Genomic DNA, 57,212 nt, shown 5'->3' on the forward strand with positions numbered 1-57,212 from the left:
CCGGCAACGTCGACATCGTCGACTTCCTGCTCGTCACCTTCCTGCGCACCAGCGAGCCCCGCGCCTACCAGTTGCTGTGGCAGCACCGAGCCGAACTCACCGGCACCAGCATGGACCTGCCCTCGCACCGCGACGAGCGGCCCGAACAGGGCATCGACCGCTGGCGCATCAGGCTGCAGAGCGCCGGCGTCGCCGAACAGCACCTGGACGGCGTGATCGGCCTGATGGGCATGCTGTTCGCACCAGTCCGGCAGGCTCTCGGCCATGGCATCAACCTTCAGGCCATCGCGCTGCGGCGCGGCATCGGCAGCATCGACTACTTCGACCGGTACATGGTCTTCGGCGTCCCCGACGACGACCTTCCCGAGCACACCCTCGACACCGCCCTGCAGCAACTGGCCGACAACACCCCAGGCACCGAAGCGGACGAATTGCTCCTGCGCCTGCGCGACGACACCCAGCGCATCACCCGCCGCATCGGTTACAAACGCGCCGCCGGCACTCCCCTACCGGCGGCCGCGCTCCTCAAAGCCGCAGCCCCGCAATACGGCCACCTCACCGCCGCCCCGCAAGGGGCTCTCGGCCTGTTCACCGCAGACCGCGCCATGGACTTCCTCGCAAAAGACCTCCTGACCGACCTTGCCGAGCCCGACCGGCCCGCGATCCTCAAGATCATGGCCGAGACCCCTGACGGAGCCGTGCTGGCTGCTCGCACTCTGCAACGCGTCACCGCCCGGAACGACTCCGACAGCCCAGACCACACACAGGCAGCAGCCACCCTCGACTGGATAGATGAGGCCCGCTCACTGATTAGCCACGAGATCGCACGGCACCTCGCCCCCTCCGCAAGCCGGTCCGTCGACGAACTCACCGAGCGGGAGATCACCCTCATCTGGGCATGGCGCCACACCAAACCCGAGGCCGCCCGGACCTGGATCAACCAGCGGCTCGACCAGGCATGGACCACGCTCGACCTCGTCGCCGTACTTCTCCCTCCCGACCGGGCATTGTTCCCCGTCATCAACCACGACACCCTGCAAAGCCTCGACGCGCTCATCGGCCTCGAAGCGCTGCACAACCACCTCGGCCCACTCCTCGACGCCCCCGCAACCAACCCCGACAACTCCCAGGACGAACACCGGACGCGCATCCTCCAGGCACTCCGCGAACACCGCGGCAACGCCCCGAGCAACGGCTGACCACCACCCGACCCACCTCCTGCGGCAAGACGGAGCAGCAAGCCGTGACAGACAGCCCTTTCGCCCCCGCGCCCGAACAATGGCAGCGCCTCTCCTCCGCCCGCCAGGCCTACACCGACGCTGTCAGTCCGTACTACGACGAGACACTGCAAGACGTGACCCACCGTGCGTGTGTCAGCGGGGACATCGGCAAAGCCGACATCGGAGCACTGCTGATGTGGAAACGGCTCAGAGCCGATACGCCCTGGGCCGCCGAACTCATGGCGCTCGCGGACGCCGACGTACGCCGCGTAACGGCCGCAGCCACGATCGCCGCCCGGGACACCACTCTCAGCCGCAGCTCGGCAGCACAAGCCGGCAGAGCAGCCCTGGCCTCGCTACCGGGTTTCCGCACCGGCGACGCCCTCGCCTCCGCCGTCCTCACAGCAGCCGCGCCAGACCGCATGGCCGTCTACGACCGGCGAGCCCACAGCGGGCTGCGCACCCTAGGCATCACCCTCAGCCACGCACCCGGCCGCTACAGCCGCTACATAGAAGCGATCGACCAGCTCCTGGCCTACGCTCCAGCCCCGATCCGCAACTGGACCGCACGAGACATGGACACCGCCCTGTACTGGCTCAACACGACCACATAACAACGCTCAACGAACCTGATCAACACGCAATGAGACTGACCCCACCTGACCAACAACCCCCGAACCTGACAAACCCGCAGCCCAGCTCCCGGCCCAAGGACTCCCGCTCTTCAACCCCCCTATCGTTCCACCCCGCACCACACCCCGGACCAAACTGATCAGCCCAGGCCGACCCACCACCCACTGATCAAAAAAACCGCCCCTGGACAGGGTCGCACTGAAGGAGCTGGGCATCGACTGGATCTGACGGTCGTCAACAGGGTCCGTCCCGTTTGGCAGTGATCCGGGGCTGGGTCAGGGGCGCGGGGTTGGGATGGTGAGGTACGGAGCGAGTTGGGCTTCGAGGTCGGCGATGCGTTTGTCCATGAAGCGGTTGTTCTGGCGGGCGCTGGTCAGGCGCTCTTGAATCTGCTGGTTGTCCTGGGTGAGCTGTCGTACGTGCTGCTTCAGCGTGGTGTTCTCGGTGACGATGCGCTGGAGGGAGCCCTCGGGGAGGTCGTGTTCGAGGTCGTGGATCTTGCCGAGGAGGTCTGCGATGTGGGTGCGCTGGGTGCGGATTTCGCGCTGGGCCTGAGTGAGTGCGTCTTCGGCGTTGAGTGCACGTTCCTTCCAGGCGGGCTGGGCGCGGCTGCCGCTGCCGCTGGTGGAGACTGCGGGATGGGACCTGCTTGCGCGGGTGACCTGCTCGATCAGGGCTCTGGCCTGCTGGTTTTGATAGAGGAAGGTGCGTGAGACGCGGGCGGTACGGGCGAGGGCGGCGACGGTGACAGGCGTATGGTCGCGTGCTGCGGTGGTCAGGGCGGTCTGGAGGCGTTCGAGCATCACCTGAGTGGTTTGGCGGCGGGCTTGGACGGCTGCGTCGGTGCAGGGCGTGCTCATGGCTGTCCTGTGGCGTCGTCGGGGGCTTGAAGTGCTGCGAGGTCTCGGGCGCGGAAGGCGGTGCTCCAGGTGCGGTGGAAGTAGTCCTGGGGGCGCCGAAGGTCCAGGGTGAGGGCTTCGTCGAGGATGCCGAGGGCGGCCAGGGCCTGCTCGAGTCCTTTGATGGCCTTGGCGGTGGGTTCGAAGACGGTGTGGAGGTAGTCGGCGGTGGCGTCGTCGGGGGCGTTCTCGGCGATGGAGCGCCATTCTCCGAACTACGCGTGGTGCTTCATGACATTGGCGCCGTGACACGGGCACCCGTTCGGACACGTTCAGGGTGCATCAGGTGACCCACCGGACGGTGGAGGCTGGCTAGGGTCCGGTTCGGCAGGTGGCGTGAGTGCTGGCGGATCGCCGTTGGCGGAGGGGGCGTGCGGCGGGAGCCCTGCGCGGGCTCTGGTGACATCGGCTTCCGCGCGCATCATCTCGGCCCTTGCGCGGATGAGATCCGCTTCGGCTTGACCCCGGGCCTGCACGTATTTGGCGTAGGCAGTCAGAATGACACCGATCAGAGTGCCGGTGGCAGTGGCCAGGGCGACGATCGCCGTCACCACTGCGGGCGTATCGGAGGGCCCCAACCCTGCGTGCAGCCGAAAGCTTTCGAGCACCTCACGCACACTGATCGACGCGGCAGCCAGCAAGAAGGCGATCCACAGACCGACAACTGCCAGAACCTGCCAGTGCCGCCAGCCTTCCAAATCCCTGACCTGCCTCATCGGCATCGCCACCCTTTCCATCGCTGCGGATACCGCCTGCACTGCCCTGTCGGCGCGCCAGCGGGAGTGGCGGCGGCTGAGCAGAATGTAGTTGCGCTCGTCGGCTGAAATGCCCTCGGGACGCTCGGCAAGCCAGTGCAGGGCCTGTGCCAGGTTGGATCCGCTCAGTAAATAGACGGATTGCCGGTGTGTGTTCCAGCGGGACAGGTCCTCCAGCAGCTGATGCTGCCAGACGTGGAAGTCCTGGTCCTCGACGAGCCATTGCCTCAGGCGCGGCCACAGCTGGATAAGCGCCTCGTGCGCCAGTTCGACGACATTCTCGCCGATGGCACCCCCCGGAACGTGGGAGAAAACGATGAGCCCGCTAATGGCCAGCTGCTGTGCCAGGTTGAAGAGTGCGGGGGCGAGGTCGGTGGTGCGGATGGGCCTTTGGCCAAAGGTGTCACCTTCGCCGATCCAGGACAGCTGCCTGAAAAGCGCTGGTGCACATTCCCGTTGGGCCTGCGTAAGCTCGGCCAGGGTGATCTCCGCGTGCACGACGAGCGCGCCGACGACACCGCCCATGTCGGCGTAGGCGGCGCTGGTGAGCGTCGAGCGGGTGCGGCACTTCCACAGCTGGGTCAGGGCGAACTGAACCAACGGCATCCGCCAGGGGTCGTCGCCCGCATCCGCGATGATCCGATCCGGCAGCCCCGGCTCGAAGTGCAGTCCCAGCACTGCGGCGACGGGTGCGGTCACCGCCAGCTGCAGATCATCGCCGCCCAGCGGCGCGAGGTACTCCACGGCCTCGGCCGCAAGATGGGACGTGTTGGCTGCGACCAGCGAATCGAGGAAGAAACCGGGCCGCGCGGTGGCGACAACGCGAAGAGTGGCATTGCTGTCATGGCCCACCAGAGCAGCAAGCATCCTGATGAGGTCAAGCGCGGCCCGGGGTTCGTACTCCTCCAGCTGGTCGATGAAGATGACATGTCCGGTGCTCCCTTTGCAGGCAAAGATCTCCTCCCGCAGGTCGGATGTCAGGATGTGAGCGACCGAAAAGGGGAGCCCTGCCAGCCTTTCGAGTACGGCAAGACCCTCGATCTCGCCGGGCCCCGGTTTCAGGATCTCCGTCAGCGCGTGGGCGAGGACGGCAGCCGCCGGTACCCCGGGCAGAGGCCGCAGTTCGGACACGCTCATGCCTTCGGCCCGCAGGCGGGGCAACACCCCAGCCCGTACGAGGGAAGACTTTCCACACCCCGAGGATCCCGCCACCACGGTCACCGGTCTCCTGCGCACGCCGGCATGCACGCGCGCGGTGTCACTGTCGCGGCCATGGAAGAACTCCGCGTCTTCCTCTCTGAACGCCGAGAGCCCGTTGAACGGGCAGCGCGGCTTCAGGATCACTTCATCGGCCACCAGCACGTCTGACGGCAAAAGATGCGCGGGACTCTCACTCAGGTTCGCGGCCACCATCATCCCGACGACACCGTCCTGCGCGCTGTTCCAGACCGGCGCCCCGCTGAACCCCGCCAGATTGTGCGGCCCCGGCTCCTGTGTCTTTATCGGTGCCCAGTCCAAGCCCTGCCCGGGCAGTGTGCCCCAGGCCCAGACGCCATGGTCGGCCCCGGCCGGGTAGCCGAGCACCTTGAACGCGTTCCCCCGCAGGGCGGTCCTGTTGACGAGCGGCACTGGCCGCGTTCCCCCGACGTACCTGTCCAGCCGCAGCAGCGCCACATCCGTTCCGCCGAACCGCCAGGACGCCACGATCGTCCGCACCCGAGGGCTGCCATCCAGTAGCGGAAAGTCGAGGTCCACCGGCTGGCCCAGCGCACCCAGCGGCTGGTCCGCGATATCCGGCACCCCGAGTGCCCGGATGACGACATCGGCGCAGGTGCACACCACATTGCCGGCGACGAGAAACCCGGTGCCCACCACCTCTCCGGCGGCCGAGTAGACCCGGACCTGCGACGCCTCCAGGATGTCGCTCACCCGTCCCGAGGCCATGCCCCTCCTGAAATCACGTTGATCAGCACACGACACGTCAGCATCCCCTTGCGTAGCGGCATCGCACAACTAATAACCCAGTTAAGGCTGCGAACCGCCCGCCTTCATGGCCATGGGCCCCAGCTCATAGCACGAGCCGCAAGGCAGTGGTCAGGGCTTCGAGGCCGTGACTGTTTGATCATGCTCCGGAATCATTCGACACCGTCCCAAAACTGCTCAACTGGTTCGGCCTACGACCTGATCAATTGCGGGGATACCCAGGAATACGGGCGATTCTTTGCGTCGCTGTTGCGCCTCGATTTGCGTAATCTTTTCTTCTGTGGCAGCGACGCTGACGCCGAGTTGCTCGATATCGCCGAGCCATCCCTCGCGTTCGGCTTCCGCGATCCGATCGTTGAGGTTGTTTCTGATTTGTTCAAGTCGGGGCTTTTCAGTGGGGCCGACGATGAGGACGGGGCAGCGAACGTCCCGTTGACCGAACTAGATTTGGCTCCCTTCGAGGTCAACTCACAGTGACAATAAGGGGGTTGTGGCTCTCAACGGCGGGTCGTGGTGACTGCGCGTGTGGTGGTGGATCTGGTTTCATCGCGTGTCGTCAAGTAGGTCGGCCCGTGGAGGAATGGATGCCAGAGCACAGCACGACGGTCCGGGATGTGGCGACGCTGAAGGTGGCGAGGGTCGGCCGCGTCGAGAAGAGCGATGACCCGCTGCGGCCGTTCCGGCTCGTAGACGCCGATGGCACCGAGGTGGCGGCGGTCAGTGAGTTCCTGCACCACATGCTCGCCGACGACGCGAGTCCGACGTCGCTGCGGTCCTACGCCTATGAGCTGTTGGCGTGGGTCCGGTTCTTACGCGCCGTGGACGTTCCCTGGCAACTGGCGAGCCGCGTCGAGGCCCGTGACTTCGCACTGTGGCTGAAGACCACGAAGAAGCCGCCCCGGCAGCGCCGTCCCGACGCACCCGCCCCGGGCTCGGTGAACCCAGTCACGGGGAAGGCCGCGCCGGGCGAGAACTATGCCGCTCGGACCAGGCGGCACGCTCGCGCGGTGATCCGCTCGTTCTACGAGTACCACCGAGAGACCCACGGCCGACCGCTGATCAACCCGTTCCCGCAGGGAGGGGCTGCCGAGGAGGGGAGTCCGAATGCGCATCACAACCCGATGCAGCCGTTCCGGCAGCCCTCGCGCCGGGGTACCTATCAGCCCAAGGAGCCCAAGCCGACCGCGAGGATCATTCCTGACCAGGCAATCAACGACCTGTTCGCCGGGTTGAAGTACAACCGGGACAGGGCTCTGATCGCCTTCTACATCTCCACCGGCGCCCGCGCCTCCGAGCTGCTGGGTGTCCCGCAGGGCCTGGTCGCGCCCGGGGACCAGACGATCGGCGTGGTCCGCAAGGGCAGCCAGGTCCTGCAGCACCTTCCCGCCTCCGCCGACGCGTTCGTTTGGCTGCGGCTCTACCAGCAGGAACTGCGCGGCATGGTCCCCAAGCACCCGTCGGAGCCGCTGTGGTGGACGCTGCGGCGGCCCTTCCGCCCGCTGGAGTACGACGCGGCCCGGATGGTCTTCACCCGTGCCAACCAGCTGCTCGGCGCGAACTGGACCCTGCACGACCTGAGGCACAGCGCGGCCAAGAGGATGGTCCGCGATCCGAACCTGACCCTCGCCGACGTGCAGTGGGTCATGGGACATGCCCACATCACCACCACGGAAATTTACATCGCTCCCACGCCCGACGAGGTCGTCGCCCACGTTCTGGCCCACCATGAACGGCAGCGCGCCGAGCAGGCCAAGCCGCCAGCCCCGCCGGCACCGGGTTACCGCCCCGAGGTGCTGGCAGCACTGCTCGGCACCTCGACCGCGGGCGGCGAAAGCCGGTGAACCCGACCGCGAACGTCGACGTCCCCAGGGCCGTCGAGCCACATGAGGTGGGGAACCCACTGGAGTGGAAACCGCGAGTCGGCGAAGCGAGCTGGTGGCAGACGCGTCAGAGCCGGGAGAGCCTGGTCGAGCGGCTGCTTGGACTGTTCACCGACCCCGGTGCGGGCCTGACCCGCGACAAGACTCGGCGGCGGGGCCTGGGCAAGCTGCTGGACTGGCTCGAAGGCCAGCCCGGAGAGACCTGGCAGGATCGCTGGATGGCCAGCGGGGCGGACGACGCCGGCTTCGAGTGGACCGATCTGCCTCTGCAGGGACGCGGCACACCCAAGAGCCACTGGCGCGATGAACTGGCCACGGGACTGGTGCTCCTGGTCGCCGGGCAGGCGATCCGCCCCAGCTACCCGTGGCTGCTGCGGCAGCGCGTGACGGTGATGCTCACCGAGTCCCGGGCCGCCAGTGACCCCGCTGCCTTCCAGCGGCTCGAACAACTGGCCCAGCATGCGACCCCGACAGCGAGGTCCGACGCCCTGAACAAGCTCACCTGGATCGTGATCCGCAAGGGTGGCCTGGTCAGCGACATCACCGTCGGCGACTGCATCGAGCTGACCACCGCACTGGAGGAACACCACTTCCGGGGCAGCGCCGGCCGGCCGCTGTTCTATGCCCTGCTCAAGGAGACCGGCGTGCTCCCGGCCAGCGCACCGGTGCGGCTGCGGGCGCTTCGCATCGAAGGCCGCCGCAGCGTCGAGCAGATCGTCGACGCGTACGCCATCGAGTGCCGGGCCGTCCGTGACCTGCTGGTCGAGTACTTCACCGAGCGGGCTCCCGAGCTCGACCACGTCTCGCTGCGTTCGATCGCCCGCAACCTGTGCCGGTTGTTCTGGCGCGACCTGGAGATCCACCATCCCGGCATCGACTCGCTGCGACTGACGCCCGAGGTCGCGCAGGCGTGGAAGGAACGCCTGGCCTACATCCGTGACGCCCAGGGCCACCCGGTGCGGCCGCGGGTGAACTTCCGCAGCGAGCTGGTGTTCGTCCGGGCGTTCTACCAGGACATCGCCCGCTGGGCCGCCGACGATCCGGCGCGATGGGCGCCCTGGGTGGCGCCGTGTCCGATCAAGGCCAACGAGTGCGCGACGAAGAAGTCCAGGTCCGGGGTGAAGTCCCGGATGGACCAGCGGACCCGGACCCAGCTGCCGCTGCTGCCCGCGCTGCTTCGCGCCGTCGACCGGCAGCGCAAGGACGCCGAGGCCCGCATCACCGCGGCTCGGGCGATGCCGGCCGGTGGACGGTTCCTCGTCGCCGGGGAGGAGTTCGAGCGCTGCGGGTCCGGGCAGGCCGGCCGCGTCTATGCCACCGCGGTGGCCACCGACAGGCGGCGGAACCTGACCCACGAGGAGGAGGCGGCGTTCTGGTCCTGGGCGACGGTGGAGGTGCTGCGGCACACCGGCATCCGGATCGAGGAGATGCTGGAGCTCACCCACCACAGCTTCATCGCCTACACCCTGCCCACCACCGGCGAGGTGGTGCCGATGCTGCAGGTCGCCCCGTCCAAGACCGATTCGGAGCGCCTGCTACTGGTCTCCCCGGAGCTGGCGGAGGTACTGACCGCGGTGATCTTCCGGGTCCGGGCCGGGAACGCCGCCCTGCCGCTGGTGTCGGCCTACGACGTGTTCGAGCAGACCTGGAGCCCGCCCATGCCGTTCCTGTTCCAACGCCGGTACGGCACCGAGGACCGACCGCTGACCCGCAGCTACATCCGCGAGTGCCTGGTCGCGACCTCGCAGTCCGCCCAGATCACCATGGCCGGCGACCCGCTCGAATGGCGCCCCCACGACTTCAGAAGGATCTTCGTGACCGACGCCATCCGCTCCGGACTGCCCCCGCACATCGCCGCGAAGATCTGCGGCCACGCCGCTCTGGACACCACCATGGGCTATGCCGCGATCTACCCGGAAGATGTGATCTCCCATCACCGGGCCTTCATCGCCCGCCGCAGAACCGAGCGACCCAGCGAGGAGTACCGCGAACTCACCGCCACCGAGTGGGACGAGTTCCTGGCCCACTTCGAACTCCGCAAGGTCGCCCTGGGAACCTGCGGCCGCGACTACGCGACCCCCTGCCAGCATGAAAACGCCTGCGTCAGGTGTCCCCTACTTCTCGTGGACCCGACCCAGATGCCGCGCCTCCAGGAGATCCACGGCAACCTCATCGACCGGCTCCAAGAGGCCAAAGACCAGGGCTGGCTCGGCGAGGTCGCCGCCATCGAGACCACCATGGCCGCTGCCGCGCAGAAACTGGAGGCCATGCGCGACCGTGCAGCACAACCGTCCACCGTCCATCTCGGCATGCCCGACATCCGCCGCGATGCCGGACGAAGCAGCACCAACTCCGAGCACTGAGCGCCGACGCGCTCTCGATCGTCAGCCAGCGAAATGTCAGTCCCCTCATGGAGTGGGGCCTGGCAGGATGCCCGGATGCAGATCTTGGAGGAAATCGCGCCGTTGCTGCGTTCGCTGGCTGCATCGAGTCATGTCTACGCCAGTTGGGGCGCGATATCGAAGGCCACCGTCGCGGAGGAGGTGTTCGCCCTCGGCATGGTCGCGCAGGACGACTGGGCGCATCAGGCTGTCGCGGGCGCAGTCGGTCCCGCGTCTGCCCGCGAGATCGAGGCAGCATTTCGGCCCGTGGACGCGGAGGGAGCGATCGAGTTGATGACCAACCTGTCAGCCTTCGATCTCGTCTACTCTCGGAGCCTTCTCCGGGACCGCGATCACGCGGAGCGGGCGGCCACGCGAGTGGCGAAGCTGCTCGGTCGGGGCACGAGCTGGGTCACGAACACGGAGGGCATGGGCAACGGCCGCGCGTGGACGCCCGTCACCCGGCACGGCATCGATGTCGTCGTTGCCGGAACCACCGCAGAGCACTTCGTGATCCTCCTCGCCCTGGGCGACGACTAACGAGGGCCGGAGCATCTCGGAGTGTGACCTCTCGTCCTGGCCAGTACCTCAGCCTCCCGAAGAGCTCCCTCCTCCATCGTAGCGACCCCCGCCACGGCCTCACCGACCCGCGCTACGTCGCTTTCAACGAGTGATTGCACCAGATTCACCGGACGCCCCACCCGCATAGCGCTGCTTGAAAATGCCTGAGCATCCACGACGCTTCCGGCGGCCGAGCACTTTGGTCAGTCGTTGATCACCCGTTGAAAGATCCCGGCGAACTCGCCGTTCTCGATCAGTCCGGCGATCACGTCGGTCATGCTGCCGATGCCGGGATCTCTGACGATCAGGCCGTCCGAGACCCAGAAATACCGGCCTCCGAGGGCCTCGTCGGTCCCTGTCCAGAGCTTCATCAGGCGCTCGACTTCCGCGACGGTGAACACGGTCGCGGTCCAACAGGATCCGTCCTTCAGAGTCACGAAGACATCGACGTTGCAGACTTTGTCCAAGTCCTCGCCGCCGCTGGGCAGGAACGACGCCTGGAAGTTCTCCACACGGACCCAATACCGGGTCTCGTCCCACCCTCGCTCGATCGGCTCCGACGATGTGCTGGGGCTCATCGCGTGAGTGTCCCCGCTCGGGTCATCGATCTCAACCGAGATCCTCTGTCCCGTTGCCGCTGCCCGCGGCCATGGCCGGGGACGTTCGTCCGTACGCAACTGTGGAGAAAAGTCTGTACGCCGACACCAAGCCGCCCGCGACAAGAACATGGGCCGTCCCGCCAGCCATCAGTAGCGTCCGTCGAGAGCTTCGACGAGGCAGCGGAGTTCACGTGCCCGCCGTCGGGACATCGCCAGAATCACCGCTTCGAGGTACTCGCGGGCCCGCCACGGGTCTCCGCAACATGCCCACTCCGTGCAGCCGCCGCTCTCGTCGTCCCACAGGCGTCGGTTCGGCTGGTGGACGAAGCTTCTCCAGCGCACCATGGCCGACCCGATCGAGCCCGGCCACAGGTACTTCTTTTGACGTTCTATCCGTCGAACTTCAGCGAGAGCTGCCGAGGACAGACCATGGATGATCGTGATGTCGTCCTGCATCCGGGGCCGGCGCGGAAGCTCGGCACGGACACGGCCAGGCCGTCTACGCGGCATCGGCCTTTCTGATGATCGTCATGCCGGTCATCATCCCACCAACTGGCACCGTCCGACCAGACCATAGACCGGTCTCATGGTCCTGCGGACACGTCCTGACATCCCATCAGCGGCGCACAAGATGCCCCACGCGCCCCGCTGCAATCCTTCGCAACCACTACTCACAGTGAAGAAGGTGCCGACGACTCCACCCACAAGACTCCGCTGGACTGGTTCGGATAAGCGTGTGTCAGATGTTCCATGCTCCGGGTCGACCCGAATGAACGGCCCCGTCTCGAAGAGATCCGAGAGAACCTGGTCGCTCGGATCGCCGAGGCCGAACGCGAGGGCTGGCTCGGCGAGGTCGACGGCCTGAACGTCAGCCTCGCCGCCGCAGAGGACAAACTCATACAGCTCGATGCCGAGCAGGCTCGCACATCGACTGTGGTCCACCTCGGCCTGCCGGCCTTCCACCAGATCGGCCGCCCGATCCACCGAGGCGGACGCGTCGTCTCCCGGCTGAAGAGTGAAGGCAGTACAGAAATCGGTATGCGCAGGTTGTGACGCTGGTCCTACTCTCGGTGCGGGTGTTCCGGGTTGGGGGCACCCGTTTGAATGCACAGTGAGGATTCGCGCGTGATCTCGATCTACCTGTCTCTGAGCAACCCCCGCTGGACCCCGAAGACCGAGGCCGACCTCCAGGCCGCGATCACCGGCGGTCTCATCGAGGAGAAGCACTACTTCGACGCCAAGGAGATGCTCGCCACGAAGGGTGACAACAGGGAGTTGGCGCGCGACCTGTCGTCCTTCGCCATCGACGGCGGCACGATGATCGTCGGGCTGGCCGAGGACAAGCAGAATGGCACCTTCAGCCTCGCCCCGCAGCCCCTGCAGGGGCTGCCGGAGAGGGTCGAGCAGGTCGCCCACTCCCTTCCCGACCCTCCCCTGGTGATCCTCACCGACCCCATCAAGTCGGAGGCCGATCCCGCCCAGGGTTACCTCATCATCCACGTCCCAGCCAGCCCGCTGGCCCCGCACATGGTCGACGGGCGCTACTTCGGGCGCGGCGACAAGACCAAGCGGACTCTCCCGGACTCCGAGGTCGTCCGGCTCCACGAGCGACGCCGGAATGCTGAACAGGATGCGCTCGCCCTGCTCAAGCAGGAGATCGACAACGACCCGATGCACGACGTCGGGAAGCAGTCCCACATGTTCCTCGTCGCCCAGCCCCTCGCTGCCCCGCGGGACATGCTCCTGGACCTCACCAGCGGACCGAAGTGGAACCTGCAACTCGCCCAGCTCATCGATAAGGTCTACACCCCCGAGATCAACGCCCGCGTGGATGGCCTTGAGACCTACCCGAAGCTCATCGACGCGGGCAATGGCTACCGGCGCAGCGGCGGGGCGGCCCGGGCCAGCAACAACCTCGGCGAGGGCCGCATCTTCACCCGGAATCCGGGCGTCTACCACGACGAAAACGCGATCGAGCTGCAAATCTTCGAGAACGGAGGCCTCCGGCTCTTCTCCAGTCGCCTCTCCGAGCGGTTCGAAGGAGATGCCGAGGACCACTTCCTCCACGATCCCGCCGTGGTGGGTAACACCCGCCGCTTCCTCGCACTTGTGCGCCAGGCTGCGGCAGACGGCGGCTACATGGGTAACTGGGCCCTCGCCGTGGGCCTCACCAGGCTCCGCGGCCGCAGCCCCTACACCAGCGTTCCGCAGAACTTCCGGGGGACCTCCGTGCAGCGGAACCGCTACGACCGGGATACCTACGAACAGGCCACGGGGACCACCTGGGCCGAACTCAACGAGACTCCCGGAGCGGTCACTCGCCGTCTTGTCGGCTCTTTCCTGCGGACCCTCGCAGCCGAGGAGTACTTCGACACCGCGCTGAACGATGACTGACTCGAATTCTTGAGGCCCCTCAGCCGCCCTTTCGGGCTGCTGAGGGGCCTTTCCGTTAGTTCAGAGAAGTAGGTCGCCAGCCGCAGATACGTCTGGTCGACGTGGGACAACCGCCCGTACTTCAGCGCGTCAACCCCGCTGATGACGGGGGTGTAGCCGACGTTGCAGCCATGGGCCACCAGCAGCGCCGCGATCGTGACGGGGAGGTCCTTGAGCCGGGCTTCGCCACCGGTGACCGAGGTGAACGCCTGGTCGGCGCCGGTCCAGGAGAACACCTCCAGCAGCACCTCCGGCAGGTCGACGCGGGGCAGCATCGCGTTCACCGCCGCCCGCAGACCGAGCAGGGAGGCCGGTTCGGGCTCCGGCTCAAGCGCGGCGAAGTGCAAGCGGCCGTCATCGTCGAAAGAGATCTGCGCGTTCTCCGGCAGGCGGCCCGAGACCTCCCGGTAGGTACCGTCCAGCAGCGCTGCCCGCGCCGCCAGGCGTTCGCCCGCTCCCTCGGGCAGGCCCAGGGACGCAAGGACGGTGGACTTGGCCTGCTCCCACGCCTCACCCGCCAGCAGCTTCGCCCTCGGGTCGCCCCACTTGGAGGAGTTCTTCGCGAAGATCTCCCGCCGTCGCAGCATGTGGTGGAACTGCTCCAGCACGCAGAACACGTACGCCTTCCAGCCCACCGTCCCCGGCTCCAGGCCCGGCGCGGTCAGCACCAGACGCCGCCAGGACCCGGCCAGCAGCTCGGTATCGATCTCGACAGGTCCCACCTTCTTACGGCCCATCAGCTCCGGCAAAGTCTTCAGCGCGGCCAGAATCGGGGCACCCTCCGGAGTCGCTCCGAAGTCCACGACCTTGACCAGAAGCTTCAGGAACGGTCGCACCGTCCCGAACCGGGTGGCCAGCATCGCCCGCCATGCCTGATCCGCATCGGAGTCCAGCGGCGGGGTCAGCTCGAACAGCGCCGCGATCGCGGCGGCCAGCTCGCTGCGCGCCACCACCGCCTCGATCTGCTCCCACATCGCCGCCAGCGTCTGCACCTTCGGGGCGCTGATCTCCCCGGTGTCGGTATCGACCTGCTCGGCAGTGGTGTCGAAGACGACCTGGAACGCGGTCGCCAGCTTCGCCCCGGCCCGTTCGACTCTCGGCAGGGTCTTCATCTTCTCCTTGGCCGTCTCCCGCTCGGCCTTGGCCAGCAGTTTCGTGGCGATCAGCACCTCCAGCAGGTCCAAGGCGTCATCGACCGCCCGTGTCGTCAGGTGCACCGCAGTGGCCAGCAGCGTCGCCAGGCGCCGCGCGTCGTTGTGCCGCTTGAGCAGCGTCGTCTTGCCGTCCACCCCGTACCGCGACAGCTCCGCGAGCCGGTATCCTCGACACGTCCAGCTCACCCATGCCCAGATCAGCGATCTCCTCCGCCCGGTCCAGGGACCACTTCATCTGCGGGCCCGACACTCGCACCGGCCCGCGCCGCAGGCGATCCAGCTCCGAGACCCGCGCACCCGCAGGCACCGTCAGCAGCGAGTCCAGCACTGCTCGCTGGCCGATGTTCAGCAGTCCGTAGAGGGTGTCCCACAGCCGCTGGTTCGCCGCCTCCCGGACATTGCCCACCAGACGTGACAAGCGGCTCGCCCCGGGCAGAAGCACCCTGCGCTCGCGCAGCCATCCCACCGCCGCATCGAACAACGCCTTCGGCCCGTCCCCAGTCGTCCAGGCCCGCGCGTCCAGCCACTCACTCAGCTCGGCCGAGACCTCGGCAAAGTCCCGCCAGCCCCCCGCCTCCTGAATCTCCCCGGCGTGGGTGCGGGCCGTCCCGTCCCGTTCGCCGTACTCCTTTAGACACGACGGATCCGCAATCTCCAGATGCTCGGCCAGGTACTCGGCCACCTCCGCCGGCACCTGCCGCGGGTCCGGCAGGAACCGGCCCAAGTAGCGCACGCTCGTGAGCTGGACCGCGTACCCGAGCCGATTGTGCACACGCCGCTTGGCTTGCACCGCCTCCCGGTCCGCGTCGTCCAGGAAGAAGTACCGCTCCAACTCCGTACGGGACGGCGCCCCGACAAACACCCCGTACCCAGCATGCTCGCCCGACAGAAACTCGACCGCCACAACAACTCTCCGTAGATCGACAACAGCGACCCACGGAGGCTCTGACAGGCGATCACCCCAGGTCAAAGTGCCAATCAACACCGAGAAGGCTTAGCGCACGATCTGACATGGATGTTCCTCAAGCCCCGACACCACCACACCTTCGAGGTGACCGTACGCCGGACACCGGGCTGGGCGTCGGCTCCCGAGGCAAGTGCTCACGGACGAGAGGTATCTGACTCCCTTCATGTGGAGTGACGGAGCAGTGGGGCCCGGGCCGGTTGGGTGTCCGGGCCTTCGCCGTGTCCTCGGCAGATTTTCTTCCCGGCCGCTGCTGTCTGTCGGCTCCTGGACGGCCCCAGGGGGTGAAGGAGCTCTTGCGCTCCAGAAACGGAACGTCAGCACCCGCAGCGTCCCGCCCGCTCGAACAACCAGTCTCTGGAGGACATTCCCGTGAACGAGAACCCGGTGCCGCTCCTGTCGCAGCATGCCGCGCTCATCCTGACCATGGCCGTCGTCATCGGCGTCAGCATCGGCGCCCTCACCTACTCCTCCGAGCGCTCCTTCGCGAAGGCGCCCCTCGCCGGTCTCCTCGCCGCCGGTGCCTCCGTCGCGGTGATGCACAGCCTGATCGGCTGACCAGGGGGTGGCCAGGAAGGTCCTGGCCACCCCCTTTCACGCCGTAGCGGGGCGAACAGAGGCGAACACCGGCAGGAAAAGCTGAACCATCTGACTTGGCTCACAACCTACTTTGAAGCTCGCGGCCTTCTCCTCATCAGCCATACGAGCTGTCCACCAGCACTCGCCTGTGGACAGCGGCCACGTTCCACACGGGGCCGGGGCGATCCGGGATCTGAAAGGATCCGGGCATGCTCACCAACCAGACCGCCGCAGCTGGCCTCGATGACAACACCCCCTGGACCGCCCTGTACGACAAGACCGGCAGCGACCACAGCGACTACGTCTCCGAGGTGCGCAGCGCGGTCGAGTACGGCCTGAACGATCCTGGGCAATCGGTGGAGATGGCCTGTGCGGCCGCCGAGACCGCCGATGCCGCGGCCCAGGCTCTGTCGAGCACCTGGTCCCTCTACACCCCGCAGGACGCCGCGGCCGTCGCCTCCGCGCTCCTGGTCCAGCTCCAGAACAACGCCGACGCCTTGGCCGAGCTCGTGCGCGCGGTCGGCCGGCTCGTCGAGCGAGGTGAGGCCGAGCTGCCCGCCCCCGCCAGCCCCGGGCAGCCGGCGAACCTGGCCGACGCCCTGACAGCACTGCGGACGGTGGCCGACACGGTCAACGGACTGGTCGACCGGCACGCCTCCACCACCGTGCGCGCGCTGGACGCCGCTCCTGGCACCGCCGTACTGCCCGGCGATGTCCACGAGACCGTTGTCGCCGTCGCCGCCCTGCTCGCCGAGCAGTACGACCAGGAGGTGACGCTGAACCAGCGCCACCCCGACGGGACCTATGAGGACGATGACAGCGGATTCGGGTGCGGCTGCGACGTCACGATCGCCGCTGGCCGCGAGGAGTTCACCTTCCACCACGGCGACTCCGAGTGGGCGCTCACCCGGGAATCGGACGGCAAGCAACAGGCTGGTGGTGTCACCACCTTCAGCACCTGGGAGACCTTGAGCACCACGCTGAAGACCGCCCACCCGCAGCAGCTCACGGACGACATCCTGCGAATCATCGCGAACGGTCAGCAGAAGCTGTAGGAGACCGCTGACGGGAGCGGATCGAGTCCGTCGTATCGCCCGGCGACCCGGCCTACGACCAGCTCCCCGAACTGCCGCGTGCCCGACCCGATACGCGCGCCACTTCCGGTGCCGGATGAATCTTGTTCCTGGCACCGGAAGGTGCTTCAGCTTCGTGGCGGCGTGGACTCGCACTTCGGGCACCCATGGCCCTGCATGACGGACACAAGCCGGAAGCGTCGGATCCCATGACGGCCGGTGACGCACCGCGCGGTCCACGGCGCCGTGTGGGAGTGGGGGAAGGGTTCGGTCGGACGTAGGCCGGCCTGAAGCATGATGGCCTCGGCCAGACGGTGCGCCCGGTACCCCCTCCATCGCCCGCGCTCTTCGGTGTCGGCCTTCTCCCTCGGCGCTTCCTCCTTCTTCTTGGCCTGTACCCGGTCGTACGCCTTACCCCAGACCAGGAAACGGCCTTCCTTGACTCCGCAGGCGTACAGGTACGCGTGCAGCTGCCCGATACTGCTGGGCAGCTGCTGGCGGTGGGATATTCGATGCGCGGCGCTCCGGGACAGGAACGCGAACGGCTTCTGCGCCTCTCCGTCACGCGCGGCCTGGACCCGGTCCTCCATCTTCTGCATGGACGGGCGGTCAGCCACCTCCCAGACCCTGGCCAGTGCGCTGCCGAGCTCGTCGGCTGTGCTCACCATGCTGGGGTGCGGGGCCGCAGTGAGAGAGCGCCGCTGCCGTCCAAGAGGCCGAATGGCCCCTTCGAACAGGCGCTTTGCCTCCTCGGCGTCGAGACCGAGTTCGGTGACGTACCCCTCCACGATGGGCCGCTTCGGTACGGCGGCCCCGGACTCAGCTCGCTGAATGGTGGAGACCGACGTGCCGATGATATCGGCCGCCTGACCTTGCGTGAGTCCCATCCCGGCGCGGCTGCGGCGCAGCGCACCGGCCAGCTTGCCGACGGCGTTGTCGGGGTCCGGCACCTGCTTGAGGCGCCGGACCTTCCGCACGGTAGTCATGGCGCGGTCAGGCGGGGGTGGCCCGCAGTTCGACCAGGGCCGGGCGCAGCACGGCCAGCTTGGCGGTGGTGGCGGCCCGTGCCACGGGGGCTCCGATGAGACCGGCGCTGCCGGTCACGAGGACGGCGGTGACCGACTTCGTGCCCGAGAGGAACAGCACGGTCACGACGAGGACCACGACCGTGATGATGACGGCTTCGGGCCAGTTGAGAAGTGCTCTCGGGGGGATGACGCTGCGCGTCATGCTAAGCCCCTGTTCTTGATCACGTGTGCAGGAGGGTGCTCCTGCTTCCAACCAGGTTGTGCCGCTGGGCGGTTGGCTCGCCCGGATGCGGTGACGGAAATGCTGCCACCCCGTGACCATGAGTCATGACCGATCGCGCCGTTTTATTCAGGCGCATCCCACCTTCAAACTCGATGCGAGGCACTGGGCGTGAAGCTAGCCTTGGCCAAAGCGCAGACACTCTGTGTAGCGTCGAGTGCGTCTACCAGGGCGGCTCCGGGGTCGCTCGCCAGTGCCAATTCGGCGGAGCGTCACACCGAGGCAGATGATCATGTGAACACCCAGACGTAAACCAGTTTGGGTTGCCCTCTGCCCCCCCGCTGGGACGATTTTCCTAGCCCCTGCACCACCGTGATTCCAACCAGGTTGATCAGGGACACCGTGCGGGCCCTGGTTGGCTCCGGACCCGCAGCAACGAGCCGACAGCACCAGCTGTCGGCTCGTCCGCGTTCATCACCTCACCGCCGGGCCGCGCGGTTCCTCGCGAGCCGACAGCCCCGCCAGGCCGAACTCGTCGCCGCACAGCCCGTTAGACGGGAGGCAGGACAGGGTGGTCGGTGTGGTGGTGCGCGATCTCCACCCCGTACTCGCCGTCCATCGCTGCCCACACCCGGCGGCCCACCGCTTCGGCCACCGCGACCGAACGGTGCCGGCGGCCCTTTCTCTCGCCTATGCCGAACTGTTGCTTTCGACGCCAACCGATCACGGTTCAGCGGCTGTGCCGGCGGACGTTCCTGGACACCGCGTTGTCGGAGGTCACGTCTAGGTTGATCCGCAAGATCCCTGGCGAGTGGCGTCAGGGGTATTCGGAACGATCGTGGGGGTTGCTATGCACTGGTGGAACAGGAAGCCCGGGGAGCGGGCGGAGTGGCTGCTTGAGCCACTGGTGAAAGTAGGGCCGCTGCAGTTCGGGATGAACCCGGACGAGGTGGCATCGGCCTTGGACGGAGCGGTTGCCCACGTCTCACAAGGGTTGGGCAGCGGCATCGGCTGGGGCTACTACACAGACTGGGGTGTGAGTGCGGTCTACGGTGAGGACAATGGCCTGGTCGCCGTAGCGATCGATGCGATGGATGGGCCGCTGGTGCGCCTGCGGGACATCGACCTCATTGCCCGGGTGCCGTCCGAGGTGCGTGCAGACATTCAGGACCTCGCACTCCGGGAGGGGACTTCCGTACGAGTGAACTGGAGCGGTGATCCGGAAGTCGAGGCATGGGGGGTCTCCATGGGCGCCGCACAGGAGCAGGGGCTGACGCCCGAGGGGTACACACAGCGCCTGGACACGATGATCACCAACGCGCTGCTGGTTGGTCCCGAGCTGGCGAAGAACCCGTTCGGGTCCGAGCCGGTCATCCGTTGGCGCGACGTCCGTGACGAGCCTCCGAACGTTGGGGCGTGGCCAGTAAGAGCTCAGCAGGAGCGACAGCACTGGGACTGGACACCACTGGAGAGCGTCGGTCCGCTCAGGTTCGGTATGAAGCCGCAGGAGGTGGCTGCTGCGCTGAGCGAGGAGCCGACCACCCGCCATGGCCGGTATCCCTTCGGAACGTCTTGGGAAGGCCTGGGGCAGTGGATCTTGGGTGAGGACTGCTTCGACCGCGTAGGCGTGACCGCTCACTACTCCAGTGGCTATAACTGGCCCCCAACCCTCGGCGCTGTCACCGTTCACGGACGGACTGGGCCTCAGGTCGAGTTCGCGAGCATCCGGCTGATCGGCATGACGGTTTCGGCCGTTGACACAGCCCTGATCCAGCACATCGAAGAACGAGATCTGGGCTTGGTGATCGGCTGTGGCGGCGATCTCGGGGTGGACGGCCTCAACATGTACGTCCGGGCCAGTAGGGCCGGGGACACCGCGGTGAGTGAGGCCAGATTCTGTCAGGCGCAATGGGAGGACCACGGCTGATCCGCAAGGCGCCTTGATCGCTCCGCGGTGTACCGCATCGTGGGCGCGGGCCTCGGGGACCACTCGGGCGAACCCGGCCGGGGCGGGCCGGCCGCGCGTCACATGCCGAACGAGGACTCGACGTCGCCGATGATCTCGCGGGCCAGCTCGGTCACGTCGTCCTTGATGGCAGGGAACTCCTCGGCTTCGAGCAGCCCGGCCTGGTCCAGGTACTCGCGGATCCTGTCCACGATGACGGTCAGCGGATAGGCGCCGCGTCCATAAAAGGTGTTCCTCTTCAGGCGGGCAGACGGGGCAGGACCTGGCCGTCGGTGATCTGGGTGCGGGCGGTCAGGGCGTGGCCGTCGCAGACCACGTAGCGGTCGCCGTTGTCGGCCTGGATGGTGTGGGTGGCCGCCTCGGTGCAGGCCGCGTCCATCCGGTCGTACGGTCAGACAGTGAAGCAGACGGGGTCCATGCACCAGGAGTCGAAGCCCTCGGTCGGTCGGCGCGGGACTTGAGGGTGGCGCCGTGCTCGGGGCACACGCCTCACGGCACGGTGCGCACCGGCTCGGGTCGGCGGCGGTGCTCTGCAGGGCCTGGTCGTAGAGCGCGGCGGTGGCACTGTCGGCGGTCACCCCAGGGATTCTCCCGCACCCGCCGGCCCCTCTCTGGGCCATTCCCGAAAGTCACGCCAGCCGCGGCTTCGGCGGCCCGGATGCATCTGCTGGCTCGCTTAATGAGTTCCTCGTGCGCGGGCGCGCTCCACCGCCGGCACGGAGCCCGGTCTGTTCCAGCGGGCCGAGTTCGTGCAACGCCTGGAGCTCGTCGGCGCGGCCCGCGACCCGGGCCGCCCTCGCGAAGCTGGGCTTCCCGGGCGGACCCGGCCGCGGGCTCAGCGGCAGGCTCGGCCCCAACGACGTCGCCGGTGCTCGCCGGCACGTCGGCGAGTAACTGGGCCAAGCGCTCCCACGCCGCGAGCACAGCCGGCTCGCCAAGGTCTGCGACGAGATCCTTGTGCCGTGAGTCGTGCCGCGCGTCGAACCATGCGCTCTCAAGGACGACCGCGCCAGCGCCCGGCGCCGTACATCGCGGCGCGGCCGACACGGCTGGGGCGCCCAGCTCACGGGGCGCAGCGATGCGCGTCGCGAATGGGTGCTTCGGGGACCGTCCCTGCACACGGGTGCACTCCCGATTTCGCTTGGCCGTCGGGACCGTCCCTGCGCGCGGGCTGCACGGCTCGGGTCGAAGGAAGCACCCGTCACGGGTGGGACCGTCCCTGCGCGCGCGGGCTGCACGCCGGATGTGGCCAGCGCGCTGTGGCTGTGGTGGGACCGTCCCTGCGCGCGCAGGCTGCACACCAGGCACGCAAAGCTTGTTCGAGGTTCCTTGGGACCGTCCCTGCGCGCGCGGGCTGCACTACGGCTCCATCAGCGACTTGAGGTGCGCGACGGGACCGTCCCTGCGCGCGCGGGCTGCACTGTATGCGTAGCCGGCGGCGCGCAGGTCAGCGGGGACCGTCCCTGCACGCGCGGGCTGCACCGGGTGACCCGCAGCGGGAAGACCTTCCCGGTGGGACCGTCCCTGCGCGCGCGGGCTGCACCCGGCGGTCTTCGCTCACATACCCGAGGGCCGGGGACCGTCCCTGCGCGCGCGGGCTGCACCCGGCGCTCGGCGCAGTGGAGTACTGGAGGAAGGGACCGTCCCTGCGCGCGCGGGCTGCACCGTACGGGGCGGGCAGGCGCCGGTCGCGGCGGGGGACCGTCCCTGCGCGCGCGGGCTGCACCCTCGCTGGCCTGCGGCGCAGCGCTCAGAACATGGTCGGCCTGCCCACTTTCACCGATTGCGACAAAAGGCCTGTAGCTACAGCGTGGTGCTCGCGTTGGGACGGGTGGCTCGGTCTCCCGGCCACGGTGACCTGCCCGCGTGGGCGAGGTCTGCCTGCTTCCGCCTCCCGGACTCGGAGGGTTTCCTGCCCTTGCCACATGTGGCTGGTGCAGTCCACAGACGCTCTACTCCCCCATCCAGGGGACGAGGCCGCCCCGCAAGGGGAGGGCCAGGGCTCGAACATAGCCGAATGCCCTCCATCTACACATAAGCGACACTTCCTTGTTTTTCTGGGCAAGGGTTGTCAGTGGTGGATGTCAGGCTCCGCATCATGACCACCAACGGGAACACCACCACCATCGTCGTCCGCGAGCCGCTGGATCCCACCCCCGAGCAGGTGCTCGTCCTGAAGCGCTACGCCAACGCCTCCCGCGCCTGCTTCAACTTCGCCTACGGCCTCAAGCACGAGGCGCAGCAGCGGTGGGTGCGGGGCCGGGACCGGTTGATGTTGGAGGGGCTGAGCCGGGAGGAGGCGAACCGGGAGGCGCCGAAGGTGTCTGTGCCGCGGGCGTCGGATGTGCAGCGGATCTTTCTCGCGGTCCGGGAGAAGCCGCTGGCGGGGCCGCTTCGGGAGGGGGAGAGCGAGCACCGGCGGATGTTCCGGTGGTGGGCGGGGGTGAATGCCATCGTGTGTCAGCAGGCGTTTCGGGATGCGGATACCGCGTTCGCGAACTGGCGCGGCTCCGCTCGGCGTGCCGGGGAGGGGGTGGGGTATCCGCGGCCGAAGCGGGTGGGGAGGTGCCGGGATTCGTTCCGGATGACGAGTGTGCGGCTGGTGGCGTCGGATCTGCGGCATGTGCGGATCGGTGGGGAGAGGGATCCGGCCGGTCAGCGGGCGTTGATTGTGCGGTTGCACCGGCCCGCTCGGCGGCTGGCCCGGGAGATCGCCCGGGGCGGGGTGGTCAAGATGGTGACGGTCGCGCGTGAAGGCAGTCAGTGGTGGGTCTCGTTCAACGTCCGGATCGCTCTCCCGCCGCCGGCCCGGCTCTCCCGCCGGCAGAAGGAGGCGGGGACGGTGGGGGTCGATCTGGGGATCGCGGTGTTCGCCGCGACCTCGGAGCCGGTCATCACGGCCGACGGTAAGGAGCAATTGTTCGACAACCCCCGGCATCTGGACAACGCCCGTCGCCAGCTGCGCAAGTGGCAGCGGCGGATGGCCCGGCGTCATGTGAAGGGGCTGCCGGCGCACCGTCAGAGCGCGGGGTGGCGGGAGGCCCGGGACCAGGTCGCGCACCTTATGGGGCTGGTCGCGCAGCGGCGTGCTTCGACCCAGCACCTGCTGTCCAAGCAGCTTGTCACGCAGTTCGCGCACGTGGCGCTCGAAGACCTCCGGGTGAAGAACATGACCCGGACCGCGCGCGGCACCGTGGAGGCGCCGGGGCGGAACGTGGCGGCGAAGGCGGGGCTGAACCGGGCGATCCTGGATGTCGGGTTCGCCGAGATCCGGCGTCAGGTCGAGTACAAGGCGAAGTGGCACGGCGTGACCGTCACCGCGGTCAACCCCGCCTACACCTCACAGACCTGCCACCGGTGCGGGCACGTCGACCGCAAGAGCCGCCGCACCCGCTCACTCTTCCAGTGCACCCGCTGCGGACACGCCACCCACGCCGACATCGGCGCCGCCCACAACATCAAACACCGCGCCCTCAACCTCGAAGCCAACGAACCTCAATAGGGCTGCTGTGAGCAGGAGAACAGCGACGGCCGGGCTCCCCGAGCGGGTATGCCTGGCCGCCGCCGCTGGCCACGCTCCCTTCGAGTGCTGTCCGAGAAGGGCGGCCCGTCGCGCAGCTCACTGGCCAATTGAGGCGCTCAGTCACACCGGTCTGGTCCTCCTTCCTGACGGCCGGCTGTTACAGGTCGAATTCCAGGTGTTCGATGTCTGTGAAGCGGACTTCTTCCAGGGAGCCGGCGCGGCGGCCGCCGTCCTGGAAGTAGGCCTCTTTGAGTCCTTCGGCTGCGATTTCCTGGAGGCGGGTGTCGCCGGCGCCGGCTTCTTGGGCGTCGAAGAGGCGGGCTGCGTGGTGGGGTGGCAGGGCGACGGTGAGGTGGCGGATGCGGTTCTCGTCGGTGGATCCGATCGGTGCGGTGTAGCCGATGCGGGCGCGGGTGTCGATGATGATGCCGCCCGTGGATGCTGCCTTCGCCTTGGCCTTGGCCCGGATCTGCGGCTGCCACCTCTTCTTCACCTCGCGCTCTATGCGCGCGGCGAGGTCCGGGCGGGGTTTTTTGATCTGGTTCTTCACGTACCGTTCGACGGTGCGCTGGGAGATGCGCAGCATCTGCGCAACTGCTTTGGTGCCGCCCAGTTGTTTGACGAGGTACCGCATCTGCGGGCCCGCGCTTTTCGGTGCCGGGCGGGTGAACGCCTTCTGTACCGCCTTCTCCAGGCCGTCCCCGATCAGGCTCATCGTGGCCTTCTCCTATTCTCCGTTGTCGGCGTCGGTGACGGTGCCGTCCTTGATGGACCGGGCGAGGTTGAGTTCCGGCGCGTTGAACTGCTCGCGGACTTGCTCTCCCCATAGGACGGTCTGGGTGCCTTCGTGCTTGACCAGGCCGGGGTTGATGCCGAGCTTGAAGCCGCCGGGCAGCGGCTTGCCCTGGCGGTGGGGCAGGAAGTCCAGCGGCGAGGGCCCGTCGGCGGCGTAGACGACGCAGTCGGACAGGATCGCGATCGGGTACTGCCCGGTGAACGCGGCGTGCTTGATGACCTTGCGGTGGAGGTTGATCCGGGTGCGGGAGATGACCGCGGCCCGGATGTCGGGGCGCCATGTCGGGCGCTCCAGGGCACGCCACCGCTCGCCCGGCCGCCAGCCCTCCCCGCGCGGGCGTTCGCGGAGCTTGCCCAGGCCGCCCTTGACGGTCGCCTTGATCGCCGTGATGACGATGCCCAGCTCCGGGTCGCGGGCTTTGTAGCCGTCCATCGCCGTGAGGAAGTCGGCCGGCGAAAGGTCGGCGTCGACGCCGAGGTCGGCCATCGTGGCGAGGTAGGCGTCGCGCAACCGGCTGTACCAGCCGTCCAGGTAGCGGCCGTTGTCGTACCGGACCCACGCCTCGGTCGGCGTCACGTCGTAGCCGAGCTCCACCGCGTAGGCGACGGTGGGCGTCGCATACCAGGCCGGCCCCGTGGGGCGGTCGCCCTTCGGTGTGAACGGCGAGGGCAGCAGCGAGCCGTCCAGCTCCGCCCACTCCTTGCCGACCTTCACCCTCGACAGGTCGACGTGCGACAGGTCGACCAGCCAACTGCCGGGCAGCTTCGGGTCGAACGTGAGGCTCTTTACGTGCGTCGGCTCGCCGAGGCCGACGTTCAGCCCGTTCGCGCCGGCGGCGAAGGCCATGTTCACGTCCAGGCCGACCAGGTAGCGCAGGGTGCATTCGTCATCGGTCATCGGCCGCGCCCAGTCGTACGCCTCCTCGAACAGCTTCTCCGCCGGGCCGCGCACGTGGAAGCGGGGCAGGCCGGCGAGGATCGGGTGGCCGTCGGGGGCCTCGCACGGCGCGCAGTCCACCGGGTCGCTGCCGAGCGAGCCGGGCGTTTTGGTCTCTGCCTGCCGCAGGGCGCCGGTCTCCTCGTCCCGCACGGCGTGGGTCGGCGGGTGCAGCGCGGTCATCAGCTCCAGGCCGGTGACGGCGGTGGAGCCGCGCGGCGTCATCACCCTCGATGCGTAGACGCCCAGGACGCGGGCGAGCTCCGCCGGCGGGAGCTGCGCGGCGGTGCCCCAGAACCGGGCGTCCAGCGCGTTCCACGACGGGACGCACAGCTGCACGCACTGGCGTTCCGAGCCCTTGGCCGGACGGTAGATACGCGCCCACGGCCCGAGACCGCGCTTGGTCAGCTTCCAGTCGGCGCGCACCAGCTGCTTGACGGCCTTGTGGCCCTCCGGGATCCGACCGGCGTCCCTCTCCTGTGCCGTCAGCGAGGCCGGGAGACCGTAGCGATCCAGGGCGGCCTCGGTGAGCACGAGCAGCGGGTCAGCGGGCCGTCCGGGGCCGGACAGCTTCGGCTGCCCGAGCTTCGCCTCCTTGAGTGTCCAGTCCACCAGGGACGGCAGGGACTTGGCGGGCACGTCCAGGACCAGGCCGCCGGTGCAGTACGCCAGAACCTGCCCGTCCGAGTCGACGTCGACGACCGCCAGCGGGCCGTTCTCGAACCGCGGGTCGGTGTCGCCCACAGGGGTGCCGGCCGGGGCCGCCTTCCGCGTGCCGGGGCGGCGTGACGTCGACCGCCCGGTGGTCACCGCGGGACGGTGTGCGGCGGGAGTGGGGTAGACGGATTCGACGGCTTCGTCGATCAGGGCGCCCGGCACCTCGGGCATTTCGCCTGACGGGGCGGGGGTCTGGGTGTTCTCGGGTGCAGTCGTGACCGCGGCCTCGGGCGCCTCCCCCGTGAACAGGGACCGGGCTTCCGCCGGGGCGGGGGTGCCGGCGGGCGTGGGGGCCGGGTAGAGCTCCGCGAGCTGCTTGAGCAGTCGCGCGTACGCCTCACGCTCCGGGCCGCGCGGCTCCGTCGGTCTGGTGGCCGACTCCCAGGCGGACACCGTGGCCCGCCGCACCTTCAGTGCGCCGGCGACATCGTCCAGCGTCAGGCCGTGCGCGACCCGCAACCGCTTGCGCTCCTCCGCCGACGGGAGCACGGAGCGGGACGCGACCAGTGCGTCGACTGCGTCGAACATCTCGGACATGGGACACCTCCTGACCAACACCCTATCCCATGAAGCGTAAATCTCGCATGCTTTTACCGTACGAATACCGTACGCACCTTGGGGGTGAGGCGCACGTGCGGGCTGGCAATCGGATCGAGTCGGCGGACGCCGAGGTGCTCTCCGCGATGGAGCGGGCCTGCCGGGCGGTCGGCTGGGAGTTCTCTTGAAAGACCTGAGCGAACGCTTACCCGCCACGTTCGTCTACGCCGGCATCAACGTCACCGACACCCCAACTGTTCACCGGCACCCGCGGCGCCCAACTCGCCGGACGGGCCACCCTCATCGACTGCGAGCCCATCCCCGCCCGCCACGGCACCCGCCAACGGGCCTTGACCCCGGATGTTGAACACACGAGACACTGGATCCTGAGGATCTGAGAACGGACATCTCGTGGTCATGAAGAACTATCCTCCGCAGTTCAAGGCGGATGCGGTCGCGCTGTACGAGTCGCGGCCGGAAGCGACGATCAGGTCGGTCGCAGCCGATCTCGGGATCAACCCGGAGACGCTGCGGAACTGGGTTCGGGCAGCCGGGGTGAGCCGTCCCCGAGGACGGCGGACGCAGGAACCAGCCCTGCCGCCGGCGCCGCTGGAGGCGGAGAACGCCGCCTTGCGGAAGAAGGTCCGTGAGCTGGAGGAGGAACGCGAGATCCTGCGCAAAGCGGCGAAGTATTTCGCCGGGGAGACGTGCTGGTGAACCGCTTCCAGTGTGTCGCCGACCTCCAGCGCCGCTACGGCGTGAAGCGGCTCTGCAGCATCCTCGGCGTCAGCCGCTCGAGCTTCTGCTACTGGCGCCGGACGGCTGCCGACCGGGCCGCCCGGCAGGCGGCCGACGCGAGGCTGGCCGCCCGGATACGGGCGGTGCACCAGGAATCGGACGGCACCTGCGGAGCCCCGAGGATCACCGCGGAGCTCCGCGAGGAGAACGGTGTCGCGGTCAACCACAAGCGCGTCGCCAGGATCATGCGGGCGTCGGGGATCGCAGGAGTCCAGTTGCGTCGCCGACACCGCACCACTGTCCCCGACCCGGCCGCCGCCAAGGCCCCGGACCTGATCAGCCGCGACTTCACCGCGGACAGACCGAACACGAAGTACGTCGGCGACATCACCTACCTGCCCATCGACGGCGGGAAGTTCTGCTACCTGGCGACCGTCATCGACCTCGCCTCACGCCGTCTGGCGGGCTGGGCTATCGCCGACCACATGCGCGCGGACCTCGTCACCGACGCCCTGGCCGCGGCGATCCGCACCCGCGGCAGCCTCGCCGGATCCATCATGCACACCGACCACGGAGCTCAGTACACGAGCAGGATTTCCGCCGAAGCCTGCAGGCCAGCAGGGGTTCGGCGGAGCATGAGCGCGGTCGGGTCCAGCGCGGACAACGCACTCGCCGAGTCCTTCAACGCGACCTTCAAACGCGAGACCCTGCAAGGGCGAAAGAGCTGGCCGACCGAGCGCGAGGCCCGACTCGACGCCTTCCAATAACTCCACCGCTACAACACCCGCCGCCGACACTCCCACCTCGGACAACGATCACCGATCGCCTTCGAGAACGCCCTCCACCGCACACCAACTACGCTGACACAAGCCGCATAACCCGTGTTCAGGATTCGGGGTCAAGGCCCATGAACGCCTTGGCCGGACTTATGGCCCGGCTGCATTCCGTCCCGGCACCCGAGGGCTTGCGCGGCCTCGGTGACATCGCGCGTGACATGCTGGCGTCCGTGCCCGCGGCCGCCGCCGCCCTGCCGGACCCGAGGACCAGCGGCGGCTGCACGACTGGGCATCGGCAGTCACCGAGCTGGCCGACGAACCCGGCGACCGGATGCTGCACTGGGACCTGCATTACGACAATGTGCTCGCCGCCGAGCGCGAGCCGTGGCTGGCCATCGACCCCGAACCCCTTGTCGGCGACCCGGGCTTCGATCTGTGGCCGGCGCTGGACACCGGCTGGGAGGAACTCCACACCGCCAGGGACGCTCCCCGGGCGGTGCGACGCCGCTTCGACCTGCTGACCCAGGCCCTCGGGCTGGACCGCCAGCGCGCGGCCGGCCCCACCACTGACCACTTCACACCGAACGCGTCACACCCCCATAACCGGCATGGGTGCCTTGACGCTGCCGCTTCTGCAGCTATCTCTGCTCGCCGATTGGGTTCAACGGTCTGCTCGGCCACCTTGAGTGACACCTCGTCATCTGCCGGTTCGGAGTCCGTGAAGGAGAAGGTCGAACAGGAACAGGTCTCCCAGAATGAGCCCGCAGTCGATCCTTCCAGGTACGCGGTTCCTGCCGACGAGATGCCGGAGGAATACGAGGTCCACCCCCCTCTTTCGCGGCGACCCAAGGGGGGGGTCCCGGCCGAGGGATGCTGACACCGGCGCCCAGCAAATAGGGCATAGAGGGAGGTCGAGTCGTGGGTGAAGTGACCCATCAGGTCCCGGCTCTTCCGTTTTGTGCCGCGAGGTCCAGCCGTTGACCGACCGCGGCTTCCTTCGCGCTACCCCGACGATTTCGCGCTCCCGCATGATCCGAGCGACGCGCTTGCGGTTCACCATGTGACCTTGGTCCCGGAGTTTCGGGTGAGAGGGAGATCCTCCTCGGGTCTGATGGGAGATGCCGTCCACCGCGCCGGGCTCGGCAGCCGTTCATCTCGAAGGTTATTGCTTGAGGAGGTGAGCGCCCTCTCCGACGAGGTAGGCCTCCTCCACCCAGCCTGCGAGGGTCTCATCGAGCTGGTCGGCGGAAGTGAGAGTCAGGTGGTGGACGTAGAGGCGTTTGGTGTAGGGGGCGGCGCGGGTGATGCGCGGGTCTTCGACGGCGCGTTGGAGATCGAGGTAGGCGCGGATGCCGGTGGTGACGGGGTGGCAGCCGGCAAAGCCACGGCGCACGCCCTTGAAAGTAACGGTGCTCCTGGAGACGGAGTAGACGAAGGGGCCGCACCGTTCGACGAGTCCGACGAACTTCCAGAACATCGCGACAGAGGTATCCGGCTTGTCTACGAGGTGGTCCTCGACCGTCCATTCCACGGATGTCATCCGGTGACCGTACAGGACGCACTCTGCACGGTTGTGGCCGTTCAGGTTCAGCTTTCCCTGCGGACACGAACTCCACGCTACGAGGGAGACTCACGTGCTGAATGCCGCCGTACCGTGGACGATTCGCTATCCCGACGCCTCGGTCACCGGAGTGGGACGAGGGCGACGACGGGGGCGGTCAGGAATGACGGGCAGGGCCTGGTCGGCGGCGCGCGGCCCCCGGCTCAGGGTGACTGCGGGGCGCCGTGTCGCAGGCCGCCGAAGAGGAGGGCGGTGATCTGCCGGGCCTCGACCAACCAGCCTGGCCACCGGGGGCAGCCGGGGCTTGGGCGCGGCGACCGCGCGCCGCTTCGTCGCCGCAGGCGCGACCGTACTGACGGCCTCCCGCAGCCGGCCCGATGAGGACGGGGGCGCCACCTTCGTGCCGACGGGTCTCTCGACGCGGCGGGGCGTGGCCGAACCCGGCCGCCGGGTCGTCGACCAGGTGGGCGGAGTGGACGTGCTCGTGAACAACGCCGGCGCGGCCAGCGCCCCGGGGCCGGCCCTGAGCCGGTCCGACGCTTCCTGGCGTGCGGACCTGGAGATGAACCCCCTCAGCGCGGTACGCCTGGACCGGGCCCTGGTACCGGGAATGGTCGAGCGGGGCTCCGGCGTCGTCGTGCACGTCTCCTCGATCGCGAGCCGACTTCCCCAGCGCGCCGAGGCGTCCTACGCCGCCGCCAAGGCCGCGCTCAACACCTACAGCCGCGAACAGGACACCTCTTCTGTCCGCGTTCGACCTGAGCCGGCCGCCGTCGCCGAGGGTCTGTGCGGTAGAGGGTGGGGGCTCAGTCGGGTTTGATCAGCGACTCGGGCGGTGAGCCGGCCGTCGAAGGTGATGTCGAAGGCTTGCAGCGCAGCCCGCTACCTGGATCCGGGGCGGCAGGCACGTGGGACGAGGTGTGGTGACGCAGAGCGCGGATGCCGGGCTCTCACCACCGACGAGTACGCGGGCCGCCCGCTCGCCGTGCGCGGGTACTGGCACACGTAGCCCAGCGGGCCCACAGCCGGCCAGGGGCTATGCGGCGAAGCCGACATTGGTGCAGTACTCGTACGCTCCGTACTGGGATCCCAGATCAGGCAGGACGTCGTCGGTCCAGGCCGCGTCCAGGCCGTGGTGGTCACCTGCCGCCCACGCGCCGACGATCCGGTCCCAGCGGCGCACGTTCATGTGCCGGAAGGGAACGTCGCGTTGCAGCGGGCGGGCCACGCCGGACTGGTTGAGGGGGTGGATCTCCACCCGTGTGCCGCCGTTCGCGTTGAGGCGCTTGAGCAGGTGCCGGGCCACGTTCTGCCGGCGCACCGCCCGGTAGGATCGTCGATCTTCTTCAGGTTCTTCACCGAGGGGCGGCGCTTGCCCTCAAGCCACGCCTTCAGCGTGCGGTCGGTCACCCTCAGTCCGGCGTCCCTGGCGGCCTGACGGGCGTGGTCGGACCTCGTCAGGTAATTCAGGCGCGCCATCAGACCGCGCTTCGCGGTGACGGGGGTGGCGATGCCGCCGGCGAGGTCGTCGAGTCTCCTTCCGACGAGTTCGCTTCCCCTGACGCCGCCGGCGCCGAACTTCCCGAATTCAATGTTCCTCTCCGGCATCTACTGCTCCACCCCCGTCGTGTCGGTGCCCGCGGTGTAGAGGTCTTTGACCTTGACGTCGGTGACCCCACGGCCTTCGGGAAAGACGCGGCGCCAGCCGCCGATGACGTGGATTTCGTCGGTGCCCATCGCGCGGACGACAGCGAGCCCTTCGTCGTGGGCTTTGAGCGCCTTCATCCAGAGGTTGGCGAAGGCCTGCGAGCGGATGATATGCATCCAGTCCGGCCGGTACAGTTCCCGGTTGTAGTTCGACTCCCCCATGGTGGAGACGAACTTCGAGTACATCGCCTTCACGTACTCCAAGGTCACCGTGTCGCCCTGCTCGATCGCCGTGTCGCGGGCGTCCTTCAGGGCGATACGGAACTTCTCCAGCAGGTTCTCCGTGGCCCCGGAGGTGTAGGACTCGTGGATCTGAGGAGGCTCGCACAGCTGGTGCCTGGGGCCTGACAGGCGCAGCAGGAGACGCAGGGTGGGTTCGGTGACCCACAGGGGTCCGGGTTCGTCGCGTTCGCCGATGGGTTGGGCAGGACCGCGTCGTGCTCCCAGGCGGGTGAGGTGATGAGGTGGACTCCGGCGCGGCGGCGGTCGTGCGGCATGCCGGCGGTGTGCTCAAGCTGTCCGAGCGGCAGATGGGTCTTGAGGGCGGACAGGTAGGCGCCATTGATGTCGAGCGCTGTCACTTCGTGGGCGCCGGAGGGCAGTTCGGCGCGGGTCCACCTGGGGCGGGCCTCCCAGATCTGGTCGGCGCCACGGGAGGTCTGTTTCTTCAGGATGCCGGGGATCCAGGGGTGGGCGATCACGTCGTACCGGGCGCCCTTGCGGGTCTCGTCCAGCAAGCGCATCGCGTCCGGGATCGCCTTCCTCAACAGCTCCGCGGTGGCCGCTTCCACGTCGCCCTCGTACTCGGCGAGCGCTCCCTCAACCGCCGCACGGATCAAGTCCACCGGAGCTGACGACTCCGGGAACGCCCGGCGGGCCGGGCCCTTGGCCCGCTCCGGCAGCTTCGAGGCCGGAGCGGGCCGGTCGGCTACCGGGGCCAGCTGCGCCTCGACTGTGCCGCCCTGGCATTCGGCCGGATCCAGGTGCTGGGCGAAGCCCTCCACCCGCTGTCCGGCCGGATGCCCGCACAGCACACACGGCTCCGGCGCGGTGAGTACTTCTACTTCGTCCCCGCCCTCGAACTCGGAGGAAGCCGGCTCGGTCGCGGCGGACTCCACCGCCGGTTCGGTTTCAGGCGTGGTGTGTCGGTGGCGTACTTGGCGCACAGCCCGTCCAGGAGATAGGCGTACTTGCCGCGCACCTCACCGACAGGGTCCCGGCCGCCTTCCCAGGCGCTGACCGTGGAGGGGCTCACTCCGAGAGCACGGGCCACCTGCGCCTTCGACAGCCGAGCCTGCTCGCGCAGGGCACGGCGGGCCTCGGGGTCCGGGAGGTCGGTGTGCGGGCCGACGGAGGCGAGGAGCGAGTCGATCGTGTCGAAATCACTCACCGGAACACTCCCTTCAGATGTAGGTGACGGGGTTGCGGGACAGGTGCGGGCTCTTGGTGGCGCGGCCGACACGGTCGTCGCCACGCAGCAGCTCCCCCTGGAGGGCGTAGCGGTCGCCGAGTTTGGAGATCCCGGTGATCGTCGCGACGGCGAGGACAGTGCCGCCGGTGTTGATGATCTGCGCCTCGTCCTGGGCGAGAGCACGGTCGGCGTTGAACTTCCAGATGCCGCGGCCGGCCTCCCAGACTTCGTCCTCACTCATGCCGGGGCGCCATCCGATGGTCGTCCGCCCGAGCATGTCATCGGGGGCCGCCTCGCGCTCGGGGCCGATCTGGTCGTGCCGCCCGGCGTTGCGCGCCGTGCTGCCGACAAAGCCCCAGCTCAGGGAAGTATGCAGGTCAGAACGGGTGGCGTAACTTCGGCGTAACGTGAAGCGGGTAGTTCTTGATGCCGAGTGGAGCCGAGGGAGCCGAGTGGAGCTGACGGGAGGTGACGCCCCTCATGGGTGAGGCCAATGGTGCAGACGCGGTGAACGCCGTGGATTCGGCGTCGTCGCCCGGCGCCCGGCTGCGTCCGCGAGCCGAGCGGGCGCGTCAGGTCGCGGACGTACTGCGTCAGCGGATCACCGCCGATGCCTTCGCCGGTGGTGTCCTGCCGGACGAGCGGGTTCTCGGGCAGTCGCTCGGCGCCGGCCGCAACGTGGTGCGCGAGGCTCTCGGCCTGCTGCGTGACGAGGGTCTGATCACGCGCCGCCGTGGCATCGGCACCCGTGTCACGGCACCGAAGCTCGGGCACGGCCTGGACCGCCTCACCGGCCTCGCCGAGACCCTCACCGCTTACGGCACTGTCACGAACGAGGTGCGCGCGGCCCACGTCGTGCCGCACGCGCCCAGGGACGTCACGGAACGGCTGTGCCTGCCGGAGGGCGGCGAGGCCGTGTGCCTGGAGCGGCTGCGCAGCCTGGACGGCACCCCGCTGTCCGTGGACACCAGTTGGCTCACTCCCGATGTCGGACGCCCCCTTCTCGACCGTGATCTGATCCATCGCGATGTGTTCGACCTGATCGAAGAGGTCACCGGCACCCCTCTGGGGTCGGCCGACGTCACGGTCCACGCGGTCGCGGCCGACGGTGACACCGCCCGACTTCTCGGCATCGGCGAGGGTGCCGTGCTGTTCGCCATCGAGCGCCTCACCAGACTTGCCGACGGGCGGCCGGTGGACGCGGAGACGCTCCGCGTGCGGGCCGACCGCATGATGCTGCGGACCCGCCTGCATCGCGGCCCGTCGTCACCGAACCCCTGAGAAGCCGGGCCGCGCCGAACCCCCTCGCAGGCCGGCGAAAGGGCCCAGGACCAGCGTCAGCAAAGGAACACCCGTGCACGAGAGCCTCGACGCCCTCACTCTTGTCCTGCTCGCCCTCTTCGGCCTGGCCGGCGGGATCGGCATCACCGCGGTCGGGCCTGGCGGTGTGCTTCCCACCATTGGCATGTTCCTGCTGACCGGGCTGCCGCCGTCCACGGTCGCCGGCACCGCCATCGCCACCCACATCGCGACGGGCACCCTCGGCACCGCCGCCTTCGCACGCTCCGGGCAGCTCAAGGCCGGGCCCACCCGGCATACCGTAGCCGTCCTGGCCGTCACCGCCCTCGTCGGGACGCCCATCGGGGTCCTGCTCAACACCCTGGTGTCCGGACGGGAATTCGGGGAACTGCTCGCCTGTGCCGTCACCGTCACCGCCGTCCTTGTCTGGCTGCGGGACCACCGCGAGCGCCGTGCGGGTGCCGCCGTCGCCCCCTTGTCCGGCGAGCACATCGGCACGGCCCCGTCCGTCGCCGTCGGTCTGGTGGTGGCCGTCGCCGCGGGCCTGTTCGGCCTCGGTGGCCCGATGCTCAGCGTTCCCCTGCTTGTGGTCTGCGGCCTGCCCGTGCTGACCGCTCTCGCTGCGGCCCAGGCGCAGTCCGTGGTGATCGCGGCCATCGGCACGGCCGGCTACGCCCTGCACGGATCGGTCGACTGGTGGCTCGCCGCCGTCGTCGGCGTACCGGAACTCGTCGGTGTGCTCATCGGCTGGCGCATCGCCCACGCGGTCCCGGAGCGGCGCCTCAAGTACGCGTTGGTGGGTGCCCTGTTGGCACTTGCGCCGTACCTCGCCCTCCACGCCTGAGGCATCGTGGAACCTGCCCCGGGGGCACACGGCGGGAGCGGTCCGGACGCGGGCCTCCTGCTGCCGCGGGGCCGGCCGGCCAAGCGCGGAGGCCTTCCGGGTGCGGTGCGGAAGGCCCCGCACGAACCCCGCAGGCTGGGGGTTTCGTGCGGGGCCGCTCACGGTTGGGGGCTGTCAGACTTCGGTCAGGTCGTACGTTCCCGTGCCGTCCTGTTTGCCGCTGGAGTACTGGCGGATGAACTCACCGTCCGCGTAGCGGTCGTGGCCCATCATGGAGCCGGTGTACTTGTTCTGTACGCCGATCGACGAGCTGCCGGGTACGTCGCGGTAGATGTAGAAGCGCTGGAGGTCGTCCTCCGCGCAGGGGGCCGTCATCAGGGTCGCTTCCTCGGTGGCCGCGTCCTGGGCGGCGATGGTCGCGCAGCCGCCGTTGCCCCAGTTCCACAGGGTCGCTTCGAGGACGCCGTTGTGCTCCGTCACGTCACACAGGCGCCAGTTGTCCAGGTGGGCGCTGAAGATCGTCGAGGGGCGCAGGCGGACGCCGTCGGATTCCAGGAGCGGGGCGCCCCAGGAGAGGGGTTTGCCGGGCACGGCGATCTTGTAGCTCTCGGGCCCGCAGCTGAGTGCGGCTCGCACGGCGGGGCCGGTGGTCCCGGGCTGTCCGGCGGAGGTACCGACGGTGGGAGCCGGGGGCTGCGCGGCGCGGTCCTGCTTCTGCTTTGCCGTCGGTGCCACCGCACCCGCGGGGTGCGAGGTCTTCGCGGCGGCCGAGCCGCAGTCCAGGAGGCTCTGCGCCTTGGCCATGACGCTGCCTGCGGGCACTGTGTCCTCGCAGCGCACCGCGCCTTCCTCCATCGTGGTGAATGTGGTGAAGCTGCCGCTGCCGGATCCTTCGATCCACTTCAGTGTCCAGCTGCCGTCGTCCTGTTGGACACGGTTGCAATTGAGGCTTCCGTACGTGCCGGTGACCTTCTTGGTGCCCTTGTAGGCGCCGTAGTAGCCGGGCTGGTTGAAGTTCCACGTGACCGCGTTCGACTCGCTGCTGGTGGAGGTGTATTCGACCTTTACCTCCAGGCCCAGGGTCGCGCCGACCTGGCCGAGGGCCTCGGTGCCGTATGTGCCGTTGACACTGCCGTTGGCGCCGACGGAGACGGTGATGGTGGTCTGGGTGGTCGTGGTGACCGTCTGGGTGCCGGTCGTGCCCTCGGTGACGTACCAGCCCTTGAAGTGGGTGACCGTCGGGGTGACTTCGGTCGTTTTGATGTACGGGTGGCGTGTGCCGAGGTCGGCCGGCGTACAGGCGTCGCCGAGTTCGGCCTGTGCGGTGGCGGCGGGCTCGGCGGGTGCGGCCGTGGCCGGTGAGACGGCAAGGCCCACGGTGGCTACGGCGGCCGAGGCCGCACAGGCCATGAGCGCGGTGCCTATGCGGCCGACGGGACTTGTGGGGCGCATCGTTGCCCTTTCCCCCTGGTCGTGTGTGTTCGGTCAAGGGGTGAACGTAGTGGCCGCGGGGGTGACGGAGGGAGCCCCGAACTGGCCAAAATGTACATAGAGGGGCTTATTCCGCCCCTGTCGCGCAGAAGGGTGAGGCACGCGGCACGCGGCGGACGCTTCAGGATGTGGGGGTGACTTCTTCGAGCAGCCGGCCGTGTGTCCCGGCCATCAGTCTGTCCAAGGTGATTGAGCGCGCGCCCGATCTGGTGCCGCTGTACGAGGCGGCGGGCAGCAGTGTCCGCGCGCACGGGCTGGAGGGCATGCGGGCCGCGGTGTATCCGGTGCTGGACCGCTCGGGGTCGATGCGGCCCTACTACCGGGACGGGACCATGCAGCGTCTGGCCGAGCAGGTGTTGTCGCTGTCGGCGCATCTTGATGACGACGGCATAGTGCCGGTGGTGTTCTTCTCCACGGACGTCGACGGGTCGACGGATCTGGTGCTGGGCCGGCATCGGGGGCTCGTCGACAAGTTGCACGAGAACCTCGGTCACATGGGCCGTACGAACTATCACTGGGCGATGGATGAGGTCATCGACCACTACCTGGCCTCCGGCAGCAGCGACCCCGCCCTGGTGATCTTTCAGACCGACGGCGGGCCGACCAGCAAGCTCGCTGCCGAGCGGTATCTCTGCAAGGCGGCTCGTCTTCCGTTGTTCTGGCAGTTCATCGGGTTCGGTGACCCCGATGCCAACGAGTTCGCGTTCCTGCGCAGGCTCGACACGCTCGCTGTTCCGGGCCGTCGCATAGTCGACAACGCCGGCTTCTTCCACGCCGGCCGTGACCCCGGGGCCGTCGAGGACCATCAGCTCTTCGACCAGTTGCTCCAGGAGTTCCCCCAGTGGGTGGCCGCCGCCCGCGCCGCGCGTGTCGTGGGGCCCTGAGTCCTGCGGCGCGCCGTCTTTGCCGGGGGAACTGCGGGTGGTGTTTGTGGCATCTCCTTCATGCAGTGGTGTTGTTCGGGCCGGCCGGGACGGCTCGGCGTGCGTTGCGGAGGGGTGGCCGGGGTGGACAGCGAGTCGGGGGCGCGGGCGGACCGTCTGGATGGCGTCGGTGGCGCGGCGGAGTCCGGCGGCGGTGCGGCGTCGGTGTACGGGTATGCCGGCGGTGGCGACGACGAGCCGCAGGACGCGATACCGGAGGGGTGGGCGGATCGGTCCGCGTCTTCGGGGCAGGGGGCCGAGCCGGGTCCCGAGGACGCCCCGCCGCGATCGGATCCGGACGAGAAGGACGAGGAGGAGGAGCGCCGGCCCGGCCGTCGGCGGGCGGTGCTCGTCGTGGTGGCCGTGGTCGCCGCTTCGGTGTGCTTGGCCACGTGGGCGCTGCTGCCCGGCGGGGCGGCCGAGGACCGGGCCGCCCCTTCGGGCGGGGGGTCGCCCTCCGCTTCCCCTTCGGTGTGGAAGATGCCTCGGCCGGACCTGACCACGCCCGACCGGGTGCGCGGGCTGATCGCGGACGTCAAGCGCCGGACCGGGAGCACGAAGGCCGTCTCGTTTTCCGCGTCGGACGGTTTCGCCTGGGTCACCGTCCCCGTCGCCGGTGATCCCGAGCACTTCGAGAATCTCACCTACCAGAGCGGACGGGGCTGGAGTTCCTTTGTGGGCTCCGGTGGCTCCGATGCGGCCGACAGCGTGCCGATGGACCTCGCGGGTGTCGACTGGGACATGCTCGGTGAGCTGTACCGGAAGGTGGATGGGCAGCTCCGGTTCCCTTCGACGAGTCCTCGGCGCGAGCTGCGGGTGAAGGCGGGGCTCGTGGGGTGGAGGGGGCATCCCGACACCCCGCCGCGGCTGTCCGTGGAGTTGGACGACCACACGCAGATCGGCTGGGTCGAGGCACGGATCGACGGCACCATCACGGAGGTGCACGAGCCGGTGCGTTACGCGTTCCCCACGGCTCCGGGTGCCGGGTCCACGGCGGGTGCCCGGGGCTGAACCGCCCGTACTCCCGCCGCTCGCGCCCCCAGCCGGGTGGGGGCGCGAGCGCGGCCACGGGTTTCAGGCCGTGTTCGAGGCGGTGTCGGCGACCTCCGGTGTCACCGGTTCGGGGGTGGCCGGTGCGGGGGCGGGGCGGGGCTGCTTCTTGAGGGCGAGGCCGATGAAGGCGCCGGCGAGGGTCCCCGCGGCGGCGACCCAGCCTGCCGTGCGGAGTCCGCCGACCAGTCCGTGGGGGGTGGGGTTGTGGCCGGCGTGGGCGTTCGCCACCGCGACCAGGGCGGCCAGGCCGATGGCGCCGCCGATCTGGCGGCAGGTGGAGGCGAGTGCGGCGGCGACGCCCTGCTGGGCCGGTTCGGCTCCCGAGGACGCCACCGCGACGAAGAGCGAGGGGAAGGCGAAGCCGCCGCCCGCGCCCCAGATCGCGATGCCCGGCAGCAGTGCCCAGTAGGAGCCGTGTGTGGTCATGCCGGCGATGATCGCGGCCAGTCCGACGGCGGTGCCGACGGTGCCGAGGAAGAGTGTCGTGCGGACGCCGAGCCGTCCCAGTACCTTGGCGTTGAGCTTCATCGACACCGCCATGCAGATCACCGTCGGCGGGAGGAACGCGATGCCGGCGGCGAGGGCGCTGTAGTCGAGCGCCGTTTGCAGGTAGGTGGTGAGCAGGTAGTACGTGCCGCCCAGTGAGGCCTGGAAGATGATCATCGCGAGCATGGGGATGGTCAGGCCCCGGAGGCGGAACAGCTTCAGCGGTACCAGGGGGTCGGTGGAGCGCTTCTCGATGAGTACGAAGGCTGCCAGCAGCAGGGCGCCGAGTGCCAGGGCGCCGGCGCCCTCGGTGGAGCCCCAGCCCTTGGCGGGGCCGCTGACGAGGCCGAACACCAGCAGGGTCGAGCCGATGGTGGCGACTACGGCGCCGAAGGCGTCGAAGCTGCGGCCGGTGCCGAGCGGGCGGTCGGGCGGGAGGATCCGCGTGGCGGCGAACGCGGCGATCAGGGCGAGCGGGACGTTGACGAAGAAGACCCAGCTCCAGCCGAGGGCGCTGGTGAGGACGCCGCCGAGCAGCGAACCCGCGGCCAGTCCCGCGCTGCCCATGGCGCCCCAGATGGAGGTGGCCCGGTTGCGTTCGGGGCCCGGGGCGAACGTCGTGAAGACGAGCATCAGCGTGGCCGGTGTCAGCAGCGCGCCGCCTACGCCCTGGAGCGCGCGGGCGGCCACCAGGAGCCCGGCGTTCGTGGCGAGTCCGCCGGTGAGGGAGGAGAACGCGTAGATGGTCAGGCCGGTGACGAGCATGCGGCGCGGGCCGATGCGGTCGGCCGCCCGGCCTCCGAACAGGAGCAGTCCGCCGAGTGCGACCGCGTAGGCGCTGACGACCCATTGCAGTGACTGTTCGGAGAAGCCGAGTTGGCTGCCGATGTCCGGGAGCGCCACGTAGACGATGTTGTAGTCGATGGTGACGATGAACTGGGTGAACGCCAGCAGGGCGAGTGTGTACCCGGCCCACCGTGGCGATCGGGAGTCTGAGGTGGCCATGGTGCGGCTTCTTCCTTCTGGGTGAGCGGGGCGATGGGCCCTGGGTGTCTTCCGCGCGGTGTTTCCTCGCCGCAGAATAATCCCTTCGCAAAGGTATGTAAATCTGGAATCGGCACGCCCGGGCCCTCAACTTCGCCGCGCTCCGGTGCAGTTGAGGGGGCGTCGGCTGTCCCGTCCGGCGGGTGCGCGCCGGTGTTCTTGTGCAAGTGCGGACCGTCCTCACTTGCACAGCGGGCGTCACCTCGCGCGGTGGCCGCGCCGCGGGTGCGACCTGCGCCGCCTTGCGGCTCGCGGGCCGGCGCCGCAGCCTCTCGCAGTTACATACCTCTTCGAAGGTATGCGATTGTGAGCGGCAAGCCACGGGTGGCCCCGTGCGTCAGTGTCCGCTCCCGGTGGTGGACGACCCGCGTGCCGCACCGCGCCCGGTACGGCTGCCCCTCCCTTCCCCTCCTCCCCCGGCCTGACGAACCGCCGAGCACGCACCCGGCCCCCACTCGTCGGCCGGTGAACCGCGCTCCACGCGGATCCCGAGCTTTCGAAGGAGCCTGAATGAAATTCGGAAACGATGTGCGGATCAAGACCGTGACCTCGTGGTTTCCACCGGACCGCGAGAACGTCGAGGACGCCGTGGCGGCGGGGAAGCTGACCGAATCCGATGCCGAACGGCTCGGCGTGAGCCACCTGCCGGTCTCGGTCACCCTGTCCGCGCCCGAGCTGGCGGCGGAGGCCGGCCGCGCCGCGATAGGCCGGGCGGGCTGGAGTCCGTCCGATGTGGGCCTGGTCCTGCACACCTGGATCTACCACCAGGGCCATGACATGTGGTCGCCGCCGCACTACGTCGCGAACGCGGTGGGCGCCGGGCACGCCACGCCGTACGGCGTCCAACAGGGCTGCAACGCGGGCGCGCTGGCCCTTCAGCTGGCCGCGATGCACCTGGACACCGATGCCGGGCTCGGTGGCGTGCTCGTCACGACGGGCGACCGGTTCTGTCCTCCCGGTATGGACCGCTGGACCTCCGACTACGGCCTCGGCTTCGGTGACGCGGGGACCGCGGCGCTGGTGCACCGGGGCGGCGGTGAAGGCGCCGACGACTACGCCCTGTTGTCCCTGGCCACCGCGACCGACGCCCAGTTCGAGCTGATGATGCGGCACGGCAACGATTTCAGCCCGGCGCCCATGTGGCACGACGGCTTCATCGACCTGCGCACCCCCAAGAAGTCGTATCTGGCGGCGCACGGCAAGAAGAAGTTCGAGACCGTCGCCGGGCAGAACATCCGCAAGGTGATCGCGGACAGCCTCGACGACGCGGGGCTGCGGCCCGACGACCCGCGGATCAAGTACATCGCGCTGCCCCGGCTCGGGGCGAGCCTGCTGGACTCCATCTACGGCCCGGTGCTGAACGAGCTGCTCAAGGCCGAGGCCTTGCGCTTCGGTTCCGCCACCGGGCACCTGGGGTGCGGGGACTTCCTCGCGAACCTCGCCGACATGCGGGACCGGGTGCCGCTCCAGCCGGGCGATGTCGCGCTGGTGATCAGCGGCGGGGCCGCGTGGACGTGGGCCTGCGCCGTCGTGCAGGTGCCGGACGACCACGCCGCGGCCGGGGACGTCTGATGGGGTTCGGGTTCCTCGGCCTCGGCGGCCACGTACCGCCGCTGGTCGTGGACAACGCGAAGGTCGCCGAGTGGACGGGCGCGGAGGAGAGCTGGATCGTCGAGCGGACCGGGGTCCTGGAGCGCAGGTACCGGGAGCCCGGCACGGTCACCTCCGATCTGGCGCTGCACGCCGCGCGCGAGGCGCTGGGCGCGCTGCCGGAGGCGGCGGCCCGGCTCGGGGTGATGATCGTGGCCACGTCGACGCCGGACCAGCCCCAGCCCTCGACCGGGGCGATCCTGCAGGACAAGCTCGGCCTGTCCGACATCCCGGCGTTCGACGTCAACGCGGTGTGCTCGGGCTTCCTGTACGCGCTGGCGGTCGCCGACTCGATGCTGTCGGCGCGGCTGGCGGGAGAGGGCGGTGACCATGCCCTGGTGGTCGGCGCCGACATCTACTCCTCGCTGATGAACCGCTCCGACCGGCGCACCGTCAGTCTCTTCGGCGACGGGGCGGGTGCGGTGCTGCTCGGTCCGGTGCCCGAGGGGTACGGCGTGCTGGGGTGGCGGCTGGTCACCCATGGCCGGCACCGCGAGCTGGTCGAGGTGCCGGCCGGTGGCACCCGTACTCCGCTGGACGCGCGCAGCCGGGAGGCCGGTGAGCACCTGTTCCACATGCGGGGACGCGAGGTGCGTGATTACGCGCTCGGGGTGCTGCCCGAGGTGGTCGGTGAGGCGCTCGGCTCGGCCGGGGTCCGGCTGGAGGACGTGGACCGCTTCATCCTTCACCAGGCCAACACCCGTCTGGTGGAGGCGTGTACGCGTGAGCTCGGCGTCGATCCCGGGCGGGTGCCGCTGACCGCGCCGCGTTTCGGCAACACCGCCACGGCCTCCATCCCGCTCACGCTGCGCGCGGAGAACGAGCGCAGGCCGTTCCGGCGGGGCGAGCGTCTGGTGCTGGCCGGGGTGGGCGGCGGCATGACGGCGGGGGCCGTGGTCGTCCGCTGGTACTGAGTCCCCCGCGACACCGCTGCAATCCATGGATGCGCCGAGAGAGGAGCGAGACATGCCGACAGCGACTGCGGCGGGACTCCGCTGTTACGAACTGTGGGACCCGATGCCGGACGAGGTACGGGAGGGCGCCAGGAGGTTCGCCACCGTACAGGCGCTGAACGAGCTGGTGGGTGTGCTGCCGTTCGCGGAGTGGCTGGACCGTGCGCCCAGCTGTACCAGGAGGCAGATGCTGATGGCGAAGGTCCAGGACGAGGTGGGTCACGGGCATGTGGCCGCGCGGGTCGCGGAGGATCTGGGCATGCCGCGCGAGCGGATCCTTCTGGACTATCTGGAGGGCCGCTCGAAGGTGCACAACATCTTCCACTACTCCTTCGGGTCCTGGGAGGAGTTCGGCCCGGGGCTGCTCCTGATGAACTCGGCGGCGATCCTTCAGTTCCGGTCGCTGATGAAGGGCGTGTACCTGCCGTACGCGCGGGCGCTGCGCAAGATCGAGCGTGAGGAGTCCTTCCACTACCAGCACGCCCTGGACATGACGCACGAGGTGCTGACGCACGGTGACGCGGAGCAGCGCCGCCGGGTGCAGGACGGGTTCGAGATGTGGCTGCCGCGGGTGCTCGCGTACCTCGGTCCGTCCGATACGGAGACCTTGCACGCCAACCGTATGCATCAGATCGGTCTGAAGCCGGACGGCAACGACGAGTTGCGCCAGGCATGGCTGAGCAAGATCATTCCGGTTTTCCGGAAGCTGGGTGTTCGGGTGGATCCCGCGCTGGCCCGTCAGACGGATTCGGGTGAGTGGGAGTTCGCGATGCCGGACTGGGCCGAGGTGAAGAAGGTCATCGCGGGTGGCGGCCCGGCGTCGCAGCGCCGGCTGGAATGGGTGCGCGGCGCCCTGGACCGGAACGCGCGCTACGGGCGCGCGCTGCGGGGGGTGGCGTGATGCCGCACGTTCCCACCGAGGTCGATGTGTACGAGGTGTTCGCGCAGACCGGCGCCGGCTCTCCGCTCAACCACGTCGGCTCGATCGTCGCGCCGCGCCGGGAGGCCGCCTGGCATCTGGCGAAGGAGACCTACGGCCGCCGGGACAATCTCTCCCGGCTCTGGGTGGTCCGGCGCACCGACATGATCGTTTCGAGTGCCGGTGACCGTGAGCTGCTCGCGGCGAAGACCAGGATGCCGCACCGTCAGCCCGGCTTCCCGACCGCACGCCGCCGGGACCGCCACGCCGCCGATGAGCGGGAGGCCGCTGGTGAGCGGGAGGCCGCTGGTGAGCGGGGTGCTGCTGGTGAGCGGGGTGCCGATGGCCTGGGTGCCGGCGGTGCGCTGAGCGGGTTGTGGATGGCGCTGGCCGACGACTTGTTCGTGCTGGGCAACCGGCTGGGCGGGCGCATCGTCGACTACATCGATCTGGAGGAGTCGCTGGCGGTCGGCTCGATCGGGCAGGAGGCGCTGGCGCACGCCGAGACGGTCCTGGCGCTGCACGGCTTCGACGAGGCCGCGGTCGACGCCCACTTCTTCGAGCGGCCGCGGGAGCGGTGGCGGGTGTCACGGGCCGTCGGTCTGCTCGGTGACTGGCCGTCCACCGTGGCGTGCGGTCTGGTGATCGCCGCTGCCGTGACGGTGCTCGCCGGGGAGCAGGCGGCTGACGAGCCGGCGATCGCCGCCATCCGCGACGAGCAGCGGGTCCATCTGGACCACTGGCGGCGGTGGGCGCGGGCGCTGGCCGCCTGGCCGGAGACGCGCGAGGAGTTCGGGCGGGCGTACGCCGAGGTGACGCGGGGTGCGGGTGACTTGTTCGGGGCCGGCCCGCAGGGCGTCGAGGCGGGTGCGGGCCGGGCCGTGGAGTTGCACGGGCGGCTGGCCGCGCTGGTCAGTGACCGGGGCGGTCCGGGTTCGTGTCTGCCGCCCCTGCCGGTTCCGCGGGCCGCGGGGATGGGCGGGAGTGTCCTGGCCGACTGCCTGGCTCGCGGGCGCCTGGTCCGTGAGCACTACGCCCCGGAGGTGTTTCTGTGAGCCCTGATCCGCTGACCGGTGTGGTCGCCGAGGTGCGTGATCCGGAGATCGATGTGGGCCTGGGCGATCTGGGGGTGGTGCGCTCGGTGTCGAGGGCCGGCGGCCGGATCGTGGTCCGTCTCGCCCCCACCCGGCTCAGTTGCCCCGCTCGTGGCGAGATCGCCCGGCGGGTGCGGTCGGCGCTCGCGGGTGCGGCGCCGGGGCAGGGGGTCGAGATCGTGTGGGAGCGCGGGGCGTGGGAGCCCTCGTCGGTGACGGCCGCGGGCCGTGACGCGCTGCGGACCGCCGGGTACCGCGTGGCGGGCGCCGCTCCCCGCTGTCCTTACTGCGGGAGTGACGACGTGGTGGGGGCCGGCCGTTTCGGCGGTGCGGTGTGCAAGGTGCCCTTCGACTGCCGCGGCTGCGGTTCGCCCTTCGATGTGATCGGTACGGCCGGCTGTTCCGCCGTGCTTTCGGTGCCCGATGTCGCACAAGGAGGATCATGATGAGGCTCGCCGGAAAGACGGCTGTGATCACCGGGGGTTCCCGGGGGCTGGGCCGGGCGATCGCGGAGCGCTACCTGGCGGAGGGCGCGAGCGTGGTGTGCGCGGCGCGCAATCCGTACGACGTCAAGGAGGTTCTCGATCTGGCGCCCGGCCGGGGTGCGTACGTCCCGGTCGATGTCACCAGTGACGAGTCGGTCGCCGCGCTGATGGCGGAGGCCGCCGAGCGCTTCGGCGGTGTCGACATCCTGGTGGCGAACGCGGGTGTGAGCCGGGACGGCCGGGTGGACCGGCTGCCGGTCGCTGCCTGGCAGGACATGGTGTCCACCAATCTGACCGGGGTGTTCCTCTGCACCCGGGCGGCGGTTCCGTATCTGGAGCGCAGCCCGGCCGCCCGGATCGTGAATGTGTCGTCCAGCATGGCGACCCGGGTCGCGGTCGGGGCGGCAGGCTACTGCGCCACGAAGGCCGCGGTGGAGATGTTCACCCGGGTCAGCGCCATCGAGCTGGGCCCTCGCGGCATTCTGGTCAATTCTCTGGCGCCGGGCATTCTCGACGAGGGGATGGGGCGGGATCTGACCGCCAACGACAAGATCTGGTCGCGCTACCGGACGCGGCTGGCGCTCGGCCGGCCGGGCGGGGCGGACGAGGCCGCGGACGCGGCGGTGTTCCTGGCCGGTCCGGAGTCGAGCTATGTCAACGGCCACGTACTAGAGGTGAACGGAGGCCTGTTGTGGTCATGACGTCCCCGTCTGTGGTGGAGCGTCCCTCCGCGTGGCTGGAGATCGAGGGAGCGGTGGGCGTTCTGCGGCTGGGCCGGCCGCCGCTGAACGTGCTCGACCGTGCGGCGCAGTCCGCGCTGCGTTCCGCGGCCGAGGAGGCCGCGGCCGACGAGCGGGTCCGTGCGGTGGTCCTCTACGGGGGCCCCAGGGCATTTTCGGCGGGCGCGGACATCAAGGAGATGGCCGCGATGACGCATGCCGACATGGTGCGGCACGCGGCGGTGCTCCAGGGCGCTTTCGACGCGGTGGCCGCCATCCCCAAGCCGATGGTGGCCGCGGTCAACGGGGCCGCGCTGGGCGGTGGTTGTGAGCTGGCGCTGACGGCCGACGCGCGGATCTGCGGCAGCGAGGCGGTCCTCGGGCTGCCGGAGGTGCTGCTCGGCGTCATCCCGGGGGCCGGTGGCACCCAGCGGCTGCCCCGGCTGATCGGCCCGGCCAGGGCCAAGGAGCTGATCTTCACCGGGCGTCAGGTCGGCGCGGACGAGGCGCTGAGGCTGGGGCTGGTGGATCAGGTCGTGCCGCCCGGTGAGGTCCTGGAGGCCGCGCTGCGGTGGGCGCGGCGCTTCGAGGAGGGTCCGGCGCTGGCCCTGCGTGCCGCGAAGGCGGCCATTGACGGGGGCCTGGCGACCGATCTGGGGGCCGGGCTGGCCATCGAACGGTCGGTGTTCGCCGCCCTGTTCGCCACCGAGGACCGGCTGACCGGCATGCGGCAGTTCGCCGCCGAGGGGCCGGGCCATGCGACTTTCAGCGGGAGATGACCATCATGTATGCAGCGAACGGCGGGTTTCTGCGTGCCCGCGATCATCTGTTGTCCTCCTACGGGGATCTGCCGCGTGCCCGTGCGTTTCCCCGGCCGGACCCCGGCGGTTCGTTCAGCTGGGTCGCGGACTGGTTCGACGCCGTCTGCGACGGGAACGACGCGACCGCGCTGCGCGTGGTCGACCTGGACCGGCAGGGCGCGGTGCTCGCCGATACGGCGCTGAGCTTCACCGAGCTGGCCGAGCGTTCCCGGCGGGTCGCCGGGTGGCTGCGGTCGATCGGTGTGGGGCGCGGGGACCGCGTGCTGCTGATGCTCGGCAACCAGGTGGAGCTGTGGGAGTGCGTGCTGGCCGCGTTCCGGCTGGGCGCCGCGGTGATCCCGGCGGCCGTCCAGCTGACCTCCGAGGATCTGGCCGAACGGCTGGAGCGCGGCAAGGTGCGGCATGTCATCGTCAGGGCCGATCTCACGCCCCGGCTCGACGGTCTGGGCGGCGGGTGGACGCGCGTCGCGGTCGGGGGCCGGGTCGCAGGGTGGCAGGACTATCAGCGGGCCTACGCGTCCGCACCGCTGCGGGAGGCGGTGCGGACCCGGCCCGAGGAGCCGTCGCTCATCTACTTCACCTCGGGTACGACCGCCCGGCCCAAGATGGTCGGGCACACCGGGCTGAGCTATCCGGTCGGTCATCTGTCGACCATGTACTGGCTGGGGCTGCGCCCGGGGGACGTGCATCTGAACATCTCCTCGCCCGGGTGGGCGAAGCACGCGTGGAGCTGCTTGTTCGCTCCCTGGAACGCGCAGGCGACGGTTCTGGTCGTCAATCAGCCTCGGTTCGCGGCGCGTCCGCTGCTGGAGATGATGTCGCGTTGTGCCGCGACCTCGTTCTGTGCGCCGCCGACCGTGTGGCGGAGCCTGATCCAGGAGGACCTGACCCGGTGGCCGATGTCGTTGCGTGAGGCCGTGGCCGCCGGGGAGCCGTTGAACGCGGAGGTGGTGCGCCGTATCCGCGAGGCGTGGGGGGTGACGGTCCGGGACGGCTACGGGCAGACCGAGACGACCGCGCAGATCGGGACGCCGCCGGGGATGCCGGTCGTGGAGGGCGCGCTGGGCTGGGCGCTGCCGGGGTATGACGTGGCGCTGGTCGATCCGCAGACCAATGCCCCTGTGCGGGGCGGTTTCGCGGAGGGTGAGATCTGCTTGCCGCTGGCCGGCCGGCCTCTGGGGCTGATGAGCGGGTATCTGGGTGATCCCGGGGCGACCGAGCGCGTCATGCAGGGCGGTTACTACCACACGGGCGATTTCGCGACCCGTGACGCGGAGGGCCTCTTCCGTTATCAGGGGCGTGGTGACGACGTCTTCAAGGCGTCGGACTACCGCATCTCGCCGTTCGAACTGGAGAGCGTCCTGTTGCGGCACGCGGCGGTCGCCGACGCCGCGGTGGTGCCCTCGCCGGAGCCGCTGCGGCTGGCCGTGCCGAAGGCGTACGTGGCGCTCGCCGCGGACTACCGGCCGGAGGCGCGGACCGCGCAGCAGATCCTCGCGCATGCCCGCGAGCACCTCGCGCCCTACAAGCGGATACGCCGGATCGAGTTCGCGGAGCTGCCGAAGACCATCTCCGGCAAGACGCAGCGGGCCGAGCTGCGCAGGCGTGAGGAGCAGCGGCTCACGCGTTCGGCGCAGGAGTGGTGGGAGGAGGACTTCCACCACTGAGGCCTGTCCGGCGGATCTTCGCCGGACAGGCCCCGAGGGGCTGTCCGGCCGTGTCCGCACCGTCGATCACCGAGTCCCGGAGACGCCATGAATCCTGTCCTCGTATCCGAGGGGCAGCGCAGACGAGCTGTGCTGAGCAGCCTCATCGGCAACAGCATCGAGTTCTACGAGTTCCTCATCTACGGGTCGTTCTCGTCCCTGTATTTCGGCCGGCTGTTCTTTCCGTCCTTCGCTCCCACCACGGGGACGCTGCTGTCGCTGTCCACGTTCGCGGTGGCGTTCGTGGGCAGGCCGCTCGGTGCCCTGGTCTTCGGGCACTTCGGGGACCGGCTGGGCCGCAAGTCGACGCTGGTCACCACGCTCACCGTGATGGGCGGTGCGACGGTCCTGATCGGTCTGCTGCCCACGTACCGGTCGATCGGCGTCGCCGCCCCGGTCCTGCTGACGGTCCTGCGGTTCGTGCAGGGGTGTTCGCTGGGCGGGGAGTCCAGCGGCGGGTTCCTGATGGCGCTGGAGAGTGCCCAGCCGAACAGGCGGGGTTTCCTGACCGCTGTCGTCGGCACCGGCAACGCCTGGGGGCTGCTGCTGGCCAACGGTGTTCTGCTGCTCGTCACGTTGCTTCCGGAGCGGCAGGTGCTGGCGTGGGGGTGGCGGCTGCCGTTCCTCTTCAGTGCCGTGCTCGTGGCCTTCGCGCTGCGGGTGCGGCTGCGGCTCGCGGAGACGCCCGAGTTCGAGCGGGCGAGGTCCGAGGGCGCGGTCAGGACCGTGCCGGCGTTCGCGGTGCTGTCGCGGCACGGTCTGGTCACCCTGTGCGCGTCGCTGTCGGCGCTGCCGATGTTCCTGGTCTTCTATCTCGGGTCGGTGTTCTCGCTGAAGTACGCGTCGACCATCGGGGTGAGCGGGTCGCGGATGCTGACGCTGCTCGCCGGGTCGTGCGTCTTCTTGATCTTCGCCATGCCGTTCTTCGGGCGGCTGGGTGACCGCCGCGGCCGCAAGGCGGTCTTCGTCGGCGGGATCGTCGTCATGACGGTGGCCCCGTTCGTGTGGTTCCCGCTGCTCGGCACCGGTTCGTTCCCGCTGATGGCGCTCGGTTTCCTGGCGTTGTTCGCCGGGTTCGCCGCGAACTACGGGGTGCAGGGGGCGTTCTATCCGCAGCTGTTCCCCACGACGCTGCGGTACTCGGGGATGGCCATCAGCTACAACGTGGGCGGTCTGCTCGGCGGCGCGGTCAGCCCGCTCATCGCCACGTCGCTGCTCAGCACGTACGACAGCTGGACGCCGATCGCCCTGTACATGGCGGCGGCCGGTGTGATCGGCCTGGTCGCCTCGCTGTTCCTGAGGGAGCGCCCGGCCGGTTCGCCCGTGCAGTTCAGCCCCGCGGGGGCGCCGGCCGAGGCGGCCGTGCCCTCCGATGTCGCCACCGCCCGGAGTTAGCGGGAACCGGCGGAGGCTTCCGCGTAATTTTCCAGCAGAGGGAGTGCCCCATGTCGTCCCTGTCCGTCAGCAGGTGTCCCGTTCTCGATCCCACCGGCCGTTCGATGCACGCCGAGGCCACGGCGCTGCGTGAGGCGCCGGCGGTGCTGGTCGAGCTTCCCGGGCCCGTCCGTGCCTGGGCGGTCACCCGGTACAGCGTCATCCAGGCGCTGACCAACGATCCGCGTGTCTCGCGCGACTTGCGGCAGCACTGGCCGGGTCTGGTCCGGATGCCCGAGGGGTGGCCGCTGTCCGCCCTCGCGTTGCAGCGGAGCTTCTTCAACTTCTACGGCGACGAGCACCGCACGGCCCGGCGCCGGGTCGCGCCCACGTTCTCGCCGCGGCAGGTGGAGGCGATGCGTCCGCGGATCCGGAAGACCGCCGAGGGGCTGGTCGACGCGCTGGCCGCGCTGCCGCCGGGGGCCGTCGCCGATGTGCGCCGGGCGCTGGCGCTGCCGCTGACGCTCACGGTCATCTGCGACCTGTTCGGCGTGCCCGAGCATTTGCGCGGCGGGATCGGTACGGGGATCGACGCGGTGCTGAACTCCTCGCTGGGGCCCGAGGAGGCGCTGGCCGCCAACAACACGCTGTACGGGCGGCTCGGCGAGTTGCTGCGGTACAAGCGGGAGCATCCGGCCGACGATCTGACGAGCGATCTGCTGCTGCCGTCCGACCCCGCCGAGGAGCCCCTGTCGGAGGATGTGCTGCTCGGCACGCTGTTCCTGATGATCGGCGCCGGTTACGAGACGACCGTCAACCTCATCACGAGCGCCGTGCAGGCCGTGCTCGACCACCCCGGGACGCTGGACGGCATCCACGAGGGGACCATCGGCTGGCAGGACGTCATCGAGGAGACGCTGCGTCTTGAGGGCCCGATCATGCACATACCGATGCGGTGCGCGCTCGATGACATCGATCTGGGTGAGGGTGTCGTCATCCGCAAGGGCGACGCGATCAGCGTCGCCTTCGCGGCTGCCGGGCGCGACCCGGAGCAGCATCCGCGGTGTCCGGAGCGTTTCGTTCCCACGCGGTCCGGCAAGGAGCATCTGGCGTTCGGTCATGGGCCGCACTTCTGTCTGGGCGCGCATCTCGCCCGCCTCGAAGCGGATGTGGCCCTGAGCACGCTGTTCGGCCGGCTGCCCGCTCTCGCCCCGGCGCGTCCCGGTGAGCGGCCGGCGCGCGTGGAGTCGTTCATCATCAACGGCCCTCTGGGGCTGGAGGTCGTGCCGCGCCCGGTGTGAGCGCACGGACAGCGGCGCCCGGCGGGATTCCCCGCCGGGCGCCGCTGTCCGTGCCGTGCCGGCTGCCGGGTGGTCAGCCCCAGAGCGGGCCGAGCGCCGCCGGTGAGCGGTGGCGCAGGGTGTTGTCGAGGTGGACGCCGCGGGCGACCCGCTCTGCCTGGGCCCGGGTGGAGGCGATGAGGAGCGGCATCACGGAGCCGCCCTCGGGCAGGCCCGCGTAGTACAGCCCCGGCAGGCTGCCGGTCCCCGCGTGGTGCACCGGCATCCCGCTGTCGTCCAGGGCGGTGGGGGGCAGGATGCGGTAGTCGGGCACGAATCCCGTGGCCCAGACGATCGTCGTGATGTTCCGGGCGGTCAGGTCCAGCCGGTCGCCGTAGTCCGTGAACCGGGTGGGGTCGAAGGGGGGTACGGGGGTGCGTTCGGGCACGACGAGGCCGTGCTGTTCGATCGCGGTGTCGATGGCGTGCAGGAGTTCGGTCTCGGCGCGGGCGGCGGCCCGGGCGATGGTGCGTACGTTGTCGTCGAGGAGCAGGGTGCCGCCGTGTGCGCCGCGGACGGTGCCGACGAGGGTGACGCCCTTGGCGGCCAGTACGCCGAGGCTCAGGTCGCGGCCGCCCGCCTTGCCGCTGAGCACGGACACGCCGGGGAGTACGGGTGAGTCGCCGCGCCCGCCGGACGCGGACTCCAGGTTGCCCTCCAGTGGCAGCAGTTGCAGCCAGTCCAGGACCTGGGCGCCCCGGTAGCGGCGCGGTGAGGTCTTGTGCCGGCCGACGGCGAGGTACACCTGGCGGCCGGCGTCGCTCAGGTCCTCGGCGATCTGCTGGCCGCTGTTGCCCGAGCCGACGACGAGGACCGCGCCGGGCGGCAGGGACTGGGGGTCGCGGTAGTAGCGGGTGTGCAGCTGGGTGATCGAGGGGTCGACGCGGGCGGTCAGTTCGGGCAGGCGGGGCGAGGAGTAGCCGCCGAGGGCGGCGACGACGTTGCGGGCCTCGACGGTCTGCCCGTTGTCCAGGTGGACGCGGAAGCGGGCGTCGGGGTGGGCGGGCTCGGTGAGGGGTGCCTCGACCGACCGCACGGGGGTGTGCTCGCGTACGTCGATGCCGGTGTCGGCCACGTAGCGTCGCAGCCGGGTGGCGACCTCACGGGCCGGCATGTAGCCCTCGGGGTCGTCGCCGTCGTAGGGCATACCGGGGAAGGTGACGGTCCGGTTGGGTGTGTTGACGCGCAGGCTCTCCCAGCGTTCCCTGGCCCAGGTCTGGCCGATCTCCCCCCGCTCGAAGACCGTGGCCCGGTAGCCGAGCCGGGCGAGGGAGCCCGCGACCGAGCAGCCCTGCTGGCCCCCTCCTACGATGGCGGTCTCGACGAACTCGGTCATCATGGCAGCGCTCCTGGTCCGCTTGTGGGAAAGGGGTTGGTCGTGACGCGGTGGTACGAGGGCCTGTCCGGCCATTCCCGTCTGCCCCACGGGCAGCGACGGGAATGGCCGGACAGGCCCCGGGCCCGCGGTTCAGGTGCCGGTTGCGTGGGCCCAGGGCAGGACGACGGTCTTGCCCGTGGCCAGGTCGGCCTCCATGCGCCGGTGGGCGGCGGCGATGTCGTCCAGGGCGAACACGCGGTCGATGTGGGGACGGTGGATGCCCGCCTCGACGTCGTCGATGACGCGTTGCAGCGTGTCCCGGCCGCCCGCGCCCTTGAGGGTGTCGCTGTGGAAGGCGGTGAGCCTGGTCCCGGTCGGGATCATGGCGATCGGTTCGAAGTCGTGGATCAGCCAGCCGCTGAGCGAGCCCGCCACGCACACGGTCCCGCCGGGGCGCACCAGCCGCAGCGAGTCGAGCGCGGTGGCGGCCCCGACGAGGTCCAGGACGTAGTCGGGCCCTTCGGGCCACAGTGCGCGCACGGTGTCCAGGAGCGGTGCGGCGTCGTCCAGGAGTACGTGGTCGGCGCCGGCCGCTTTCAGGGCCTGGGCCTTGTCCTTGCTGCGGGTGGTGGCCGCGGTCTCGATGCCGTGGGCGGCGGCGATCTGGGTCGCGGCCAGCCCCACCGATGAGGTCGCGCCCCGGATCAGGAGCCGTCCGCCGCCGGCCGGTGCGATGCCCAGGGTGTCCAGGGCGCCGCGCGCGGTCAGGCAGGTCTCGGGGAGTGCGGCCAGCACGTCCCACGGCAGGGTGGTGGTCACCGGCATCAGCAGGTCGTTCGGCAGCAGCGCGTACTGTGCGTAGCCGCCGTCGAAGGCCCGGCCCATCTCCCCCATCACCGCCGCGACGGTGCTGCCGGCCGGGAGCCGGGGGTCGGTGGAGTCGGCGACGGTGCCCACGCATTCGATGCCGAGGACGCGGGGGAAGGTGACGCTCGGGGAGTGCCCCTGGCGGGTTCTCAGCTCGGAGCGGTTCAGGCCCGCGCCCTCCACGCGGACCAGGCTCCAGCCGTCGCGGACCTCGGGGACCGGCAGTTCGCGGATCCGCAGGACCTCGGGGCCGCCCGGCGCGGTGCAGACCGCCGCGCGCATCGTCGTACTCAATTCCCACCACCTTGCACGTGTGCGGATACGGGTCAGTCCTCGGCGACGACGTCGAGGGACGGGGCCCAGCGGGGGATCGCCTCGCGGCCGGAGGGCAGGCGCAGGCTGCGGGCGAAGCTGTATTCCTGCAGCGTCTCCAGGGCGTGTTCGCGACCGTATCCGCTGGCGCCGACACCGCCGAACGGCGTGCCGGTGAACGAGCGGTTGTAGTGGTTGACGAAGACGATGCCGGCCCGCAGCTCGCGGCTGACCCGCATGGCCCGCTCGGAGTCGCGGGTGAAGACGCCTGCGACGAGGCCGAATTCGGTGCCGTTGGCGATGCGGACGGCCTCGGCCTCGTCGCGGAAGGGGATCAGGCAGACGACGGGCCCGAAGATCTCCTCCTGGGCGATCCGCATGCCGGGGGTGACGCCGGTGAACAGGGTCGGCGGTACGTAGAAGCCGTCGGCCAGGCCGGGGTCGGTGGGCAGGGGTGCCTGGGCGGCGATCGTGGCGCCTTCGTCGACGCCGATCTTCAGGTAGTCCAGCACGCGCTGCCGCTGTGCGGGACTCACGAGCGGGCCGACGTGGGTGTCCGCCTCGGAGCCGGCGCCGACCTTGAGCCGTGAGACGGCGGAGGCGAGGCGGCGGGCGACCTCGTCGTGCAGGTCGGCGTGGACCAGGATGCGTGAGGCGGCGGTGCAGGCCTCGCCCTGGTTGAAGTAGCCGCCCTCGACCGCCCAGGGCACGGCGGACTCCAGGTCCGCGTCGTCGAAGATCATCAGGGCGTTCTTGCCGCCGAGCTCCAGCAGGGTGGGCGTCAGGTTGTCGGCGGCCGTCCTGATCACGGCCTGGCCGGTGGTGGGCGCGCCGGTGAAGGAGATCTTGCCGACCAGTTTGTGGCCGGCCAGCTGGGCGCCGGTCGGGCCGCCGCCGGGCACGATGTGCACGACGTCGTCGGGCAGCACCGACTGGACGAGTTCGGCGATGCGCAGGACGGACAGCGGGGCCTGCTCCGGCGGCTTCATGACGACGGCGTTGCCTGCCGCGAGGGCGGGGGCGAGCTTGCCCGCCGTGTGCAGCGGGGGCCAGTTGAACGGCACGATCGCGCCCACGACGCCGAACGGCTCGCGAACCGTGACGTCGAGCATGCTGCCCGCGTCGCGGACCTGGCCGGGCATCGCCTCGCAGAGGCCGGCGAACAGCTCGAAGATGGTGACCGCGCCCTCCAGGTCGAACTGGCGTGCCTGGGAGAACGGCTTGCCGTTGTCGCTGGACTCCAGCGCGGCGATCTCGTCGGCGTGCTCGCGGATCACCTGGGCGGCCTTCCACAGCCAGCGGCCGCGCTCGCGGGGGGTGCGGGCCGCCCACGCGTAGTGGGCTTCGTGGGCGGTCCTGACCGCCTCGTCGACCCCGGCGGCGTCGGCGCCCTGGATGACCGCCAGGGGCCGTCCGGTCGCCGGGTCGTCCACGGTGAAGCGGTCGGCCTCGTTCTCGGACGACCAGCGGGTACGCAGGACTTGTACGGCTTCGACGGTCGTGGACACGGGTTCCTCCTGATCTTGCGCCGGGCGCTCCGGCTCGGGCTGGTGGCGGGTCTCAGTTGCGGGGGGAGAGTCGTTCGCGCAGCACCGCGGCGATGCGCTCGGCGACGACGATCGCGGGGACGTTGGTGGCGACGCGGGGCATGGCCGGGAAGACCGAGGCGTCCGCGACGGTGAGTCCCTGGACGCCGCGTACGGTGCCGTCGGCGTCGACCACGGCGTGCGGGTCTCCGGGCCGGCCCATGCGCATCGTGGCGCTGCCGTGGTTGTAGTGGGCCGGTGCGCGGCGGATGGTGTCGGCCAGTTCCCGGTCGCTGATGTCCGGGCCTGGCACCCGTTCGTCGGCCAGCAGGTCGGCCAGGGGCGGGGTGCGGGCCAGGCGGCGCGCCAAACGTACCCCGTCGGCGACCCGTTCGGCGTCGTCGGCGGCGGTGTACAGGCCGAGGTCGATGGTCGGCGCGGCCTCGGGGTCGCGCGAGGCCAGCCGTACGCTTCCCCGGGAACGGGGCTGCACGCAGGAGACGAAGAAGACCATGTCCCAGCCGGTGGGGTGGTTCTCGGCGCGCGGTACGAACTGTTCGGGCAGGCTGCCGGCGGGTACCGCCGCCGAGGGCAGGATCTGTACGTCGAAGTCGGGTTCGTCCGGTCCGGTGGCGACGCTGAGGGCGCTGCCGAACACCGAACGGGCTTCGGTCCCGGGGGGTTTGGCGGCGTGGACGTTCCAGTAGGCGGGGTGTTCGGTGAGGTTGCGCCCCACCCCGGGCAGGTCGGCGACGACGCCGATGCCGAGTGCCGCCAGGTCGTGGCGGTCGCCGATGCCGGAGCGCAGGGCGATGGCGGGCGAGTTGTAGGCGCCCGCGCTGAGCACGACGTGCCGGGCGGGGATCTCCTCCCCGGTGGCGAGGCGTACGCCCCGGGCCCGGGTGCCGCGGAACAGCACCCGGTCGACGAGTGTCCCGCCGCGCACCCGCAGGTTGGGGCGGTCGCGGACGGGGTTGAGGTAGCCGATGGCGGTGCTCAGGCGTATGCCGCCGGACGCGCTGAGCGGGGTGCGGGCGAAGCCGGGTGCGCCGGGTGCGTTGAAGTCGTCGGTCTCGGGGTGTCCGAGGTGTGCGGCGGCCCGTTGTGCGGCGACGGCGTGGCTGCCGAGGTCCTCGGGGGTGCCGAGCGTCATGCGGTAGGGGCCGCCCAGGCCGTGGTACTTCTCCTCGCCGTACGGGTAGTGCTCCATCTCCCGGTAGAGGGGGAGCATCCGCTCGTAGCCCCAGGCGGCGCCGGCCGCGGCGGCCCAGGCGTCGTGGTCCGACGGCCGGGCCCGCATGGCGATGCAGACGTTGACGGAGGAGGAGCCGCCGATGACGCGGCCTCGTGGGACGGGGACCTCGTTGCCGAAGGCGTCCGGGACGGAGCGGTAGCCCCAGTCGTAGGTGTAGGGGGCGTAGGTCGCGTCCTTGATGCCGTCGGGTATGGCGTCGGTGGTGGCGAAGTCGGGGCCCGCTTCCAGGAGCAGGACCGATCTGCGCGGGTCGGCGCTGAGCCGGTTGGCGAGGACGCAGCCGGCGGATCCGCCGCCGATCACGATCACGTCGTAGGTCATGGCGGCCGCCTACCCGGGCCGGCCGGCGGCGGGTCGCGGGTCGGGCGCTGGTGCCGGTGCTGGGGCGGTCATGGTGCTGCCTCTCGCGGGTGCGGGGTGTTCCAGTGGAGGTGCAGTTCTTCGAATCCGCGGGCGATGACCAGCCGTTCGCGGGTGCGGGAGCCGGTGGGGCCCAGGCGCAGTCCGGGGAGCCGGTCGAGGAGCAGCGGGATGGCGACGCGGAGCTGGAGCCGGGCCAGGGCGGCGCCGAGGCAGGCGTGGACGCCGCGCCCGAAGGCCATCTGGTGGCGGCCCGGCCTGGTGCGCAGGGCGAATTCGTCCGGGTCCTCGAATACGCATGCGTCCCGGTTGGCGGAGCCCCGGTGGACCATGACGCGGTCGC

General features: G+C 69.7%; 45 protein-coding genes, 8 pseudogenes and 1 CRISPR repeat array (1 of these 54 running past the window's edge). Of the genes and pseudogenes, 30 read left to right on the forward strand and 23 right to left on the reverse strand.

Features of this window, described 5'->3' with window-relative positions; translation table 11 throughout:
- Positions 1-1,199, forward strand: a pseudogene (locus P8A18_RS33085) (hypothetical protein); the annotation flags it as partial.
- A gap of 44 nt (positions 1,200-1,243) precedes the next feature.
- The gene (locus tag P8A18_RS33090; RefSeq protein ID WP_306050437.1) at positions 1,244-1,834 is read left to right on the forward strand and encodes a hypothetical protein; all 591 of its coding nucleotides are present in this window, start codon (positions 1,244-1,246) and stop codon (positions 1,832-1,834) included.
- A 294-nt stretch (positions 1,835-2,128) separates the two neighbouring features.
- Here the strand turns inward: P8A18_RS33090 and P8A18_RS33095 are convergent, their stop codons facing one another.
- Both P8A18_RS33095 and P8A18_RS33100 read right to left on the reverse strand, forming a co-directional pair.
- Positions 2,129-2,713 carry a DUF6262 family protein gene (locus P8A18_RS33095; protein ID WP_306061340.1) on the reverse strand — a complete coding sequence of 195 codons (585 nt, stop codon included), beginning with the start codon at positions 2,711-2,713 and terminating at the stop codon, positions 2,129-2,131.
- A gap of 311 nt (positions 2,714-3,024) precedes the next feature.
- Complete coding sequence (locus P8A18_RS33100; RefSeq protein WP_306061342.1) at positions 3,025-5,436, reverse strand: serine protease; 2,412 nt, start codon at positions 5,434-5,436, stop codon at positions 3,025-3,027.
- 195 nt (positions 5,437-5,631) lie between these two features.
- On the opposite strand from P8A18_RS33100, the gene P8A18_RS33105 reads away from it, so the two are divergent.
- The 4 genes from P8A18_RS33105 to P8A18_RS33120 all read left to right on the forward strand — a co-directional run bounded on the left by P8A18_RS33105 (position 5,632) and on the right by P8A18_RS33120 (position 10,291).
- The gene (locus P8A18_RS33105; protein ID WP_306061344.1) at positions 5,632-5,967 is read left to right on the forward strand and encodes a hypothetical protein; all 336 of its coding nucleotides are present in this window, start codon (positions 5,632-5,634) and stop codon (positions 5,965-5,967) included.
- A 107-nt stretch (positions 5,968-6,074) separates the two neighbouring features.
- Positions 6,075-7,331: a tyrosine-type recombinase/integrase gene (locus P8A18_RS33110; RefSeq protein WP_306061346.1), complete on the forward strand. Its 1,257-nt coding sequence runs from the start codon at positions 6,075-6,077 to the stop codon at positions 7,329-7,331.
- Positions 7,328-9,733, forward strand: coding sequence for a tyrosine-type recombinase/integrase (locus P8A18_RS33115; RefSeq protein ID WP_306061348.1), 2,406 nt, complete (start codon positions 7,328-7,330; stop codon positions 9,731-9,733). The genes P8A18_RS33110 and P8A18_RS33115 overlap by 4 nt, the downstream gene beginning before the upstream one ends.
- A gap of 75 nt (positions 9,734-9,808) precedes the next feature.
- Positions 9,809-10,291 carry a hypothetical protein gene (locus P8A18_RS33120; RefSeq protein WP_306061350.1) on the forward strand — a complete coding sequence of 161 codons (483 nt, stop codon included), beginning with the start codon at positions 9,809-9,811 and terminating at the stop codon, positions 10,289-10,291.
- Positions 10,292-10,515: 224 nt separating this feature from the next.
- On the opposite strand, the gene P8A18_RS33125 is transcribed toward P8A18_RS33120, so the two are convergent.
- Positions 10,516-10,890, reverse strand: coding sequence for a hypothetical protein (locus P8A18_RS33125; protein ID WP_306061352.1), 375 nt, complete (start codon positions 10,888-10,890; stop codon positions 10,516-10,518).
- Positions 10,891-11,058: 168 nt separating this feature from the next.
- Positions 11,059-11,367 carry a hypothetical protein gene (locus P8A18_RS33130; RefSeq protein WP_306061354.1) on the reverse strand — a complete coding sequence of 103 codons (309 nt, stop codon included), beginning with the start codon at positions 11,365-11,367 and terminating at the stop codon, positions 11,059-11,061.
- Positions 11,368-11,661: 294 nt separating this feature from the next.
- Between P8A18_RS33130 and P8A18_RS33135 the strand changes: the two genes are divergently transcribed.
- Complete coding sequence (locus P8A18_RS33135; RefSeq protein WP_306061355.1) at positions 11,662-11,964, forward strand: hypothetical protein; 303 nt, start codon at positions 11,662-11,664, stop codon at positions 11,962-11,964.
- A 72-nt stretch (positions 11,965-12,036) separates the two neighbouring features.
- Positions 12,037-13,305, forward strand: a complete 1,269-nt coding sequence (locus P8A18_RS34410; RefSeq protein WP_371933806.1) for an AlbA family DNA-binding domain-containing protein — start codon at positions 12,037-12,039, stop codon at positions 13,303-13,305.
- Between the two features lie 68 nt (positions 13,306-13,373).
- Here P8A18_RS34410 and P8A18_RS34415 read toward each other — a convergent pair.
- Positions 13,374-15,402: pseudogene (locus P8A18_RS34415) on the reverse strand (DUF4158 domain-containing protein); the annotation flags it as partial.
- A 432-nt stretch (positions 15,403-15,834) separates the two neighbouring features.
- On the opposite strand from P8A18_RS34415, the gene P8A18_RS33150 reads away from it, so the two are divergent.
- Positions 15,835-16,020: a hypothetical protein gene (locus tag P8A18_RS33150; protein ID WP_306061362.1), complete on the forward strand. Its 186-nt coding sequence runs from the start codon at positions 15,835-15,837 to the stop codon at positions 16,018-16,020.
- Between the two features lie 230 nt (positions 16,021-16,250).
- A complete protein-coding gene (locus tag P8A18_RS33155; protein WP_306061364.1) occupies positions 16,251-17,096 on the forward strand; it encodes a hypothetical protein in 846 nt (281 codons plus the stop codon).
- 146 nt (positions 17,097-17,242) lie between these two features.
- On the opposite strand, the gene P8A18_RS33160 is transcribed toward P8A18_RS33155, so the two are convergent.
- Together P8A18_RS33160 and P8A18_RS33165 are read right to left on the reverse strand one after the other, a co-directional pair.
- On the reverse strand, positions 17,243-18,091 hold the full coding sequence (locus P8A18_RS33160) for a helix-turn-helix domain-containing protein (protein WP_306061366.1): 849 nt from the start codon (positions 18,089-18,091) through the stop codon (positions 17,243-17,245).
- Positions 18,092-18,107: 16 nt separating this feature from the next.
- The gene (locus P8A18_RS33165; RefSeq protein ID WP_306061368.1) at positions 18,108-18,344 is read right to left on the reverse strand and encodes a hypothetical protein; all 237 of its coding nucleotides are present in this window, start codon (positions 18,342-18,344) and stop codon (positions 18,108-18,110) included.
- A gap of 868 nt (positions 18,345-19,212) precedes the next feature.
- Between P8A18_RS33165 and P8A18_RS33170 the strand changes: the two genes are divergently transcribed.
- Positions 19,213-20,289, forward strand: a complete 1,077-nt coding sequence (locus tag P8A18_RS33170) for a hypothetical protein (RefSeq protein WP_306061370.1) — start codon at positions 19,213-19,215, stop codon at positions 20,287-20,289.
- A gap of 98 nt (positions 20,290-20,387) precedes the next feature.
- Here P8A18_RS33170 and P8A18_RS33175 read toward each other — a convergent pair whose 3' ends face one another.
- Positions 20,388-20,519: a hypothetical protein gene (locus tag P8A18_RS33175; RefSeq protein WP_306061372.1), complete on the reverse strand. Its 132-nt coding sequence runs from the start codon at positions 20,517-20,519 to the stop codon at positions 20,388-20,390.
- A gap of 47 nt (positions 20,520-20,566) precedes the next feature.
- The gene (locus tag P8A18_RS33180; RefSeq protein WP_306061374.1) at positions 20,567-20,707 is read right to left on the reverse strand and encodes a hypothetical protein; all 141 of its coding nucleotides are present in this window, start codon (positions 20,705-20,707) and stop codon (positions 20,567-20,569) included.
- A gap of 830 nt (positions 20,708-21,537) precedes the next feature.
- Positions 21,538-22,055: a CRISPR direct-repeat array (repeat unit 30 nt; unit sequence GGGACCGTCCCTGCGCGCGCGGGCTGCACC).
- A gap of 371 nt (positions 22,056-22,426) precedes the next feature.
- Between P8A18_RS33180 and P8A18_RS33185 the strand changes: the two genes are divergently transcribed.
- Positions 22,427-23,830 (forward strand): RNA-guided endonuclease InsQ/TnpB family protein, encoded by a 1,404-nt coding sequence (locus tag P8A18_RS33185; protein WP_306061376.1) that lies wholly within the window; start codon positions 22,427-22,429, stop codon positions 23,828-23,830.
- A gap of 178 nt (positions 23,831-24,008) precedes the next feature.
- Here P8A18_RS33185 and tpg read toward each other — a convergent pair whose 3' ends face one another.
- A complete protein-coding gene (gene tpg, locus P8A18_RS33190; RefSeq protein ID WP_306061378.1) occupies positions 24,009-24,566 on the reverse strand; it encodes a telomere-protecting terminal protein Tpg in 558 nt (185 codons plus the stop codon).
- 12 nt (positions 24,567-24,578) lie between these two features.
- Positions 24,579-26,837 carry a telomere-associated protein Tap gene (gene tap, locus P8A18_RS33195; RefSeq protein WP_306061379.1) on the reverse strand — a complete coding sequence of 753 codons (2,259 nt, stop codon included), beginning with the start codon at positions 26,835-26,837 and terminating at the stop codon, positions 24,579-24,581.
- 178 nt (positions 26,838-27,015) lie between these two features.
- Here tap and P8A18_RS33200 point away from each other — a divergent pair.
- From P8A18_RS33200 to P8A18_RS33210, 3 pseudogenes are all read left to right on the forward strand, one after another.
- Positions 27,016-27,172 (forward strand): annotated as a pseudogene (locus P8A18_RS33200) (TniB family NTP-binding protein); the annotation flags it as partial.
- A 76-nt stretch (positions 27,173-27,248) separates the two neighbouring features.
- Positions 27,249-28,453, forward strand: a pseudogene (locus P8A18_RS33205) (IS3 family transposase).
- Positions 28,438-28,937 (forward strand): annotated as a pseudogene (locus P8A18_RS33210) (aminoglycoside phosphotransferase family protein); the annotation flags it as partial. The pseudogenes P8A18_RS33205 and P8A18_RS33210, both read left to right, overlap by 16 nt.
- Before the next feature lie 111 nt (positions 28,938-29,048).
- Here the strand turns inward: P8A18_RS33210 and P8A18_RS34420 are convergent.
- Positions 29,049-29,480, reverse strand: coding sequence for an IS3 family transposase (locus P8A18_RS34420; protein ID WP_371933807.1), 432 nt, complete (start codon positions 29,478-29,480; stop codon positions 29,049-29,051).
- 33 nt (positions 29,481-29,513) lie between these two features.
- Complete coding sequence (locus tag P8A18_RS33215) at positions 29,514-29,891, reverse strand: DUF5655 domain-containing protein (RefSeq protein ID WP_306061381.1); 378 nt, start codon at positions 29,889-29,891, stop codon at positions 29,514-29,516.
- Between the two features lie 301 nt (positions 29,892-30,192).
- Between P8A18_RS33215 and P8A18_RS33220 the strand changes: the two are divergent.
- A pseudogene (locus tag P8A18_RS33220) lies at positions 30,193-30,651 on the forward strand (SDR family NAD(P)-dependent oxidoreductase); the annotation flags it as partial.
- A gap of 297 nt (positions 30,652-30,948) precedes the next feature.
- On the opposite strand, the pseudogene P8A18_RS33225 reads toward P8A18_RS33220, so the two are convergent.
- The 3 genes and pseudogenes from P8A18_RS33225 to P8A18_RS33235 form a co-directional block, all read right to left on the reverse strand.
- A pseudogene (locus tag P8A18_RS33225) lies at positions 30,949-31,520 on the reverse strand (transcriptional regulator).
- Positions 31,521-33,009, reverse strand: a pseudogene (locus P8A18_RS33230) (helix-turn-helix domain-containing protein). It abuts the pseudogene before it with no gap.
- A gap of 13 nt (positions 33,010-33,022) precedes the next feature.
- The gene (locus P8A18_RS33235) at positions 33,023-33,271 is read right to left on the reverse strand and encodes a hypothetical protein (protein WP_306061382.1); all 249 of its coding nucleotides are present in this window, start codon (positions 33,269-33,271) and stop codon (positions 33,023-33,025) included.
- A gap of 239 nt (positions 33,272-33,510) precedes the next feature.
- Here P8A18_RS33235 and P8A18_RS33240 point away from each other — a divergent pair, with 239 nt between their 5' ends.
- Together P8A18_RS33240 and P8A18_RS33245 are read left to right on the forward strand one after the other, a co-directional pair.
- On the forward strand, positions 33,511-34,311 hold the full coding sequence (locus P8A18_RS33240) for a GntR family transcriptional regulator (protein WP_306061384.1): 801 nt from the start codon (positions 33,511-33,513) through the stop codon (positions 34,309-34,311).
- A 73-nt stretch (positions 34,312-34,384) separates the two neighbouring features.
- Positions 34,385-35,173, forward strand: coding sequence for a sulfite exporter TauE/SafE family protein (locus tag P8A18_RS33245; RefSeq protein ID WP_306061386.1), 789 nt, complete (start codon positions 34,385-34,387; stop codon positions 35,171-35,173).
- A 174-nt stretch (positions 35,174-35,347) separates the two neighbouring features.
- Here P8A18_RS33245 and P8A18_RS33250 read toward each other — a convergent pair whose 3' ends face one another.
- Positions 35,348-36,625, reverse strand: coding sequence for a hypothetical protein (locus tag P8A18_RS33250; protein ID WP_306061388.1), 1,278 nt, complete (start codon positions 36,623-36,625; stop codon positions 35,348-35,350).
- A gap of 173 nt (positions 36,626-36,798) precedes the next feature.
- Here P8A18_RS33250 and P8A18_RS33255 point away from each other — a divergent pair, with 173 nt between their 5' ends.
- Together P8A18_RS33255 and P8A18_RS33260 are read left to right on the forward strand one after the other, a co-directional pair.
- Positions 36,799-37,548, forward strand: coding sequence for a VWA domain-containing protein (locus P8A18_RS33255; protein WP_306061390.1), 750 nt, complete (start codon positions 36,799-36,801; stop codon positions 37,546-37,548).
- Positions 37,549-37,671: 123 nt separating this feature from the next.
- Entirely contained in the window at positions 37,672-38,598 is a 927-nt protein-coding gene (locus P8A18_RS33260) for a hypothetical protein (protein WP_306061392.1), read from the forward strand.
- A 63-nt stretch (positions 38,599-38,661) separates the two neighbouring features.
- Here P8A18_RS33260 and P8A18_RS33265 read toward each other — a convergent pair whose 3' ends face one another.
- On the reverse strand, positions 38,662-40,131 hold the full coding sequence (locus P8A18_RS33265; protein ID WP_306061394.1) for an MFS transporter: 1,470 nt from the start codon (positions 40,129-40,131) through the stop codon (positions 38,662-38,664).
- A gap of 549 nt (positions 40,132-40,680) precedes the next feature.
- Between P8A18_RS33265 and P8A18_RS33270 the strand changes: the two genes are divergently transcribed.
- The 10 genes from P8A18_RS33270 (at position 40,681) to P8A18_RS33315 (ending at position 51,192) form a co-directional block, all read left to right on the forward strand.
- Positions 40,681-41,742, forward strand: a complete 1,062-nt coding sequence (locus P8A18_RS33270; RefSeq protein WP_306061396.1) for a ketoacyl-ACP synthase III family protein — start codon at positions 40,681-40,683, stop codon at positions 41,740-41,742.
- Positions 41,742-42,734 carry a 3-oxoacyl-ACP synthase III family protein gene (locus P8A18_RS33275; protein ID WP_306061398.1) on the forward strand — a complete coding sequence of 331 codons (993 nt, stop codon included), beginning with the start codon at positions 41,742-41,744 and terminating at the stop codon, positions 42,732-42,734. The genes P8A18_RS33270 and P8A18_RS33275 overlap by 1 nt, the downstream gene beginning before the upstream one ends.
- Before the next feature lie 52 nt (positions 42,735-42,786).
- Entirely contained in the window at positions 42,787-43,674 is an 888-nt protein-coding gene (locus P8A18_RS33280) for a Phenylacetic acid catabolic protein (RefSeq protein WP_306061400.1), read from the forward strand.
- Positions 43,674-44,747 carry a Phenylacetic acid catabolic protein gene (locus P8A18_RS33285; protein ID WP_306061402.1) on the forward strand — a complete coding sequence of 358 codons (1,074 nt, stop codon included), beginning with the start codon at positions 43,674-43,676 and terminating at the stop codon, positions 44,745-44,747. Before P8A18_RS33280 ends, P8A18_RS33285 begins: the two co-directional genes overlap by 1 nt.
- A complete protein-coding gene (locus tag P8A18_RS33290; RefSeq protein ID WP_306061404.1) occupies positions 44,744-45,232 on the forward strand; it encodes a PaaD-like zinc ribbon domain-containing protein in 489 nt (162 codons plus the stop codon). Before P8A18_RS33285 ends, P8A18_RS33290 begins: the two co-directional genes overlap by 4 nt.
- Entirely contained in the window at positions 45,229-45,972 is a 744-nt protein-coding gene (locus tag P8A18_RS33295; protein ID WP_371933808.1) for an SDR family NAD(P)-dependent oxidoreductase, read from the forward strand. Before P8A18_RS33290 ends, P8A18_RS33295 begins: the two co-directional genes overlap by 4 nt.
- Entirely contained in the window at positions 45,969-46,769 is an 801-nt protein-coding gene (locus P8A18_RS33300; protein WP_306061406.1) for an enoyl-CoA hydratase/isomerase family protein, read from the forward strand. The genes P8A18_RS33295 and P8A18_RS33300 overlap by 4 nt, the downstream gene beginning before the upstream one ends.
- 5 nt (positions 46,770-46,774) lie before the next feature.
- Entirely contained in the window at positions 46,775-48,478 is a 1,704-nt protein-coding gene (locus tag P8A18_RS33305; RefSeq protein ID WP_306061408.1) for an AMP-binding protein, read from the forward strand.
- 87 nt (positions 48,479-48,565) lie between these two features.
- On the forward strand, positions 48,566-49,912 hold the full coding sequence (locus tag P8A18_RS33310; RefSeq protein WP_306061410.1) for an MFS transporter: 1,347 nt from the start codon (positions 48,566-48,568) through the stop codon (positions 49,910-49,912).
- A 50-nt stretch (positions 49,913-49,962) separates the two neighbouring features.
- The gene (locus tag P8A18_RS33315) at positions 49,963-51,192 is read left to right on the forward strand and encodes a cytochrome P450 family protein (protein ID WP_306061412.1); all 1,230 of its coding nucleotides are present in this window, start codon (positions 49,963-49,965) and stop codon (positions 51,190-51,192) included.
- 73 nt (positions 51,193-51,265) lie between these two features.
- On the opposite strand, the gene P8A18_RS33320 is transcribed toward P8A18_RS33315, so the two are convergent.
- The 5 genes from P8A18_RS33320 to P8A18_RS33340 form a co-directional block, all read right to left on the reverse strand.
- A complete protein-coding gene (locus P8A18_RS33320; RefSeq protein ID WP_306061414.1) occupies positions 51,266-52,570 on the reverse strand; it encodes a flavin-containing monooxygenase in 1,305 nt (434 codons plus the stop codon).
- A 129-nt stretch (positions 52,571-52,699) separates the two neighbouring features.
- The gene (locus P8A18_RS33325; RefSeq protein WP_306061706.1) at positions 52,700-53,698 is read right to left on the reverse strand and encodes a zinc-binding dehydrogenase; all 999 of its coding nucleotides are present in this window, start codon (positions 53,696-53,698) and stop codon (positions 52,700-52,702) included.
- A 44-nt stretch (positions 53,699-53,742) separates the two neighbouring features.
- The gene (locus P8A18_RS33330) at positions 53,743-55,236 is read right to left on the reverse strand and encodes an aldehyde dehydrogenase family protein (protein ID WP_306061416.1); all 1,494 of its coding nucleotides are present in this window, start codon (positions 55,234-55,236) and stop codon (positions 53,743-53,745) included.
- Between the two features lie 52 nt (positions 55,237-55,288).
- Positions 55,289-56,830, reverse strand: a complete 1,542-nt coding sequence (locus P8A18_RS33335) for a GMC family oxidoreductase (protein ID WP_306061418.1) — start codon at positions 56,828-56,830, stop codon at positions 55,289-55,291.
- Between the two features lie 68 nt (positions 56,831-56,898).
- On the reverse strand, positions 56,899-57,212 hold the end of the coding sequence (locus tag P8A18_RS33340; RefSeq protein ID WP_306061420.1) for a cytochrome P450. 931 nt of this gene lie beyond the right edge of the window; the window shows 314 of its 1,245 coding nt (coding positions 932-1,245); its start codon lies beyond the right edge, outside the window — the gene reads right to left on this strand; its stop codon occupies positions 56,899-56,901.

This window comes from Streptomyces sp. Mut1, from assembly GCF_030719295.1.
Lineage (GTDB): Bacteria > Actinomycetota > Actinomycetes > Streptomycetales > Streptomycetaceae > Streptomyces > Streptomyces castrisilvae.

What these genes read in the sequence shown, in the direction of transcription:
- P8A18_RS33315 (WP_306061412.1), top strand. Translation starts at nt 49,963, where the DNA reads ATGTCGTCCCTGTCCGTCAGCAGGTGTCCCGTTCTCGATCCCACCGGC.
- P8A18_RS33235 (WP_306061382.1), bottom strand. Translation starts at nt 33,271, where the DNA reads ATGAGTGAGGACGAAGTCTGGGAGGCCGGCCGCGGCATCTGGAAGTTC.
- P8A18_RS33180 (WP_306061374.1), bottom strand. Translation starts at nt 20,707, where the DNA reads ATGGACGCGGCCTGCACCGAGGCGGCCACCCACACCATCCAGGCCGAC.
- P8A18_RS33305 (WP_306061408.1), top strand. Translation starts at nt 46,775, where the DNA reads ATGTATGCAGCGAACGGCGGGTTTCTGCGTGCCCGCGATCATCTGTTG.
- P8A18_RS33280 (WP_306061400.1), top strand. Translation starts at nt 42,787, where the DNA reads ATGCCGACAGCGACTGCGGCGGGACTCCGCTGTTACGAACTGTGGGAC.
- P8A18_RS33155 (WP_306061364.1), top strand. Translation starts at nt 16,251, where the DNA reads ATGCTCACCAACCAGACCGCCGCAGCTGGCCTCGATGACAACACCCCC.
- P8A18_RS33285 (WP_306061402.1), top strand. Translation starts at nt 43,674, where the DNA reads ATGCCGCACGTTCCCACCGAGGTCGATGTGTACGAGGTGTTCGCGCAG.
- P8A18_RS33320 (WP_306061414.1), bottom strand. Translation starts at nt 52,570, where the DNA reads ATGATGACCGAGTTCGTCGAGACCGCCATCGTAGGAGGGGGCCAGCAG.
- P8A18_RS33300 (WP_306061406.1), top strand. Translation starts at nt 45,969, where the DNA reads ATGACGTCCCCGTCTGTGGTGGAGCGTCCCTCCGCGTGGCTGGAGATC.
- P8A18_RS33265 (WP_306061394.1), bottom strand. Translation starts at nt 40,131, where the DNA reads ATGGCCACCTCAGACTCCCGATCGCCACGGTGGGCCGGGTACACACTC.
- P8A18_RS33170 (WP_306061370.1), top strand. Translation starts at nt 19,213, where the DNA reads ATGCACTGGTGGAACAGGAAGCCCGGGGAGCGGGCGGAGTGGCTGCTT.
- P8A18_RS33120 (WP_306061350.1), top strand. Translation starts at nt 9,809, where the DNA reads ATGCAGATCTTGGAGGAAATCGCGCCGTTGCTGCGTTCGCTGGCTGCA.
- P8A18_RS33110 (WP_306061346.1), top strand. Translation starts at nt 6,075, where the DNA reads ATGCCAGAGCACAGCACGACGGTCCGGGATGTGGCGACGCTGAAGGTG.
- P8A18_RS33215 (WP_306061381.1), bottom strand. Translation starts at nt 29,891, where the DNA reads ATGACATCCGTGGAATGGACGGTCGAGGACCACCTCGTAGACAAGCCG.
- P8A18_RS33335 (WP_306061418.1), bottom strand. Translation starts at nt 56,830, where the DNA reads ATGACCTACGACGTGATCGTGATCGGCGGCGGATCCGCCGGCTGCGTC.
- P8A18_RS33240 (WP_306061384.1), top strand. Translation starts at nt 33,511, where the DNA reads ATGGGTGAGGCCAATGGTGCAGACGCGGTGAACGCCGTGGATTCGGCG.
- P8A18_RS33275 (WP_306061398.1), top strand. Translation starts at nt 41,742, where the DNA reads ATGGGGTTCGGGTTCCTCGGCCTCGGCGGCCACGTACCGCCGCTGGTC.
- P8A18_RS33325 (WP_306061706.1), bottom strand. Translation starts at nt 53,698, where the DNA reads ATGCGCGCGGCGGTCTGCACCGCGCCGGGCGGCCCCGAGGTCCTGCGG.
- tap (WP_306061379.1), bottom strand. Translation starts at nt 26,837, where the DNA reads ATGTCCGAGATGTTCGACGCAGTCGACGCACTGGTCGCGTCCCGCTCC.
- P8A18_RS33105 (WP_306061344.1), top strand. Translation starts at nt 5,632, where the DNA reads ATGCTCCGGAATCATTCGACACCGTCCCAAAACTGCTCAACTGGTTCG.
- P8A18_RS33165 (WP_306061368.1), bottom strand. Translation starts at nt 18,344, where the DNA reads ATGACGCGCAGCGTCATCCCCCCGAGAGCACTTCTCAACTGGCCCGAA.
- P8A18_RS33095 (WP_306061340.1), bottom strand. Translation starts at nt 2,713, where the DNA reads ATGAGCACGCCCTGCACCGACGCAGCCGTCCAAGCCCGCCGCCAAACC.
- P8A18_RS33310 (WP_306061410.1), top strand. Translation starts at nt 48,566, where the DNA reads ATGAATCCTGTCCTCGTATCCGAGGGGCAGCGCAGACGAGCTGTGCTG.
- P8A18_RS33125 (WP_306061352.1), bottom strand. Translation starts at nt 10,890, where the DNA reads ATGAGCCCCAGCACATCGTCGGAGCCGATCGAGCGAGGGTGGGACGAG.
- P8A18_RS33295 (WP_371933808.1), top strand. Translation starts at nt 45,229, where the DNA reads ATGATGAGGCTCGCCGGAAAGACGGCTGTGATCACCGGGGGTTCCCGG.
- P8A18_RS33135 (WP_306061355.1), top strand. Translation starts at nt 11,662, where the DNA reads ATGCTCCGGGTCGACCCGAATGAACGGCCCCGTCTCGAAGAGATCCGA.
- tpg (WP_306061378.1), bottom strand. Translation starts at nt 24,566, where the DNA reads ATGAGCCTGATCGGGGACGGCCTGGAGAAGGCGGTACAGAAGGCGTTC.
- P8A18_RS33270 (WP_306061396.1), top strand. Translation starts at nt 40,681, where the DNA reads ATGAAATTCGGAAACGATGTGCGGATCAAGACCGTGACCTCGTGGTTT.
- P8A18_RS33185 (WP_306061376.1), top strand. Translation starts at nt 22,427, where the DNA reads ATGACCACCAACGGGAACACCACCACCATCGTCGTCCGCGAGCCGCTG.
- P8A18_RS33130 (WP_306061354.1), bottom strand. Translation starts at nt 11,367, where the DNA reads ATGCAGGACGACATCACGATCATCCATGGTCTGTCCTCGGCAGCTCTC.
- P8A18_RS33250 (WP_306061388.1), bottom strand. Translation starts at nt 36,625, where the DNA reads ATGCGCCCCACAAGTCCCGTCGGCCGCATAGGCACCGCGCTCATGGCC.